The sequence below is a fragment of the Allorhodopirellula heiligendammensis genome (assembly GCF_007860105.1).
Classification (GTDB): domain Bacteria; phylum Planctomycetota; class Planctomycetia; order Pirellulales; family Pirellulaceae; genus Rhodopirellula; species Rhodopirellula heiligendammensis.
The window spans coordinates 1263312-1320982 of sequence record NZ_SJPU01000002.1 but is presented as its reverse complement, the minus strand read 5'-3'; the positions used below and the strand labels follow the sequence as shown (position 1 = coordinate 1320982).

The 57671-nt window shown below is 57.1% G+C and carries 38 protein-coding genes (1 of these 38 only partly in view); 20 read left to right on the top strand and 18 right to left on the bottom strand.

Translation table 11 applies throughout. The features are described from left to right. Window positions 1-126 precede the first annotated feature (126 nt). The gene (locus Poly21_RS15305) at window positions 127-600 is read left to right on the top strand and encodes a DUF4870 domain-containing protein (protein ID WP_146407817.1); all 474 of its coding nucleotides are present in this window, start codon (window positions 127-129) and stop codon (window positions 598-600) included. A gap of 42 nt (window positions 601-642) precedes the next feature. Here Poly21_RS15305 and Poly21_RS15300 read toward each other — a convergent pair whose 3' ends face one another. Continuing rightward, window positions 643-1701, bottom strand: coding sequence for a succinylglutamate desuccinylase/aspartoacylase family protein (locus Poly21_RS15300; RefSeq protein ID WP_146407816.1), 1059 nt, complete (start codon window positions 1699-1701; stop codon window positions 643-645). Between the two features lie 505 nt (window positions 1702-2206). Here Poly21_RS15300 and Poly21_RS15295 point away from each other — a divergent pair. Then, window positions 2207-5689 carry a type II secretion system protein GspD gene (locus tag Poly21_RS15295; protein ID WP_146407815.1) on the top strand — a complete coding sequence of 1161 codons (3483 nt, stop codon included), beginning with the start codon at window positions 2207-2209 and terminating at the stop codon, window positions 5687-5689. On the opposite strand, the gene Poly21_RS15290 is transcribed toward Poly21_RS15295, so the two are convergent. From Poly21_RS15290 to Poly21_RS15275, 4 genes are all read right to left on the bottom strand, one after another. Beyond that, window positions 5659-6882, bottom strand: coding sequence for a hypothetical protein (locus tag Poly21_RS15290; RefSeq protein ID WP_146407814.1), 1224 nt, complete (start codon window positions 6880-6882; stop codon window positions 5659-5661). The two genes, Poly21_RS15295 and Poly21_RS15290, sit on opposite strands and share 31 nt — an antisense overlap. A 69-nt stretch (window positions 6883-6951) precedes the next feature. Continuing rightward, window positions 6952-8019: an S-methyl-5-thioribose-1-phosphate isomerase gene (mtnA, locus tag Poly21_RS15285; protein WP_146407813.1), complete on the bottom strand. Its 1068-nt coding sequence runs from the start codon at window positions 8017-8019 to the stop codon at window positions 6952-6954. Next, window positions 8019-9569, bottom strand: a complete 1551-nt coding sequence (locus Poly21_RS15280; protein ID WP_146407812.1) for a Gfo/Idh/MocA family protein — start codon at window positions 9567-9569, stop codon at window positions 8019-8021. The genes mtnA and Poly21_RS15280 overlap by 1 nt, the downstream gene beginning before the upstream one ends. A gap of 427 nt (window positions 9570-9996) precedes the next feature. Further along, window positions 9997-12123 (bottom strand): sodium:solute symporter family protein, encoded by a 2127-nt coding sequence (locus tag Poly21_RS15275; RefSeq protein WP_146407811.1) that lies wholly within the window; start codon window positions 12121-12123, stop codon window positions 9997-9999. A 94-nt stretch (window positions 12124-12217) separates the two neighbouring features. Between Poly21_RS15275 and Poly21_RS15270 the strand changes: the two genes are divergently transcribed. Then, window positions 12218-12982 (top strand): glucosamine-6-phosphate deaminase, encoded by a 765-nt coding sequence (locus Poly21_RS15270; RefSeq protein ID WP_146407810.1) that lies wholly within the window; start codon window positions 12218-12220, stop codon window positions 12980-12982. Between the two features lie 11 nt (window positions 12983-12993). Beyond that, window positions 12994-13929, top strand: a complete 936-nt coding sequence (locus Poly21_RS15265; RefSeq protein WP_436967513.1) for an N-acetylglucosamine-6-phosphate deacetylase — start codon at window positions 12994-12996, stop codon at window positions 13927-13929. A gap of 221 nt (window positions 13930-14150) precedes the next feature. Here Poly21_RS15265 and Poly21_RS15260 read toward each other — a convergent pair whose 3' ends face one another. From Poly21_RS15260 to Poly21_RS15240, 5 genes are all read right to left on the bottom strand, one after another. Next, window positions 14151-14999, bottom strand: coding sequence for a sugar phosphate isomerase/epimerase family protein (locus tag Poly21_RS15260; RefSeq protein WP_146407809.1), 849 nt, complete (start codon window positions 14997-14999; stop codon window positions 14151-14153). 100 nt (window positions 15000-15099) lie between these two features. Then, the gene (locus tag Poly21_RS15255; RefSeq protein ID WP_146407808.1) at window positions 15100-16074 is read right to left on the bottom strand and encodes a M90 family metallopeptidase; all 975 of its coding nucleotides are present in this window, start codon (window positions 16072-16074) and stop codon (window positions 15100-15102) included. Between the two features lie 252 nt (window positions 16075-16326). Continuing rightward, window positions 16327-20499 carry a serine/threonine protein kinase gene (locus Poly21_RS15250; protein WP_146407807.1) on the bottom strand — a complete coding sequence of 1391 codons (4173 nt, stop codon included), beginning with the start codon at window positions 20497-20499 and terminating at the stop codon, window positions 16327-16329. A 73-nt stretch (window positions 20500-20572) separates the two neighbouring features. Continuing rightward, window positions 20573-21232 carry an RNA polymerase sigma factor gene (locus Poly21_RS15245; RefSeq protein ID WP_302119039.1) on the bottom strand — a complete coding sequence of 220 codons (660 nt, stop codon included), beginning with the start codon at window positions 21230-21232 and terminating at the stop codon, window positions 20573-20575. Window positions 21233-21331: 99 nt separating this feature from the next. After that, window positions 21332-22165, bottom strand: coding sequence for a biotin--[acetyl-CoA-carboxylase] ligase (locus Poly21_RS15240; protein WP_146407806.1), 834 nt, complete (start codon window positions 22163-22165; stop codon window positions 21332-21334). 377 nt (window positions 22166-22542) lie between these two features. Here Poly21_RS15240 and Poly21_RS15235 point away from each other — a divergent pair, with 377 nt between their 5' ends. Together Poly21_RS15235 and Poly21_RS15230 are read left to right on the top strand one after the other, a co-directional pair. Beyond that, on the top strand, window positions 22543-23787 hold the full coding sequence (locus Poly21_RS15235) for a c-type cytochrome (RefSeq protein WP_302119036.1): 1245 nt from the start codon (window positions 22543-22545) through the stop codon (window positions 23785-23787). Continuing rightward, window positions 23784-26222, top strand: coding sequence for a PVC-type heme-binding CxxCH protein (locus tag Poly21_RS15230; protein ID WP_146407804.1), 2439 nt, complete (start codon window positions 23784-23786; stop codon window positions 26220-26222). Before Poly21_RS15235 ends, Poly21_RS15230 begins: the two co-directional genes overlap by 4 nt. Before the next feature lie 154 nt (window positions 26223-26376). Here the strand turns inward: Poly21_RS15230 and Poly21_RS15225 are convergent, their stop codons facing one another. Beyond that, the gene (locus tag Poly21_RS15225; protein ID WP_146407803.1) at window positions 26377-27843 is read right to left on the bottom strand and encodes a DUF1501 domain-containing protein; all 1467 of its coding nucleotides are present in this window, start codon (window positions 27841-27843) and stop codon (window positions 26377-26379) included. Between the two features lie 18 nt (window positions 27844-27861). Continuing rightward, on the bottom strand, window positions 27862-30639 hold the full coding sequence (locus Poly21_RS15220) for a PSD1 and planctomycete cytochrome C domain-containing protein (RefSeq protein ID WP_146407802.1): 2778 nt from the start codon (window positions 30637-30639) through the stop codon (window positions 27862-27864). 445 nt (window positions 30640-31084) lie between these two features. On the opposite strand from Poly21_RS15220, the gene Poly21_RS15215 reads away from it, so the two are divergent. The 4 genes from Poly21_RS15215 to Poly21_RS15200 are packed head-to-tail and all read left to right on the top strand — an operon-like array spanning window position 31085 to window position 33760. Beyond that, entirely contained in the window at window positions 31085-31774 is a 690-nt protein-coding gene (locus Poly21_RS15215) for a response regulator (protein ID WP_302119034.1), read from the top strand. Next, on the top strand, window positions 31771-33048 hold the full coding sequence (locus tag Poly21_RS15210) for a HAMP domain-containing sensor histidine kinase (RefSeq protein ID WP_146407801.1): 1278 nt from the start codon (window positions 31771-31773) through the stop codon (window positions 33046-33048). The genes Poly21_RS15215 and Poly21_RS15210 overlap by 4 nt, the downstream gene beginning before the upstream one ends. Before the next feature lie 6 nt (window positions 33049-33054). Next, window positions 33055-33291 (top strand): hypothetical protein, encoded by a 237-nt coding sequence (locus Poly21_RS15205; RefSeq protein ID WP_146407800.1) that lies wholly within the window; start codon window positions 33055-33057, stop codon window positions 33289-33291. Between the two features lie 16 nt (window positions 33292-33307). After that, window positions 33308-33760, top strand: a complete 453-nt coding sequence (locus Poly21_RS15200) for a DUF1801 domain-containing protein (protein ID WP_146407799.1) — start codon at window positions 33308-33310, stop codon at window positions 33758-33760. Window positions 33761-33843: 83 nt separating this feature from the next. On the opposite strand, the gene Poly21_RS15195 is transcribed toward Poly21_RS15200, so the two are convergent. Further along, complete coding sequence (locus Poly21_RS15195; RefSeq protein ID WP_146407798.1) at window positions 33844-34494, bottom strand: peroxiredoxin-like family protein; 651 nt, start codon at window positions 34492-34494, stop codon at window positions 33844-33846. A 491-nt stretch (window positions 34495-34985) separates the two neighbouring features. Here Poly21_RS15195 and Poly21_RS15185 point away from each other — a divergent pair, with 491 nt between their 5' ends. From Poly21_RS15185 to Poly21_RS15175, 3 genes are all read left to right on the top strand, one after another. Next, entirely contained in the window at window positions 34986-35327 is a 342-nt protein-coding gene (locus tag Poly21_RS15185) for an ArsR/SmtB family transcription factor (protein WP_146407796.1), read from the top strand. A 106-nt stretch (window positions 35328-35433) separates the two neighbouring features. Then, window positions 35434-35979 carry a rhodanese-like domain-containing protein gene (locus tag Poly21_RS15180; protein ID WP_146407795.1) on the top strand — a complete coding sequence of 182 codons (546 nt, stop codon included), beginning with the start codon at window positions 35434-35436 and terminating at the stop codon, window positions 35977-35979. 93 nt (window positions 35980-36072) lie between these two features. Beyond that, window positions 36073-37725, top strand: a complete 1653-nt coding sequence (locus Poly21_RS15175; RefSeq protein WP_146407793.1) for an FAD-dependent oxidoreductase — start codon at window positions 36073-36075, stop codon at window positions 37723-37725. 173 nt (window positions 37726-37898) lie between these two features. On the opposite strand, the gene Poly21_RS15170 is transcribed toward Poly21_RS15175, so the two are convergent. The 5 genes from Poly21_RS15170 to pyrH form a co-directional block, all read right to left on the bottom strand. After that, window positions 37899-38939 (bottom strand): peptidase M42, encoded by a 1041-nt coding sequence (locus Poly21_RS15170; protein ID WP_146407792.1) that lies wholly within the window; start codon window positions 38937-38939, stop codon window positions 37899-37901. 127 nt (window positions 38940-39066) lie between these two features. Continuing rightward, window positions 39067-39690, bottom strand: a complete 624-nt coding sequence (locus Poly21_RS15165; protein ID WP_146407791.1) for a superoxide dismutase — start codon at window positions 39688-39690, stop codon at window positions 39067-39069. 408 nt (window positions 39691-40098) lie between these two features. Then, a complete protein-coding gene (locus Poly21_RS15160) occupies window positions 40099-41559 on the bottom strand; it encodes a hypothetical protein (protein ID WP_146407789.1) in 1461 nt (486 codons plus the stop codon). Between the two features lie 5 nt (window positions 41560-41564). Further along, window positions 41565-42125, bottom strand: coding sequence for a ribosome recycling factor (gene frr / locus Poly21_RS15155; protein ID WP_146407788.1), 561 nt, complete (start codon window positions 42123-42125; stop codon window positions 41565-41567). Window positions 42126-42158: 33 nt separating this feature from the next. Further along, window positions 42159-42911 (bottom strand): UMP kinase, encoded by a 753-nt coding sequence (gene pyrH, locus Poly21_RS15150; RefSeq protein WP_146407787.1) that lies wholly within the window; start codon window positions 42909-42911, stop codon window positions 42159-42161. A 318-nt stretch (window positions 42912-43229) separates the two neighbouring features. Between pyrH and Poly21_RS15145 the strand changes: the two genes are divergently transcribed. The 7 genes from Poly21_RS15145 to Poly21_RS15115 all read left to right on the top strand — a co-directional run. Continuing rightward, complete coding sequence (locus Poly21_RS15145) at window positions 43230-45782, top strand: polysaccharide biosynthesis tyrosine autokinase (RefSeq protein ID WP_146407786.1); 2553 nt, start codon at window positions 43230-43232, stop codon at window positions 45780-45782. A gap of 24 nt (window positions 45783-45806) precedes the next feature. Further along, window positions 45807-47606: an exosortase U gene (gene xrtU, locus Poly21_RS15140; protein WP_146407785.1), complete on the top strand. Its 1800-nt coding sequence runs from the start codon at window positions 45807-45809 to the stop codon at window positions 47604-47606. Then, a complete protein-coding gene (locus Poly21_RS15135; RefSeq protein WP_146407784.1) occupies window positions 47603-49216 on the top strand; it encodes a tetratricopeptide repeat protein in 1614 nt (537 codons plus the stop codon). The genes xrtU and Poly21_RS15135 overlap by 4 nt, the downstream gene beginning before the upstream one ends. 177 nt (window positions 49217-49393) lie before the next feature. Beyond that, window positions 49394-50287, top strand: a complete 894-nt coding sequence (locus Poly21_RS15130; RefSeq protein ID WP_146407783.1) for a DUF4132 domain-containing protein — start codon at window positions 49394-49396, stop codon at window positions 50285-50287. Then, complete coding sequence (locus Poly21_RS15125) at window positions 50284-55482, top strand: DNA-binding protein (protein WP_146407782.1); 5199 nt, start codon at window positions 50284-50286, stop codon at window positions 55480-55482. Before Poly21_RS15130 ends, Poly21_RS15125 begins: the two co-directional genes overlap by 4 nt. A 209-nt stretch (window positions 55483-55691) precedes the next feature. After that, window positions 55692-56870 carry an ATP-binding protein gene (locus tag Poly21_RS15120; protein ID WP_302119025.1) on the top strand — a complete coding sequence of 393 codons (1179 nt, stop codon included), beginning with the start codon at window positions 55692-55694 and terminating at the stop codon, window positions 56868-56870. A gap of 20 nt (window positions 56871-56890) precedes the next feature. Further along, window positions 56891-57671, top strand: partial view of a DUF5682 family protein gene (locus Poly21_RS15115; RefSeq protein WP_146408722.1) — the 5' portion only. It continues 2933 nt past the right edge of the window; the window shows 781 of its 3714 coding nt (coding positions 1-781); it begins with the start codon at window positions 56891-56893; its stop codon lies off the right edge, out of view.

Below are 57671 nucleotides of genomic sequence, written 5' to 3'. Positions count from 1 at the left end.
CGGGAGACGCGATACAGCGTCAATGGTGTTCTATTCTGGTGAGCGGCGATTCGCAAGAGAAGGGGCGCAGTCACAAAATGTGATACAATTTCGGAAAAGCGACCCTCGAGCCCATTGAAAGAAATCATGTCCGTTGCCGACGAGATCACAAGATTAAACCAACTTCGTGAGCAAGGTGCATTGACGGACGCGGAGTTTGAAGCCGCCAAGGCGAAAGCCCTTGCCGGCTCGCCCGAACCGGCGACACCAGGTCCGTTTGCGATGACGAGTGCGTCGGCCAACCAGATGGCGATGCTGTTGCACTTCTCTCAGTACCTCGGGTACATGATCCCACTGCTGGGCTTCGCCGCTCCAATTCTGTTCTGGCAACTCAAGAAAGATGAGATTCCAGAACTGGATGTACACGGGCGGATCGTGGCCAATTGGCTACTTTCGTCCATGATTTACTACTTAATCTCCGGCCTTCTGACCATCATTTTGATCGGTTTTATCGGACTCATCGTGCTCGCCGCGTTATCGCTGATCTATCCGATCGTGGGCGGGATCAAAGCGAATGATGGCGAGCCCTGGGACTACCCAGGAAGTATCCACTTTTTCTAGGGCTCGCGTTGCCACGCCCGCCTGAACAGACCGAGGCACCAGCTATCCCGGCGGTGTCACTTGGATATTGGTGGACAGGTGTTGCTGAGTGGTGCGTTGGATCTCGTCGGCTTGGGATTGACGACGTACCCGCCGGGCGGTCTTGGGGCTTGAGAGCCGACCAAGGTGGATCACCGGTTCGCCTGGCTGGACCGCGGGCAGTGTTGTCATGCCGATCACGATCCCGTCAAAAGGAGCGATCAAGCGGTTTTGATCTTCCTGCAGCAGACTACTGTTAGTCGCTAGGGGCTGGCCCGTCACCACCGTCGAACCTGGCGAGACGTGCATGTCCATGAATCCACCGCGTTCGGCGCGAACCCATTTGGTAGTCTTCAGCTTGACCTGATTGTCGGGCACTTCCGGTTCACCATCGAGCATATCGAGTTCTTTGAGGACATTGACGATGCCACGAGCCATGCATTCGAGCACCGACGGCTCCACCTTCCAGACCTCCCCACCTTCGACCACGATCGTCGGGCAGCCCGCCGCGGTGGCTTCACGTCGAAACGACCCCTTGGGGCCCCGATTATCGAGAATCACGCCCGCTCCGAAGGCGGTTGCCAATCGCAGGCACTGGGGGTTATCGAAGTCGGCGCGAGCGTTGGGGTAATTCGTGCGCCTCACGGCAGCAGTGTGCAGATCAATGCCATAATCGCAGCGGGACACCACGGCATCGAAAATCACCCTCGCCATGCGGGTCGCCATGCTGCCTGCGGCATGGCCGGGGAAGCATCGGTTCAGGTCACGGCGATCGGGCAGATACCGCGAGTGCCGCTCAAATCCGAGCACATTGAGCACTGGTATCATGATCACGTTGCCACGATCAGGCCCCCAATCAGGATCGCTGATGAGCGACCGGATCGCACCGGTACCATTGAGCTCGTCGCCATGCAGGGCCCCCGTAACCATCAGAGTTGGTCCCGGAGCGTCTCCTCGCAACACGCGAATCGGAATCGTGATGTTTCGCCCGCTGTAGCTCTCGGTGATCTCAAGTTCCGCGTTCAGATACGTGCCCGCCGCGACATCGCGGCCAAACCAAGATTGCGTCTTCCAGTCATTCATCAGGTATTATCAATTGCATCGATGTGCCACGGCGGCGGCCCAGAATTCTCGTGGGGACTCTATTCTACGCGAAATCGGCTGCTTGGTGAGCCGAGCGCCGAAAGGCACCGGGCGGCACCTCCAGCCCCCGCGCTGACGCGCCTCAGCTCAGCCGATCGCCCAGCCTGTTTGCAATAGGTTCGGCATGCTGTTTTTCGCACGCGACGCCCGCCGCTCACATCGATTGCCGATTCCATCGACCCGATGTCTGCCGCGGCGGACGGATTCAGCACAAAAAACGGCCAAAGCCGACTTGACGTCAGTCGCCGCGAAATCGTACAGCCAAGTCACTCGGAAGGTTTCCGTATCGACTCGAAAGGATTTTGAGGCGATTCGAGAGCTTTCCGAATTATGTCCATGCCTCACGCGAAGAAGGAGTGTCGCGTTGATCCGCTCACATCAGCCATCCAGGCAGAAGAGTTCCCCCCGTATCGCCGCCCCCCGAGTCTCACGCAGACTCGCTACGATGGCTCGATCGGTCCTCGACCCCTCCCTCGCGGATCGCCTCAGCGATGCCGGTGGAGATGCTGTGCATCGCATTGCCCCTCGGTCACGAAAAACCGTGGCACGGCGAGCACTGCTGCCCGGATGCCTGCTCGGATGCCTGCTATTGCATGGCACGCCCCTGAGCGCGCAATTCACCTTGCCGGACTCGGTGGCCCCGTCGGCAGCAAAATCTGCTGCTGACATCAGCTCGTATCTGCAAAAGATCGACGCGTCCCTGGCGGCCAAGGATTACACCGGTGCCGTGCAGGCTTACCGCGCAGCTCGTCAAGCCGCCCCGGACAACGCCGAACTGCGTCAGCGGTTTGACCGTCTAGTCGCACGCGGTATCGACGCGAAATTGCTGAACATCGCCCCGACTACCCAGACACCATCCTCCTTGCAGGGGATCGACGCGGACACCGCAGCACAGTCACTCAGTGCAGCAGCGGCTGACAATCCCGCCACGTGGTCACTCGAACGACGCCAACAGGAAACTCGCCGCTGGACCGCGATGGGCCGGACGGCGTTGGATCGAGGCGACATTCGCCAAGCCCACCAATATGCTTCTGCGGCTCAAAAACTCGGTGTCGCTCAGAGTGAATTCAAATCGGGTGACGCCCGCCCGTGGCAGTTGCTGCTCGATGTGCAGTCGGCCGCACGCCGCCAGGGCATCGACCTTACCCAGCTTCCACCGAGCACCGTCTCACCCGCAGGCGGTGTGATGCCCATTGGCCAAGCGGACCGGCAAGCACCTAGCTCGATGGTCGCTCAGGCCGGCGGTGCTTTTTCGCCCGATGGTTCTTCGAATGTGCAACAGGTACAAGCGATCGCGCCCGCAAACGGGAGCCCCTCCCAAGGTGAGACGCTGTACGCCGCTGGGATGCAATTGCTATCGACGGGAAAACAGAGCGAGGCCCGCGCCCAGTTTGTCAAAGCGTGGGAGTACGAGGCCGAGTTGCCGACTGAAATGCGGCGTGCCCTCCAAGATAAATTAACGCTACTCCAACCGTCTCGAATGCCCGCGACGGGTAAACCTGCCGAGCCGCTGACCCCGATCGAACAAGCGGATCTCGAAGCTGCTCAGCAGGTCAAACGGTTGTACCGTGAGGTCACCACTGAACTCGCCAAAGCAAACGAAAAACGAGAAACCGCACCGCTCGAAGCCATTGATGACCTCGAACGGCTCGCCCGCAAAGTCGATGGTGCCAACATTGACGAAGCATCCAAAGCCTCGCTCACCGCGATGGTGGGACGCGCCGTCAGCGAACAGAACTCTTACGTCGAAGCCAACCGTGCCAAGATCGACCTCGATCTTGCTAACGAGCGAATTCGTACCGAGATGGAAACCGAGGACATTCGCGAAGCGCGGGTTGACCAAGAGATCTCCCAGCTCGTCGATAGCTTCAACGATTTGATGGATCAAAAACGCTTTGAAGAAGCACTCGTGATCGCCAAACAGGTCGGTGAACTGAAACCTGACTCGACCATCGCAATGACCATGTTCCATAACAGCCGACAACAAGTTCGGTTGCAGATGAGCAACGACATTCGCGCTCAGAGCGAAGAGGGATTCAACAGCAACATGCTCGCCCTCGACGCAGCCATGATCGCGCCGGACCCCGATCGCCCGTTCTCATTCCAAGACCCGCAGGATTGGGCGGCACTGTCGCGTCGTCGCCTGGCGTCTCGTGATCAACAAACCCAACTGAGCCCACGCGAACAGGAAATCAAGCGAAAACTTGAGACCAGCGTGGAAATGAAGTATCGCAACAGTCCGCTCGGCGAAGTCCTCGACGAACTGTCCGCGGTCACGGGAGTGCCCATCGTGATCGATCAGCGTGCCCTCGCGGCCATTCGCATCACTCGCGATACACCAGTCTCCAAGTCGGTCAACAGCCGCCTGCCGCTCAAGAGCGCACTGAATATTCTGCTCGAAGATCTGGATTTGACGTACGTCCTCAAGAACGACGTCCTCAACGTCACCAGCCGCGAGGCACGACGGACGATGACGTACCCTCGTACCTATCGAGTCGCCGACTTGGTAACGCCGATTCCAAACTTTATCTCCGGATATGAGGATGGTTTGGCGGGAGCTCTGAAGTCTGCGTATCAAATGACACGGCCCACGACCGACGTTCAAGTCGTCCCGGTTTCGATGGCCAATCTCGGCGGTGGTCTGACCAATAGCACCAGTGGCGAACTCGGCACGAACATGCTCGGCCAGTACAGCCCCATGGGCGGCAACTCCGCATTCGCTGGCGGTCTCGGAGCCGCTGGTGCCATGCCGACGGGCCGTGGCGGTGGATCGATCGCAAACTTTGGTCAACTCATGAGCTTGATCCAAACAACCATCGAGCCTGACTCGTGGGAAGCCCTGGGTGGTGTTGGTACCATGGCTCCCTACCCACAAAACCTCTCGCTCGTCATTAGCACGACCAGCGACGTGCACGATCAAATCGTCGACTTGCTCGAATCGTTGCGTCGACTGCAAAACCTGCAGATCACGATCGAAGTCCGCTTCATCACTCTCTCGGACAACTTCTACGAGCAGATCGGGATCGACTTCGACGTACAGTTCGACGACAACGCCCAATCGATCCCAGCGGATGACTCCGGTCCCGCAGTGACGATCGGCCTGTCGGGTCCCAATGGTGTCCCAACGAATGACTTGGATATCACCCTCAACCAAGAAACCTTCGCTGGTTCGGTACCCCCGTTCAATGCCCCAAGTGCAGTGTCCTCGATCGGTTTCGCCATCCTCAGCGACATCGAAGCCTACTTCTTCTTGCAGGCCGCTCAGGGTGACAACCGCAGCAATATCATGCAGGCACCTAAGGTGACCCTGTTCGATGGACAGTTTGCCACGATCAACGATACCGTGTCGCGACCGTTCGTGACCAGTATCATCCCGGTCGTCGGTGACTTTGCCGTCGCCCAACAACCTGTCATCGTTGTTCTCGACGAAGGCACTCGGTTGAATGTCCAGGGCGTCGTCAGCGAAGACAAACGATTCGTCCGCCTCACACTGGTACCGACGTTCAGTCAAATCGGAGAAGTCAATACCTTCACCTATGAGGGAAGCCGAACTTCCAAATCGTCAAGCACCACCAACGTCGACACCAATGGTGACGGTGTGATTGATGCCGAAGACGAAGAGACCGAAGACACAGTGACTCAAGGTACAACCGTGCAACAACCAACCTTCGCCACCACGTCGGTCAGCACCACGGTCAGCGTGCCTGACGGCGGCACGATCCTACTCGGTGGGATCAAACGCCAAAGTGAAGGCCGGAACGAACAAGGCATCCCGTTCTTGAGCAAGATCCCGTACGTCAGCCGGCTATTCCGGAACACGGGTGTGGGTCGGTCCTCCTCGAGCTTGATGCTCATGGTCACGCCACGGATCATCATCCAGGAAGAAGAAGAAGTCGCTCAAACCGGCTTCTCTGCGGCTGGCAACTGATCGAGCCGGATGATTGACCAAGTCGCTTGATTGCATGAGCCGACTCGGCGGGCGGAGTTTTCATCAGGAACAAAGATGAGAACCTCGCCCATGCCGAGCCGGCTCAAATCAATATCGGTGTTGCTTCTCCACTCCCGTTCCTTCGTCCAATCATAGGTTGTTCCGGCGGACTGGAACCGAAACCGCTGATGGGTCGGTAGCTTCTGTCGCGTGACGCGGTCACCATACACCACCGGCTGCATCCCCATTCGCAACGCCGCGCGGCGTTCAATCGCGATGCCAAATGGCTCATAGTCCCAACGGTGCAGATGGCTGCGGTAGGTGCGTGCGGCCAGTAGCTCGGGCAGCTCTACGGCGGAAAAACATACCACCCCTGCCGCTTGGTCCGATGTGGTCGCCCCAGCGATCAACCGCTGACATCTGACGATCCGACATAGCGTGTCGATGGCATCACGGGCAGCAGCCGCGGGATCTGCTAACAACAGATCGTCGCGGTAACTCGCCCAACTTTGTCCCGGCCATGGTCCCGCTGCCGCCCGCGTGCAGTGTACGAGATAATTCGACCAGTCGATCGGAGGACAGCTGCTCCGTTGCAGTTCTCGCGAGCCGTGATCACCCCCGTCATCGGGTCCGGTGTGGTGATCGTGAGGCAGATACCGCCCCACCGCACCGGCATCGAGCAGCTGCCAGATGGCGTGCCGGTCCTTCTGCGGCCCGTCCTTCTGCAGCCCGTCACTGGTGGGACCTGCGATCGCCACGCGCACCATTCCCGATTGCAGTTTTGCTCGCTTCCGTAAAATCTTCGTGACCTTCCCGCCGCTGCGGACGTACGCTGCGTCAACACGATCAGCCATGGCGATCACGTCTCGATCCCCTTGGTCGCTCGCTGCAAGTCGGACCACAGGGACCTGAAACACCTCAGCGGCATGGGTCACCCACGGATCGATCGCGGTCCCATCTGCAATCAACAAGGTCGCCTCGTCACGGCGAGCCTGTTGCACCGAGACGGCAATCTGCTGCGACAAGCGTCGATGACGGCGGGGATCATGCCCCACGCGACTGCACACGATCGCCACGAGCGGTTGCGCAAGTGAGATCGCGGCCAGAAACGACTCACTCGCCGCGTCGAAATCGATCCCCATCACTTCGCAACGACGTCGCCTCGCGGCTTGGATCGGGTTACTAGCGCCCATGGTCAATATCGTTTTTCCGCGCTGGCGCGCCGAGCTAACCAATCCACAGTTGAACGAGTGCGAGAATAACTAACCGAAATGCTCTTGAATTCTAACCGCGTTTGGTTCTTCGATCACTCCTCGTTCCGTGATGATCGCAGAGACCAACTCAGCGGGTGTGACATCGAAAGCAGGATTTATCACGTTGGCTTCCCGCGGCACGGTCATAACGCCACTGGCCTGACCGCTGGCATAACGCACTTCGTCTTCGCCCCGCTGTTCAATGGGAATCAGGTCGCCGGAGGCGAGTTCGAGATCAAAGGTGTTCGTGGGGGCCACGACGTAGAACGGGATCGCGTGATATCGAGCGAGCACCGCTAAGGGGTAGGTCCCAATTTTGTTGGCAACATCACCGCAGGCGGCGATTCGATCAGCCCCTACGACCACGGCATCGATCATGCCACGTCGCATCAAGCCACCGGCCATCGAGTCGGTGCAGACCGTCACATTCACGCCCGCCTGAGATAGTTCCCAAGCCGTCAAACGCGCTCCTTGCAAGAGCGGCCGGGTCTCATCGGCATAGACAGCGAGCAAGTGACCCTGCTCATGCAAATAATAAATGGGCGCTAGGGCCGTGCCGTACGCCGACGTGGCCAGCGATCCGGCATTGCAATGTGTCAAAACGGTGCGGCATTCGCTGAACAGGGGAGCTCCGTGCCGCCCCATCTCGCGACACATCGCGCGATCCTCCTGATGGATCTGAATGGCCTCAGCGGCTAGCCGACTTGGCAGTTCAGCAATTGCCGCATCCTCTAACGAATCGACGACAGTCCGCATGCGGTCCAGTGCCCAGAACAAATTCACCGCCGTGGGGCGGCTCGTGGCCAGATAATCAATCGCACTGCGATAGGTTTCTCTCACCTCGTCGGGAGTGGCCGATGATTCAATCCGAGCTAACGTCACGCCGTAGGCCGCCGCGATGCCGATGGCGGGCGCCCCACGAACGACCAGTCGCACGATCGCATCGTGCAGCGCCGACAAATCGGTGCACACCAAGCGACTGACCTCGCCGGGCAAGCGAGTTTGGTCGAGCAGATCAACTGCAGCGGGTGCACCGGAATCGGCAGCGCGGTACCGGATCGTTTCAGCGTCCGGCATCAAACGTCGGCCGGTGAGGGGACCGTGAAGTCTTCTCGGTAATCGCGAGTCAACATCGCGTTGGCAGCATCATTATCAATGTACCGCTCGGTTTCTAAATCGAAGTTCAATACCGGGCCGAGTGAGAGTTTATCCACTTCAAGGTCGACGCCGTTGTCGCGAAGGTGCTGCAGCGTTCGCTCAAGTGTCGCAGCATCGTCATCGCGAGATTTGAATGCTTCCACAGCGGCAGCGAGTTCTGCCGGCGTCGATTTGTTGGAATCGCCCAAGTAATAGGAAACATTGGCATGGTGCGCCATCGCGGCCGACAGATGGCCAACGCGAGCGTCCGCAGTCAATGCCGAGGCATCCCGAGAGACAACCGCATCAATGAAGTTACTGACGTGGACATCAACCAAATCGCCGTCAGATCGTGAGTCATGCGTGAACTCACGAGTTTGGTTCATATTGCGATCATACACACGGCACAAGTCATAGCTCGTTTGGACGACATAACCGTCGCTGCCGTAGAACACCACGCCAATCTTATTGCCATTCTTGGACTGAAACAAAGCGTTGAGTTCTTCGTCAGCAGAATTGTCGACGCTCAGACCGCGAGTTTCAAAGACAATCGTCTTGTCGCCATAATCATAGATGGCAACCTGCGTGTTGGCTGTATCACCAGCGTCCACGTAGTCTGGGTTTTTGCGTTCGGCCTGATATCCCAAACGTCCACCGTAGCTGAGAATGGTATTGGGGTGGCGATCGAGCCCCATTCCCCAACGCGAGATATCGGTTTGGTGTGGACCTTGGTTGCCCGAGTCACCATTGCCGTAGAGTCGCTGCCAGTGCCAATCATAATGGAATTTGGGCCGCGTCACCTTAGGAGTTGTATACTCTGCCGGACCGCTCCACAAACTGTAATCAACGGTAGGCGGCACCGCATAATCACCCAATTCACCAATCGACTTGCGTCGTTTGTAGCACAGCCCCCGAGCGAGATTGACGTCACCGATTCCGCCGTCGGCCATGAACTTGACCGCATCGATGCAGGCCTTGCTACTGCGGCATTGGCTGCCGGTCTGAAACATCCGCTCGTACTTCTTGGCCGCGGCTACCAGTGCTCGGCCTTCGTCAATGTTGTGGCTAACGGGTTTCTCAATGTAGACGTCTTTGCCCGCCTGCATGGCCCACACTCCGATGATCGCATGCCAATGATTGGGCGTTGCTGCCGTGACGATCTGCACGTCGTCAGCATCAAGGACCTCACGCACGTCGGAGACTACGCGAGGCCGGACACCCTGAGTTTTTTCGACTTGGTCGGCGCGTTGTTCACCGACCTTCGAATCGACATCGACGAGCACCCGAATGATCGTGCGCGGATCGTGATGGAAACCACCCACATGCGCCATCCCGCGACTGTTGACCCCGCATACCGCGACGCCGAGTTGTTCGGCCTTGGTGTCAGCGGCAGCGGCACGGGAACTGGTGTGAACACCAGCGACCAACCCAGTAGCCACGCTGGCGGCAGCAGCAGAAACAGAAAATTCGCGTCGAGTCAGACGATTCATGATGTGGGAACTCCGGCAAAGCGGGGAAGAGGTAGGACAGGAGGTGGGAATGCAGACCACTGCATTATGCACACCGGAACTGCGTCTGCCAATGACGTAATCCGCCCGTAAGCAAATAAACCAAGTGGCGACATTCATCAAAACGTGCCCTCCACCTGCGTAGGCGTGCTCTCGGGAGGTTGACGTGATGGAACGTAGGATGAGACCATCGTCCCGTCCGGCCCCTTTCTTCTGCACGCACGGGACCTCTGCAAACACGGGACGATGGGACCATACAACGCTCCAGCAAAACGCTGTATGAAGACCGTTCACGGCGTGAGGCTGGAGCCTGCCAACGAGCTGATCGAGTAAAAACACTCAACCCTTCCATCAACGTTCCCCATCAAAATCTGTCCGTGTCCGCGCGCTCCTCGGCTACTCTGACAACTCAGGTTCCCCCGAGTCCCGCCAGCCAACTGAGCAGACCAATGATCACCGCACAGGCGGCGCAGGCGAGTGAAAACCCGATGACATCGCGGGCGGTTGGCCACGTGAATTCCCAGTCGCTCTCGGGGAAAATCTTGCGGGTTGTCGGCGGATTCTCGTACGCCTGTTCCAACCTCGCACCATCAGCGGCCGGGTCCGCCAGCACAGGGGTGTTCATCTTGGCAAAATACCGATCGAGCATCCGCTGTTCATCTTTTCGCGTTAACAGACTCAATCCCCCGAGCACCAAAAACGGCAACAGCACTCGGGCGGGTAGACGCAGCGTTTCGAGCGTCGCCGCAGACACGCCACTGAGATCGAAGCCGAGTCCCGAGTACAGGACAAAGTCGAGATTCAACGATCCACTGCCGGTTTGTGTACCCACTTGTCGCTGGACGCGTCGGTGAATTTCGCCGCGTGTGGATTCAGATACCGTTTCGAGCTGCACGTCTTCAACGGCAGTGAGCGGGCCATTCCAAAAAATCGGTGCGCCCCCTGACGTGGTGACGATCGTAATCATTTCGCCCACCTCAGCATTGGGTGGCGGTGGCCCGAGCGAGTCCGCCGCCGCTTGACTTTCCCGGACCGTCTGCCAAGCCTGATGCCGGGCAACGTCCGACTCTGTCGCTTCACGGCGGAGTGTCGTCGTGACGACTTGAGTGGTCGCCGCCAGTCCCGGGGACTCGTACAGCGACGGCACCAATCGTGGCAGGGCTTGCGGCAGGACAAAGAAGAACATGAGCGAGAACACGATTGTTCCCCAGGCGGCGATGCGATTGGAACGACGCCAATACATTCCGACCCAGAACGGTGCGGCAAACAAAATGGGCAATTCCATCGCCAACTTGAACTGCGTGAAGACATCGGAAATGAGTAGGGCCACTGCCGAGGCACCCACAATGATCAGCAGTCCTGTCAGGCGACCTACCAACACGTACTTCCGCTCATTTGCACTAGGATTGATGTACGGCGCGTAAAGATTTCGGACCACCAACCCCGACGTCACAATCATATAGGTGTCGGCGGAACTCATCATCGCGGCGAGCAAACATGCTAGCATCAGCCCCACCAAACCCATATTCAACGGGCCCAGAATCTCTCGCGCGGCAACACCCCAGACGCGGTCAGGATCGGCCGCAATCTCGGGGTTACCAGCCAACAACGCCAATGCGATCAATGCCGTCAACGCCCAACCGATCGTACACAGTCGTTTCAGAAAATTGCCGACCACCAATCCGATCCGAGCTTCGTCTTCGGTCTTCGCTGAACCACCGCCGGTGGCGATGAAGTGTGGCTGCACGACGATGCCGATCAAGGCGAGAATCGATAGCGAGATAATATAGTGAACCGGAAACTCGCCACTGCTCGGTCCTGCGAACAGCTGAAAATAATCGGCGGACACACGCTCGTGCATGATCCGAAAGCCATCCATCAAGCCCTCTTCGCCGTCGCCACCGTACTTCGCCGCAATCGCCCACAGACCATTGGGTATCAAAAGAATCGACAACAGAATGATAAACAGACCTTGAATCAAATCCGTCCAATACGCCGCCGTCAGACCTCCCAGAACACCGTACAGAATCACGATCACGGCGATCGCGGGAATCAATGTGTACTTCAGCTCGTAACCAAACAATCCAACGTCCACTCCGATCAGTGGCACCGCGAACTTGGCGATCGCTGATAGCATCGTGGATAGATAGAACATGTAGAACGCAATTGCGAAGAGCGTGTAGGCGGCCCCGAGTGCCTGCGACTGGTATCGTTCCACAAACCAATCCCCGAGCGTCAAATGACGCATTCGTCGGTACCAAACCGCTGTAATCCAGTACACAGGGGTCACGAACAACCACATCATGGCTGACCACACCCCGCTCAGCCCGCTGGTCCACGTCGTCCGTCCGACTGTGACCGGTTCGTGGGCTCCGGTCCCAGCTCCAAAAGCCGCGAACGTCTGCAGGAGTTTCCCGAATCCACGCCCACCCATGAAGTAGTCTTCCTGGTTATGGACGCGGCGCATCGCCCAGATCCCAATCGCGATCATGGTCGCAAAGTAAATCGCCAAAACGGCGTAGTCGATCAGCGTCATCTGTCATCCTTCACATGGACCGGTCGTTTTCGTGGCGGGAGTCGACTAGAACTGTAGCAAAACCAACCGCTGCTATGCGAAAGTGAGAATACGAATGCGAGTTAAAGTCTGTCCCAGTCCAACCGCCCTCGGCCAGCAAGCCGCCGACGAGGGGGCCGCTAAAATCCGAGAGGCGATCCAAGAGCATGGCAATGCCACCATTCTCGTCGCGACAGGTGCGTCCCAGTTCGAAACACTCGCCGCTTTGGTGCAGGCACCCGATCTGGATTGGTCACGCGTGACGGGTTTTCACCTCGATGAATACCTCGGGCTGCCCATCACACATCCCGCATCATTCCGCAGGTATCTGCAGGAGCGGTTCGTGGACCTCGTCCCCATCGGTGAATTTCACTATGTCAATGGCGAGCACGACGCAGCGGCCGAGTGCGAACGGCTCGGTGGTCTAATCTCGGACCGCCAGATCGACGTGGCGTTCATTGGCATCGGCGAAAACGCCCATCTCGCGTTCAACGACCCACCTGCGGATTTTGAAATCAAGCAGCCCTATTTGGTCGTCGATCTCGACGAAGCCTGCCGTCGACAACAACAGGGCGAAGGTTGGTTCAACGAATTGACCGACGTGCCGCGTCAAGCCATCAGCATGTCGGTATCTCAAATCATGAAATCGAAACACATCGTGTGCAGCGTGCCTGATGCTCGCAAAGCCATGGCTGTCCGTGAGACCGTGTCCGGCCCGATCACGCCCGCAATCCCGGCCTCGATCTTGCAATCACACCCTTCAGCAACGCTGTATCTCGACCCCCCCGCAGCAAGCTTGATCGACCCACGAGAGCTATCTGAATCCCAATTGGACTCATGATTGTGAATCGAATGGAATCAAGTGAGACTCCCGCCGCTGGCTACGTTGACTTGCAAGTCAATGGTTACGGCGGCGTTGACTTTAACGGCGATGATTTATCGGCCGAATCGTTACATCTCGCATGTGAACGGTTGGCTGCTGATGGGGTGGCACAAATCCTTGCCACCATCATCACTGCAGACGTCCACTCCATGTCGAGACGGCTCCAACGGATTGCCACGCTGAGAGGTCAAGACGAACTCGCCGCCAAGATCATCGCGGGCTTTCATATCGAAGGCCCCTTTATCAACGAGCAACCTGGGTACGTGGGGGCGCATCCCCGCGATGCCGTGCGGCCCGCCGAAACGACATCCATGCAGCGACTCTTGGACGCCGCCGAGGGACTCACGCGGATCGTCACCCTCGCACCAGAACGCGACCCAGGCTTTCATGTCACACGCATGCTCGCTGAGCAAAACATCTGTGTCTCGGGTGGTCATTGCGACCCTTCCCTGGATCAACTCGATGCCGCAATCGACGCTGGGCTGGCGATGTTCACTCACCTGGGGAACGGCTGCCCGCTGTCGATGCACCGCCACGACAACATCATCCAGCGCGTCCTAAGTCGTTCCAGCAAGCTTTGGATCGGCCTGATCGCCGACGGCGTGCATGTACCCTGGCCAGCCCTGGGCAATTACATTCGCAGCGCTGGCATCGAACGCTGCTTCATCGTGACCGACGCGATTAGCGCTGCGGGATTGGGTCCCGGCCGGTACCAACTTGGGCAGCGGGAAGTGGTCGTTGACCATGACGGTGCCACCTGGGCAGCGGACCGCTCACACCTGGTCGGGTCATCAGGAACGATGCCACAGGTAGCGGTCAATCTTCAACGCCATCTCGGCCTCCCCCACGACGCAGTGATGCGCCTGACAGCGGCAACCCCGCAACGAATCTTAGCTGCCTGTTGATGTACGAACCCGACATGCCAGCGAGGCAGTCCGGCTCGTCCCTCGCTGGTGCGACAGGTTAGTGTTCGTGCATGCGGGCAGCAAAGCCAATGAGCTCAACAGGCTGTTCGAGCTCGACTGTAAAGAAGATCCGACGCCACCCGCGCAGATGGCTTATCGGATCCAGGTGGCTTAAAACTGTTCCGCGAAGACGCAGAAAAAGTCAGCTCTGGGGAGACGCGTCAGCTTTTCCCCAAGTCAGCCTTCAGTCTCGTCAGCAGCTCAATTGCTGCCCCGATTTCAGCTTTCTGCCGAGCAGGGTCTTCGGGGATCTCACGTTCAATCGTTAATGGTCCTGTGTAACCAATCTCGGCGAGCGTTTTCAGATAGGTTTCCATCCCGACGTCGCCGTCGCCCAATGGCACCTCTTGCCCCCAGGTCACGCCCGGCTGATCGCTGGCCAAAGCGTCCTTGCAGTGGATACTTCGCACGTGAGGACCAAGTTGGCGAAGGGCTTCGATTGGATCGCCGGCTCCATACAGAATCATATTGGCGGGATCGAAGTTGATCTTCAAGTTCGCGCGATCGACGGCGTCGATGAACGCCAGCAATCCAGCGGCAGTTTCTTGGCCAGTCTCAAGGTGCAGAAATTGATCATTGTCGCGACAATGATCACAGAGCTGACGCGTGACATCGACGATACTGGCGTAATCGGGGTCGGACGCATCGTGAGGCACGAATCCCAAGTGCAACGCAACGCAATCGACTCCCAGCCATTTGGCAAAATCGCTGATCTCGAGCATCTCGGCGAGCCGCGCTGCACGGGTCGCCTCGGGGACCAGCCCTACGGTGCGGACGACGGTGGGGATGTCCGCGTAGCTCTCGCCATCAAAACCACCGAAGACGGCGGTACAGCGAATGCCCTGTTCACGAAGCTGCGCGGCGAACGTTTCTGCAGCCTGCTGCGTGCGATTTCCTGCGTGCGGTGCATGCAGTTGAATTGTCGGCACGCCCAATTCGCGGATCACCGGCCAGGCGACGCCCAGCCCGGCGTCGATCGATGCAAAAACTCCTAGTGGCCAATCAGACATTCAATAGATTCCTTGGTAGGAAGGTAATTTACGTAGCGAAACTCGCTACCAGTTTCGTGATTTATTTGCCGGTTGGGCGCTAGACCCAGTTATGGTTCAACTACTTACCCTTACAGCAATGCTTGAATTTTTTGCCGCTGCCACAGGGACAGCTTGCATTACGACCGACCCGGCCGGGACGACTGAAAACGTGACTGAGCACACGCTTGGGGTTCTGGTGATACATCTTTTGCATCATCTCGTATAACTTCGGATTCTTCTGCTCGAGCAGCTCGGGAGCTTCAAAGAAATACTCACTCAAAACCGCGAAGTACTCCGCTTCGTTAGTGAAGGCATAATCATCGATATATTCATTCGAGGTCACTTCGCGGTGAAGTTCTTTGCCGACCCAACGCACCCACGGTTGGAATGTTTCGGCATCGACCCCCAGCGGCACACCATCGACGTCACCGTCAGCTTTGTCAACCAAGTGAGCGAATTCATGAATCCCCACGTTATGTTTATCCGTGGTATTTGCGAACCCTTGAATCAGCGACGGCTTGGAAAGAATCATCACGCCGCTGAGGTGGTGCGTGCCGATCATGCCGAGTGTATGCGCATCCCCGCCACCATCACTCCGGTAGCCTTCATCGAATGAATTGGGGTAGATCAGTACCTCACCCAAGCCCGCATATTCAAAGTCGGAAAACCCTAAGATCGGGATCACGGCGCTGGCAGCGACCAACGCCCGGGTCGCTTCATCGACATCCGTGCGGATCCCGGTAATGGTGACTTCGTCGAGAAATACCTTCATCAAGTTACGAAATCGATCTTGCTGATCTGGTTGGAGTCCGCGGAAGTATTCAACCTGAGATTGCAGCGTGGCTTCCCAGACTTCGGGAAACGGTGTGGCCATTACCTGTAGCCGTCGAAGCGTCTTCCGCCGCAGTAGATAAAACGCGCCCGCGGCAACTGGAACTAGAATCAGCCCCCACAGTGAAAACCAACTCAGGATACAACCGGCGATCGCGATCAAGCCCGAAATCAGGCAGGCGGTTTTGCGATTGTGGGCGTTCGCGGTGGCGTCGACTAGCATGAATCATTCACAGGAGTAGCGGTCGCCAAAATCGTCGGCAATTGAAGGAGGTGGATTGTAAACGAAGCTGCCGGCCGCGGTCCATCGGCAGGCAGTGAACACGCCGCATCACCGAGGAAAGGGAACCCACAAAAAAACAAAACCGTTCCAAGACAATCCCATGGCATCCGACCGCTCCGCCCCACAATCTCGCGCAATGTACGTTACGCAAGCGGCGAATGCACACCTTCATCCCGCTATTGAACCGCTCTCCTACTGGCTGCTCCGCTGTTCGAGCCGCGTGATCGCAGACTGAAGCATCTCCAGTACCTGAGCTTTGAACGGCTCTTCGAGTCCGTTCTGCAGGGGTGCCGATTTCACGCCAGCTTGGATGCTCTCAATCCGCTCCTTGGCGCGGCCGGGTGGATCGGCATGCTCGGAATAGTACGACAAAGTGACGGGCCAGTACCTCGGGAATCCATCTGAAAACTCCAGCGCGGCTTTCGACGAAGTATCATCAGCTGCGATACCGTCTTCGGGGGCATCGATTCTGGGCAGTCGTCTTTCGATTATCTCAAGGGTTGCTTCGGGGGCGTGCTGGGCAATTGTTTCAAAGAGCTGCTCGCTTCCTTCAGAACGCCAATAGTAATGCGAGCTGTTGACGATCGCCGCCAAGACGCTCCAGTCCTCAGGCGGCAACTCATCGGCACTGGCCCACTGGACGGCGGCGGTCAACTGAGACTCCGAAACATAGGGAGGGGCTAACTGGGAATCCCGCGCAAGGCTTGAACTCCATGCCCGCCACCGGGAAAACTCCAATCGCACGTGATCGACCAAAACGGGGTCGTTGAGGAACGATCGCCCACTCGCCTGTCGAAATTCAAGCGCGGTATCGAGTGCGTGCATTGCTCTCTTTTGAGACGTCCAGTACTCATCTTGATGGGTATTTTTCTCACTGCGAAATTGACTTGCGGACTGAATCAGATGAGCGACTATGGAATCAACGAGTGCGCGGCGTTTCCTATCTCTCACAGATTCTGCGACCCACGATCGAGATTGATCGCGATAATCAGAATCTTCGGCGCTATCAACGATTCCGTTTATCGCGTTACCCAGTAGGCGTACCAACGCCGAACGGGTGGGACGATTGGCGTTTTCAAATGTCGCGTCGATCGCAGCGAATCCGGGGGAGGGCAAGAAATTGAGAAAACGTGACGTCAAATATGCCATGTAGACTTCGGAATCGTCCTGGCCCCCACTACTGCCGAACATCGTCCTCGGAATCCGTCCCACTTGCATCCCGCCCCATTGTTGAGATCGCTCGAGTATCGCGATCGCCGCGCGCATCCTCTGCCCCGGATCGGTCGATAGAATACTGAGCGCTTTCATCGCTTCGCCAACCTGCTCGACGTCTTGCTCCCGCGCGAGAACGGCAAGCCAATACCCAGTAGACTGGCCTTGGTAGGTCAAACTCGAATCGGCTGACGTGACGCCAGCATCGATTTTAGGTTCGGTGTTCTTGGTGGACTGCGTGGATGTCGCCTGCGTTGTCGATGTTGCTGCTGTATTCGCTGAGGAAGAATCGGCATCGGTTGCCTCAGCCATGCGTTCACGCAATTCAGTGGGCAACTCGCCATGCGCGTCAACGTAGCGGGCAGCGAGTGCTTCGATGGCTCGGTTCATCCCATGGTAAACCTCTGTTTCTGTAAAACTCTCGCCGCCAAACCCGCGATTGAACATCTGATGAATCGATTCAGCTGTCATTCGATCGCGAATGTGGATCAATCGACGCAGTGCCTGTTCGTTGGGGTTCACGTTTCGCCAGTAGAAAGGAATCGCCTTTTGCCAGAGGGTGATCTCAGGATGGGCAATTTCAAACGTCTTCGTTGATGAAACACCTGCAAAACCGCCGCCACCCATTCCTCCTTCACTGCGGTTGCTCATCGAAGGCTCAGATTCAGGCTCGGCGAATTGGTCGAGACGCTGTGTGATGCGGCGGAGCAAGACGTCGGATGCCCGCTCAGCGACAAGGTCAAATAGAACGGCGACCTCCTCGCTTGGCTGGTTCGGAACCATCAATAGCAGCTTGCCTATCACATCATCCCACGTGATGCCGTCGTGACCACTGCTAACCAATTCGATGCCGAGTTCGACAGTCTTTGAGTCGGCAATAGGCTCATCACTCTTCAATATCCGCACCACGAAGGGTTCCATCAGCGGATCACCGATAACCGGGCGATCCAGCAGGTCCTGAATACTCATGGCGGTGTAGTACGGCCAAATCAAATCCTGCGCCGTCGAATGCGCCTTCTCCACCACCCGTCGCTGGAGCTGTCGCAATAGCGAACGCTTTTCGGAACCTGACACGCCCCCATCTTGATTGAGCCATTCGCCAACCACACCCGTGTCTTGCCTTGGCGAATGGCTGGAGAGTGTACTGAAGTACTGCGTGTTTAGCAGGTAGGTGATTGCCAGCAGTGAACGCGGATTGCCCTCTTCGAGTTCGTGACCGGCTGCCAGCAACGCCATTTCGACCGCGTATCTAGGGAAGATCTTGAGCAGGTAGGTCGTATACACCACGGACGGGCCGTCGTTGGGATCAATCTGCTCGGGGCTGGTGAACCCGACTGAGGTAGTACCGCCCCAACGGCGTGCCAACGCCAGAGTGGCTTCGGCTGCAGCGAGTTGTTGCTCGGGAGATTCCGCCAAGGTCTGTACCGCCTGCATCGCGCGGCACACCATCGGTAGATCGCGCTCCAAGCGGATCGCATGCATCCAATAGGCCAGATCATGCCCTTGATACACCACCATGTGCTCGGGACCCGGTGCCGATGAGGCAGACTCCGCGTTGAGTGCCTTCGCCCTAATTTCAATTGTCGACTGAGTCCCGCGACCGATCGTGACGACCTCATCACTAAGCTTCAGCGCCTTCCCGCCGCCTTCGACCGCGACCCGATAGGAGCCTTTTTTGAGCACAGTCCGATGGTCGCCTCTCGAATCGATCTGCAATCGCTCGACGACCTGATCGTCCTGGCTGACGACTAGCGTCAAGTCATCGTTTTCGGAATGCACGACGAGGATGCCCCGATCGGTTTGTACTTTCAAGACGATTGCGGCGAGGATTGCAAAGGCGAACAGGCCACCGGCCATCCACCATCGGCGACGACGGCGTGGTGGCTGTCCGACTGCCGTGAGGCTTAGTGGATGGCCCGGCAGCCTCGATGATTCCTCCTCGGTGTTGCATGCTGCAGCACGAACGATTCGTTTCAATTGATGGCCGGTCGTGCTTGGCTCCAATCGCTCGGCAATCTCCGTCGCTGCGCTCGGACGCGACGCTGGATCGCGGGCCAGCATCGCAGCAACGAGATCGGTAACCTCCTCCGGGACGTCATTGCGGACCTTATCCAGACGGGGCGCGTCGGTTTGCGTGATCGCCAGTATCTGCTTGGTCAGTCCGCCCCGAGACTCAAATGGGGAGCGGCCGGCGATCAAACGAAAAAGCGTCGCGCCGAGCGAATAAACGTCCGCTCGGGCATCGACGCAGCGGCTATCGGCGAGCTGTTCGGGCGACATGAATGCGACCGTTCCCATCAAATGCCCGACCGTCGTTAAGCGATCGTCGATCCCAATAGGGTCGTCACCGGCGAGCACCAAGCCCAGATCGAGGACCTTCACGATACCCGACCGCGTCAACATCAAGTTGGAAGGTTTGATATCGCGATGGACCAACCCAGCGGCATGAATTTCAGATAAGCCCAAGGCTGCTTGCCGCACGATCTCACATGCATCGACGACCGGCAGTGGACCGAGTCGACGGGCCACGCAACCGACATCGAGCCCGTCGAGGTATTCCATCACGAGATAGTGCCAGCCGTCTTCGTGCCCCGCGTCAGTGGCGCTGACGATGTGCGCGTGCTGCAGAGCCGCAACGACGACCATTTCCCGCTCGAACCGATCCAACCAACCGGGTTGATCGACCCGCTCACGAGGCAGCAGCTTGATCGCGCAGCGGCGACGCAGTCGCTCGTGCTCACCTAGCAACACCTTGCTCATCCCACCACCGCCGAGCGGACGGAGAATCCGGTAGGGTCCGAGCGTTTGCCGCGGCTCAACCTCGCGGTGAAACGAATCCTCGATCGGCATTGCCATACCGCCAAACCGATCGCTGGAAGACAATAAAAGTGGCGACGGGGATGGTTCGAGCAAACGAGCCATTGCGGCTTGGCAAGCCGTTTCCTGTTGCAGCTCATCGGCAGCGGGTCCGTCCAGCGACGGTACCTCGTCAGCCTGAATCGATTCGGCGACCCGGCGGCATCGCTCGCAAAGCTCGAGATGAGCCAGCACAGAATCAAATCGCTCGGCGGGCCACTCGCCATTGATCACTCGGACTAAATCCGAGTGATCTAAACATTTCAATTCGGTCCCATTGGGCGTCATAGCAATCATCGTTCATTCCGGGTGGTGGGTGGGTAAGAAAAACAATCCCACCCAGTTCAACGCAGCCATTGGACAGGCTGGCTCAGCTCAACCCTTCGAGGTCGCGTCGGAGTCGATGAAGAACACGGGCACGGGCTTTGTACACCGCCCATCGCGACACGCCCGCCTCATCGGCGACCGTATCGGGTGAGCGACCGATGACGGCGGTTTCCCAAAACATCCACCATGTGCGTTCATCGAAACTGGGCCGCAAAAACTCGATCATTCGCCGCCGCACCCATGCGGAGTCCTCATCCGCGCCCGTCGGCGGAGATTTGCCAAGTGTCCCCTCTACGGTCTTCTCGCACATCGAATCGACTGCACTTGCAGGCAGCGGCAATTGAGCCATCGCGAGCTGAGCGGCCGTGCCGCCAGCGGCGAGATCACCCGCTTCGGCGCGAATCGAACGGCGGCGGGCCAAGTCGCGGATCTTGTTGCGGCAGATCGTCCACAACCATCCCCGGAAACTCGCCTCGGCCCGGTCGCGGTCAAACTTTCCGATCGTCCGTGAGACAGCGACGAACGTTTCTTGCATCACGTCAGCAGCGTCTGCGGATTGGCACCCCGACCGACGCGCCCAACCGTAAACGATCGGCCCGTACACCTGAGTCAGCAATCGCCAACCCGCGTCCTCACCCCCCTGGACGCGCTGGAGCAGTGAGGTGGAGGTGGACGGTTCATGGGTGTTGGAGTTTGACATCATCGGTAAGTATAGCCGAGTAACGCATGGCGAGAGTCACGGTGGACGAGACTACATGCCCCCTCGCTGAACGTGATCGATCGGCATGGAGAGACTCATTGCCTAGGATATCCGAACCCGGCTGACCTCCCCGCTGCGACACACTCGCATCCCCGCCTCAGTCCACACCTGCAGCTCTCCGCGATCATCAATGCCCTCACATCGCCCTTGGACGATGTGGCCGTCGATGGTGCAGCCAATCACTTCACCGGTTAAAACGCAGCGTTCGCGAAATGACTGCAGCAACTCCCCAGGATCGGATTCGCACATGACAGCGTTTCGCATCACGGCAGGTAGGAGTTCCTCGAGCACTTCCGTTCGCGTCACCCATTTGCCGCTGGCTTCACAAACCGAGGTCGCCTGCGCGCCGTCGAGTCGAGGGCTCGATCCAACGTTGAGACCAATTCCAATCACCGACATGGGTTGTGGATAGCCGTCCGCAGCAGATGGCAGATCGATCCGCTCGATCAGCGTGCCAGCGACCTTGGTGCCCCCCATCGCAACGTCGTTGGGCCATTTCAAACCGCATCGAACAGGGCCTGCAACGTGCTCGATCGCTTCAGCAACCGCGACGCCCACGGCAATCGACAAGAGCGGGTGGCAGTCAGCGAGCACGAGCGAAAACGCAAGTCCATCACCCTGTGCCTGCCAAGCACGCCCCCGCCGCCCACGACCAGCTGTTTGCGATTCCGCAATGACAAGCCGAGGAGTTTGGGAAAGCAGCGTAGCCGTCGCGTCCGAATCACCGCGCTGCTCACCGAGCCATTCCAAGGCCACCGAATTGGTCGACGGCATCGAGACCTGATAGTCTCGCGACGCAAGCACCCCGCACGCGATCATCGCGTCCGTTACGCGGCAAATCGATTCGTCGAGCTGAGAAGGCGTTTTAGATGTCATATCGATTCATAGCATAAACGCGGCGAAGGAGAACACGGGTAGGTCGCTGCTGAAACAGACCGCGACTTTCACTCAATCAATGAGTTCCGCTGGCAAACGGTAATCATGATACTTCCCATAGGGTTGCACGTAAGCCTGAGAGATTTCGATACCATGGTCCATCGCACCTGGGCGTGGATCCGAGCAGACTTGAAGTTCAATGCGTCGTCCCCAAGTGAATGATGACGCGAATTTTGGGAACTTATGATCCTCGATCCAAAACGAATCCACCACTCTCCTATTCGCCCATCCTGTGACGGCGATCGCGACCACCCATCGCAGGGAAATGAACTACGATGGATGACGAAAAGCATTCATCCAATTTACGGATTCAAGCAGTGTCATCCAACAAAAATCGCCGACAAATGTGCTGGCAGGCAATCTATCTGCTCATCATTTTTTCGGCCTCGGTTCGTTTCGCGGGCAATATCGTTGGCGGGACGGGTATTGAAGATCTGATTGACGAGTCCAAATCGCTGGTATTGCTCGTCGATACGATCAATTCGAGCAGCGATCCGGCTGTCCAGGCATCGTTGATGAGGGGCATGCTCAGCGGACTGGAAGGTCGACGAAACATCCCACCCCCTGCAGGCTGGCCCGACCTGAGTGAACGGCTCGCTGCGAGCGATGACAGAAGCGTTCGCGAGCTGTCCGTTCAGCTTTCACAGATCTTTGGCGATCAATCGGCAATGCAAAAGTCACTGGAGACATTGTCGGATCAATCTGCAGACGCCAGTGCCAGGCGGCACGCCCTCCGTTCGCTGTTGTCTCTACGCAGTCAGGACGCATCATCCTTGCTAGAGTCCCTCCTCGATGACCCGGATTTCCAAATCGAAGCGATTCGCGGTTACGCGGTGGTTGAAAATCCAACGGCCCCTTCGGTTTTGCTTGGTCGCTACCAGCAAATGGACTCCGATCAAAAAAGAGCCGTCATCGAAACGCTGGCGACACGGCAGCGCTATGCACAGGAGCTGTTGGCCGCGATTCAGACCGAAAAAGTCTCTCGCGATGATATTCCGGTTCATGTGGCCCGTGCTCTCAAAGACATCCTTGGTAGTCGCTTCACTGCAGTCTATGGGGAGGTGAAGTCGATCGGTGCTGATCGGGAAAAGCAAATCGCAAAGTACCGAGCCATGCTCACGCCATCAGCACTCGCCAAAGCTGATGCGTCCCGTGGTCGTGCCGTTTTCGAGAGGACGTGCGGTGCGTGCCATCTGCTCTATGGTGATGGTGGCGTGGTTGGCCCGGACTTGACCGGCTCCAATCGAGCCAACTTGGATTACATTTTGCTCAACAGCGTTGACCCGAGCTACGACGTGCCCGACGGATACAAAATGGTTACCGTGCTAACGATTGATGGGCGGCTGATCAACGGCGTCGTCGCCGGAGAAGACGACACCAAATTGGTTCTGAAAACAGCTCAGCAACCGAGGGTAGTTATCACAAAAGAAGACATCGAAGAACGTAAGCTTTCTGATAAGTCGATCATGCCGGACGGCCAATTAGATCAAATGAAATCGCAAGAGGTGATCGACTTGATCAAGTACCTGCAAACGTCTCAGCAAGTGGAGCTGGCAAAATGAGAACGCCCCCTCAATTTCGATCTCAGCAGGTGCCAGCCCACCGGACGCTGGCGAACCTCTTTCGCCGAAACATTTACTGGTTGATTGCCTCGATTCCCCCATTGCTATTGCTCGCTGAATCGTCCATCGCTCAGGACTCGAAAAACCAGCTTCGTCACGAGCAACATAAAACCAGTGATGCACCGTTTCTAGAGCCAGCCGCTGCTGTTGCCAAAATGGCGATACCGGACGGATTCGACGTCTCGATTTTCGCGTCGGAGCCCGACATCGCTGAACCGATTGCGTTCTGTTTTGATGATCGAGGTCGCATGTGGATCGCCGAAAATTTTAATTACCAAACTCGCAAGCAGCACACGGACGACCAAGTCACTCGAATTCAAATTCTCGAAGACACCAATGGCGACGGCGTTTTTGACAAAAAGAAGACGTTCACAGACAAGCTAACGTTTACATCGGGTTTGGCCTGCGGATTCGGTGGCGCGTTTGTGGGTTCGCCACCCAATTTGAGTTTTATTCCGGACGCCGATGGCGACGATGTCCCCGACGGGCCACCGGAAGTGTTGCTCGATGGCTGGGGGATCAACGATCGGCATGAAACACTCAACAGCTTTAACTGGGGACCGGATGGCTGGCTGTATGGTTGCCATGGTGTGTTCACGCAATCACGAGTCGGCAAGCCGGGTGACGATGACGATCAAAGACAATTTATCGACGGCGGTATCTGGCGGTATCACCCCACGCAGCGAACGTTTGAGATCTTTGCCCGCGGACTCTCGAACCCATGGGGATTTGATTTTGACGATCACGGCCAGGGTTTCGCGACGTGTTGTGTTATTCCGCATCTGTTCCACATCGTTCAGGGTGGCGTGTATCACAAGCAAAGCCGCCCCCACGTCAATCCTTATATCTATGATGACATCAAAACGATTCGCGATCATACGCATCTCTCCGCTCACGGCGGCGCACGCTTCTACCTCGCCGACACGTTTCCCGCTCCGTACAACGACAGAAGCCATTTGTTCATGTGCAATATTCATGAACACGCTGTGTTGACAGACTACATGGTCCCGGATGGCTCGAGCTTCATCGGCAAGCATGGTGATGACTTCATGCCGACCAACGACATGGCTTGGGTTGGCTTCAGTGTTGAAATTGGCCCGGAAGGCGGCGTCTACATTCTCGATTGGCACGATACCGACGTTTGTGGGAATGCTGTGAATTTCCCTAACAGCGGCCGCGTTTATCGCATCATGCCCCAGGGCGCCAAACCGATCGCGCCCCCGAACTTGCGCGAGATGTCCGATCTCGAGTTGGTCCAGCTTCAAATGCACGACAACGATTGGTACGTCCGGCAAGCCAGAACGCAGCTGCAATTTCGCGCCTCCGCTGGAACGCTCAATGCGACAGATGTTCATCGACAATTGTTGACGCTTCTGGATACTGCTAGCACGTCGCCGAAACGGTTACGCGCGATGTGGGCGTTGCACGTCACCGCCGGTTTGGAAAAGAATCAACTGGTCTCGTTGCTCGATCACGAAGATGAATACATCCGTGGCTGGGCGGTCCAGTTCCTCGCCGAAGAAAGCACGATTAATGCCTTTCAGCCCACAGGACCAGGGCTTTTAAACACTGCACTTTCACCGGCTGAACCTGCCGGTTTAACAGCTGACGTGCTGGAAAAATTCGCTGCGATGGCCAGCGACGATTCTTCGAAAATAGTGCGTTTGTATTTGGCGTCGGCGGTGGAGCGACTGCCGTTTTCAGATCGCTGGTCGATTCTCCAAAGGCTCATTTCACATCATGAAGACATCGACGATAGCAACCTGCCGAGGATGTACTGGTTCGGCTTGGAACCGATGGTTCCCAATCATCCAGAAAAAGCTTTGAGACTGGTCGTCAACGGGCAGATCCCCAAACTCCAGGAGTTTGTCGCTCGGCGAATGGTATCAGGCAGCGTGGAAGCAAATCTCAATCAATCGGTGCAGAAGAGCACGGGCCCGAGCCCCGAATGGCAATGGACAATTCAAAAGGTGGCTCCGGGCTTTCGCGTCGACAGCGTCGGTGAGGGCGGCTTGGTTTACCACGAAGTCTTTCGCAACAAGATTGCGGTACAGATGCATCCTCTTACTCGAGAAACTCCCAGTCGTCTTATTCGCCAGCTCGTGGTGCCAGCCCGTGGCAAAACAAAACTAAATCTTCGCGTCAGCCATCATCCTCATGGAGACTGGCAGCTGAACGTTCTGGCCAACGGTCAAACACTGACCAATCAAATCGTCAGCTCAAAAACCGTTGGCAACAGCGAGTGGTTGGACGTCTCGATCGACTTAACTGCTTTTGCGGGGACAGCGATCAAGCTCGTCGTTGAAAACACGGCCAACAACTGGATGAACGAGTGGGCTTATTGGAACCGGGTCGAAGTCGTCACCGAGGATTAGTACAGCGGATGGAAGCCAAGTTTTTAACGCAGATCCGAATCAGAGACTATTTTTATAGTTGCCGAATAACTTGCGCAGGAAATGCATCACGCAGTCTTCGCGGAGTGAAAGGCGACATCCTTCGCGGCAATCTCCGCATCTTTGTCAGAGCCCCTCATGCCAGAACCTCGTGGATCACGTCGCCTTCGACGTTGGTTAGCCTTCGTTGGACACCGTTGTGTTCGAAGGTCAGTCGCTCGTGATCGAGGCCGAGCAGGTGCAGAATGGTGGCGTTGAAGTCGTACAGCGGGCGGATGTCTTGGACGGCCTTCTGGCCAAGTTCATCGGTCATGCCGTGACTAACACCTGGCTTCACTCCCGCACCCGTCAACCAGCACGTAAAGCCATCGGGATTATGATCACGTCCCTTTGCGCCTTTTTGAAAAAACGGCATCCGGCCGAACTCAGTACACCACACGACCAACGTGTCTTCGAGCAAACCACGCGACTTCATGTCCTTGATCAGTGCGGCGGTAGGCTGATCCAAAATAGCCGCGTGTTTGTCGTATTGTTCTTTCAGTTTGCTATGCCCGTCCCAGTTCAATTCCCCTCCGCTGGCGTAGGCACCATTAAAAACTTGCACGAAGCGAACGCCGCGCTCGATCATCCGCCGGGCGAGGATACAGTTACGTGCATAGGCGGCTCGGGTTGGATTCGATTCATCATCGGCACCGTAACTGCGAAGCACATGTGCCGGCTCGGTACTCAAGTCGCTGATCTCGGGAACACTGAGCTGCATTCGAGCGGCAAGTTCGTAGCTGGCAATCCGCGCAGCCAGTTTTCCGTTACCGGGATTTTGGCTCTGGTGACGATCGTTCATTCGTTGCAATAGCGAGCGGGTGGCATGGTCGGCGTCCGCACTGACGCCAGGAGCAGCGAGATGTCGAATCGGATTCTTCGAGCTCAACGGGGTGCCTTGGAAAGCGGCGGGCAGAAAACCGGGCCCCCAATTATTGGATCCATTCTGCGGTACACCGCGAGGATCGGGGATCGCTACGTATGCTGGCAGATTCGCGTTCTCACTGCCCAACGCGTAAGTCGCCCAGGATCCGAGACTGGGAAAACCGTCTAGAATATTGCCGGTCGAGAGAAAATTCTCAGCCGGTCCGTGCGTATTACTCTTGCTGGTCAAGGAGTGAATGAACGCGATGTCGTCGGTCAGTTCAGCCAAATGTGGAATCATGTCGCTGACCCATTTGCCAGTCTGTCCACGTTGGCGAAACGCGTACTGGGGGCGAGCAAGATCGCCCGCTGGCCCCTGGAACGTCACCGCTGGGCCACCGCGGAGGGGCTTGCCATCCTGTTTGATCAGTTCAGGCTTGTAGTCCCACGTCTCGAGCTGGCTGACGGCACCGGCACAGAAAATCACCAGCACATTCTTGGCTCTTGCGCGATAGTGCGGCTCGCGAGCGATAAAGGGGCGCGCCGGGTCGATCGTTGGCGACGAGGCCTGGGCTGTCCTCTGGCCGAGCAAATCGAGCAGCGCGATCGACCCCAGTGCCGAGGCGGTGCTGCTTAGAAGCCCACGCCGATTCAGCGGCGTGAATTCAGAACCTGAGAGGGTTGGGTCGTGAGTACTCATCAGCGAAGTATTTTCGATTTAGGGCAAGAACAAAAATTCGTTGCTGTTGAACAGAGCTCGGCAAAGTGATTGCAATCCGTGGTCTCGCACGACGGGCATCGCATCGGAAATCTCCTCTGCGGTCGCCGCTCGATTCAACGCAATCTGGTACGCCGAGCGAATCTGAGCGTCGAGACCGTCCGAGTTCAATTCAGTTTTCACTCGCGTTGCAAACGCTGCGGACTGCTCAAGAGTAAAACGACTGTTGAACAGGTTCAGTGCTTGGATCGGCGTGGTCGATTCAATTCGCCGCGCGGTACTCTGTCCACCATCGGGGCAATCAAACGCCCCAAACACCGCATCCCGCTCACGACGGACTTTGTGAGCGTAAATCATCCGTCTCAATCCGTCGCCGCTAAACGATTCGACAGGCGTGAACCCCGATAAACCGCCTCGTTGATTGAACAGATTGAATCCGCGTCCGCCCATCTTGAAATTCAATCGTCCGCTGGCCAGTAACATCGCGTCACGAATCGTCTCGGCATCCAAGCGGCGCGTCGGAAAACGCCAAAGCAAACGCCCGTCAGCATCGGTAGCGAAGGCGTCTTGGTCGAACTGACTCGATTGCCGATACGTGGCCGACAGCACAATCATCCTATGCATGTGCTTGACTGACCACCCTGAATCCATGAACTGCTGTGCCATCCAATCAAGCAATTCCGGGTGAGTAGGTTTCGTTCCCATGCGACCAAAGTCGCTAGCGGTTTCGACGATCCCCATCCCGAAATGACCTTGCCAAATTCGGTTCACCATCACGCGCGCCGTCAACGGGTTTTCCGGATCGGTAATCCAATCCGCGAGTACCTTTCGTCGCTGCTGTTCGGGCGCGTCCGCCGCTAGTGAAATCGAACTAAACGAGGTGAGCACGGCGGGCGGGACCAATTCCGCGGGCTGCTCGGGATCACCACGGAGAAGGAGATGAATCTCGTCGGGTGTGCGGAATTTTCCCGCAAACCCAAGAGGGATCTCCGTCAGTCGCGTAATTTGCTCTTCCACCTGTTTCCGGCGGCCCTGCAGCTCCGTCGCTCGCAGGGCATCATCCGCGGCGAGGTCGTCGATCGAAAATTCCGCCGAGGCTTTCGCGTCACCGGATTCCAACGCGGCTCGGTCGGACGAATCGGCCACTTGCGTCCATTGAACGCTCGAGGCAGGCACCTTGGGATCGGCGACTTCAATTGTGTACTCGATCGCCAGACGGTCAGAGTACTTGCCTTCACGATCACGGCCCCACACCACTCGCTCGATTTCAGCAACTGCAGGGAATTCAACCTCAACCCAGCCTTGGCCAGCTTGGTTGGACATCCAACTTCGTGAGTTCCCATACTGTCCGTCGTGGAGAAATCGCAATTCGTGGCGATTTGCTTCGGTTCTATCACCCGACGACGTGACGAGCGCACCACTGCTGGCGAGCGCGACGTTCCTCCCATCGGTGTCAAAAATTTCCAATTCGTCGAGACATGGCTCGAGCTTGTTGGTCGCATTGATCGTGAATCGCACACGGTCGGTGCGGACGGGTGAAAAACGGTCAGTATTGAGGCGAGCATTGATCGCAGGACGCGTGATGTTGGAACCTGCAAGCGGCGTGAATCGGGCAAGCTGGCTGTGGAGGTCGGTCAATTCCAATTTCAGCTTCGCTACCTCGCGACGACGCGACTTGGCGTCGGTAGGGTCGAGTTCTCGATCGGCGTACTCCACTCCAGACACAAACGCCTGCATCGCGTAGTAATCACGTTGCGAGATGGGATCAAATTTATGATCGTGGCAGCGTGCGCACTCGACGCTCAAACCAAGAAACGTTTGACTGATGTTGACGACAATCTCGTCAATCGAATCCTGTCGAGCCAGTCGCTTCGAAGGCTCGTCTTTGCCAATCTGCCCCGGCAAGAGCACCGACGCTGTGATCAGAAATCCGGTCGCCGCATTCTGACCTACCGCGTCACCGACAATCTGCTCGCGAATAAAGCGATCGTAAGGCGTGTCGTGGTTGAAAGCATCAATGACATAATCGCGATATACCCATGCATGAGGGCGTTCTGTATTGACTTCGAATCCGTGAGTGTCAGCGTATCGCACGACGTCCAACCAATGCTGCGCCCAGCGTTCCCCATAACGAGGTGATTGCAACAATCGGTCCACGGCGGCTTCGTAGGCGGCGTCATCGTTTTCAACGGCTAGCAAGAAAGACTTCACTTCAGCGGGCGTCGGCGGCAACCCGGTCAAGTCGATCGTCACGCGTCGCAGCCAAACCCGGGGATCGGCAGGTGGTGCGGCACGTAGCCCTTTCTCTTCCAAGCGGCCGAGCACAAAACGATCCAGATCACTACGTGGCCATGCGGTGTCGTTCACGGCCGGTGCGACTGCATCAGCGAGGGGCTTGAACGACCAGTGATCAAGCCGGTCTTCGAGCTCGAAGAGATCAACGCCATCAGGCCAAACGGCGTTCTGTTCAACCCATCGGGTCAACGTTGCGATCTCTGCAGGGGAGAGCGAATCGCCATCGGGCGGCATCCGCGAATCTTCGTCATCGCTCGTGACAAGCTCGATCAGCGGGCTCTCATCGACGTTGCCCGGCACCACAATCGCTCCATAGCCATCGCCACCTTGGAACGCTTCGGATTTGATATCCAACCGCAGACCGCTCTTTTGCTTCGCCTCACCATGGCAAGCGTAGCAATGCTTTTCAAAAATGGGCCGCACGTCGCGGACGAAATCGACCTGGTCGGATGCTGCTTGACTTTGCAGAATACCTATCAACACGAAAGAGGTAAGAGTTCCTGTTATGAAATTGGTCAGCAGCATTTGCGCGCGACACAGAACGTATCGTTATGGAGGCGGGGTTTTGTCAGGGGGGCTTTCCATCGTACCCTAAAAACCCACGCCATGTTCACAATGCTCGCCACCACCGATGCCAGGTATCAGATGTCCGATAGGGTAAGCGGAGTCCAAGTAGAAAATCCTCACCGCACTCTAGGCTCGAGGGTTCCTACGTGACTTGCTTCTCCGTCTACGAGGAACCGATTTTCGGTTGCTAGTCTGCCGCTCCAGAAGCTGCTCTTTTGATTTATTGCAGCCGGGACATCGTCTTGATCGTGTATCAGCCTGTACCAATCCAATCGGTTTCGATCGGGTTTGAATGCTGTCCTCAAAGCAAAGTCGCTAGAATATAGGGGATCCATTCATCGATCTCGTGCCGGAAGAAATTTTGAAAACCCACATCCTTCTCGTCGAAGATGATCAGCCACTCGCGGAAATGGTACGAGAGTTTTTGGTGGAGCAGGGCTTTGATGTGACGATCGAATCCGATGGGGTCCGCGCAATTGACCGTATTGCGCGTCGAGCCTACGACGCTGTCGTTCTGGACATTGGACTGCCGGGAACCGATGGATTCAATGTGTGCCGATCCGTACGGCCAAAGTACTCAGGTCCGATCATTGTGCTGACGGCACGCGGAGAAGAAATCGACGAAGTGATCGCATTGGAGGTGGGCGCTGACGATTTCATGGCGAAACCCGTTCGTCCGCGTGCGCTGTTGGCGCGGTTGAAAGTTCATCTACGCCGTGGCGACTTGGCACCGCCCGCTAGCATGACCGCAGTCATCGTTGGCGATGTGCGGATCGAAGCATCCAGTCGCACGGTATCCGTCGCTGGCGAGCGTGTCGATCTCACGACCGCAGAGTTCGAACTGCTCCTATACCTTGCCCAGCGTGCTGGATCGGTGGTCCAACGCAAAGATATCTATATCGATCTGTTGCAACTCCCCTACGATGGCCTGGACCGTTCGATCGATCTGCGTGTCTCACGGTTGAGGCGGAAACTCAACGATGATCCCAACCAACCCACACGTATCAAATCGATTCGTGGAGTAGGCTACCTGATGGCGAAGACAGCATGACGCGATTGTTCCTGCGATTCTATCTTGGTGTCATTCTCATTCTGTTCGTCGCCTGGTGCATTCAAGCGTATGTTTTTCGAGCGACGACGGAATCCGACAATATTAAAGTGATTGAAGTCGCACTGGGTGGCGGAACGTTATCTGCCCGTGATGACCTACTGCGCGGAGGTCGCGAAAATTTTGATCGGACGCTGCGGGACATTCAAACTCGGTTTGCGTACCCCGTCAACATTGTTGAGCGATCTGCCCGGCCAATGTCGCCTCGGATGAAAGCCCGCATTGACGCCGGAGAATCGGTGCTGCACCGCAGCAGTATGATTGCCGCGATCACGGGAACGAATTTGTTGGTCGAACTGGGGCCGCTGCCGCAGTTCGCTGGCCCCTCTCGCAATGATGTCCTGTTAGGTTTAGGTAGCGTCTTGCTGCTCGCCGCCGGAGCGATCGCGTTCCTACTCAGACCGATTGCACGACAACTGCGGAACGTCGAGAGCGCGGCGTTGGCGATTGCCGGAGGTGACTTGTCCGCGCGCATCTCGCAAGGCAAACGAAGACGCGAGCTGCCCATTGTCGGTGCGTTCAATACGATGGCCGATCGTGTCGAATCGCTGCTCCGCTCGCAGAAGGAATTATTGCAAGCGGTCTCACATGAACTTCGCACGCCCTTGGCGAGAATCAAATTTGCGACAGAACTGGTCCGTTCGGCTGATGATGATCTGAAACGAGAACAGCGGATTGACTCCATTGACGACGCCACGGACAAATTGGATGTGTTGGTAGGCGAACTGCTGGACTACACGCGATACGATGCACAGACAGAGAATAGTCGACGCGAGATCGTCGCACTCGAAGACGTCATTGGTGAAGCGATTGAACTTCACTCGCCGCTGCACCCGCATATTCAATTTCGCGCCATCAACTGCTCCGGTTCACTCCAAACCTATGCATATCGAGCGGGACTGTTGCGAGCTGTTGGCAACTTAGTTAGCAATGCGGGCAAGTACGCGGCTTCGCAAGTCCAAGTGAGCACCAGCCAGGATGAGCAGCAGTGGTGTATTCACGTCGAAGATGACGGCGACGGGATCTCGGAGGCCGACCGCGAAGCTGTCTTTGAACCGTTCAAGCGGCTCGCCGCAGGTTCGCAACCAGGTACGGGCCTGGGACTCGCACTGGTCCGCCGTATATCCCAACGGCTCGGTGGTGATGTCGGTGTCGCCGACAGCTCTCTCGGAGGAGCCCGATTCACCCTCACCATTCCCCAAGCAACCCCACGCTGAAAACTCATGCCCCAGTGCTACGACCGCCGCTACTTCGCGTTCTTCGGCTTTTGGTTCTTCTGCGTGTTCTTGTTTTTCCTTGGAATGGATGGGTATCAGCGATACGCAGTCCTGGCAACGCCAGCCGTGTTTGCGACACTCGTTCTGCTCATCTTCATTCCCCGCGACGTCGAGAAGGTGCCCGAGGCCTACCGCCTTGCATCACGCCGTGACATTTTCAAAGCGTTGTTGGGCAGAATCTAAAAACGAAATTGATCCTATGAAAAGCGACGCCCACACCGTTGACGACTATCTGAGCGAGCTCGATCCGGAGCGGAAACGCATCCTGATAGCCGTGCGTCAATTCATCCTAAACAATTTACAACCGGGCTTTGCGGAGGGGATGCAATACGGCATGATCGGCTATTACGTTCCGCATAGTCGGTATCCAGCCGGATACCACTGCAAACCGTCCGAGCCGCTCCCATTCCTGTCACTGGCATCGCAAAAAAACTATTGCTCCTTGTATGCCATGTCGCTCTACAGTGACGCTGATCAATTGAAGGCCTTTCAAGAACGCTGGAAGCAATCCGGTAAGAAGCTCAACATGGGGAAATCATGCATTCGGTTCAAGCAGACCGACGATCTCGCACTCGACCTGATCGCCGAGCATCTTCGCGCGATCAGCGTCGAAGACTGGATCGCGACATACGAGCGTCTTGCCAAAAGGTGATTCCAGATCCCGCCGATCCGTTACTCCATTGCCAAGCTGAAAACAGGTGAATCCAGCGGACGGTAGTCGGGGCAGTGGGGTCATCACTCTAGTCCGCGAAGCGCTGCGATGACATCGTCAGGTTCAGCGCGATGGCGGTAATCAACGTTGACGTATCGCCATCTCACCACGCCATCGCGCGAAACGACGAATGTCGCGGGGATCGGCAGCACGTTGCCACTGCCATCATTAATCTTCGTCAGTTCGAGGCCACGGTCGTTTTGCATGTGATCGAGAATCAACTCGGGGACTTCCCAAGCGACACCATACTGCGAGGAAACCTGCGCACTTTGGTCCGACAGCACGGTAAATTGGAGCTCCGCCTTTTCGATCAACGACAGCGATCCATCGGGAAACTCCGGACTCACCGCAATCAGCTGGCCTCCAAACTCCGCAATCTCGGCCAAACGATCCTGCATCGCACGAAGTTGCAAATTGCAATAAGGACACCAACTGCCACGATAGAACATGATCACCACTGGTCCGTCAGCGAGTAAATCCGACAACTCGATCAGTTCACCATTGGCATTGGGCAGAACAAAGCTCGGAGCGGGCTGGCCAACCGCAATCGCATCATTGCCTTCTCCAAAATCGCGAGCCCTGTTCAAAAGGGACTCAATTTGGTCCGCAAACTCAGGATTCGCTTGCTGTAGCTTGGCGAACTGCGTCGTGGTTTGATCACGTAAAGTTGTCATTGAATACCTCGAGTGTTGACGCTGGCACGCGCCAATGGCCTGCTGAGTGAATTGCTTTCGCTATCCGAATGTACAAATGCCCCCCTGAACCGCCAGTGAGGGATGAGCTGGACCGCATCGCTGGCGCATCGCGTCTGTAAATCAACAGGAAGATAGCCCGACGGCGGCTTGGAATGGGTAGTGGACCAGTCGGTCACTCCTGCCGGCAGAACATGGCGTGATCGGTGATACAGACGTTGCAATGAAATCCGTTGTCATCCGCCGCAAAATCGACTCGATACTTCCGGCGACTCCCGCGTCGTAGACGAATACGGGAGAACGCATCGGATGATTGATTCCATTCGATCCTCTGGTCACCTTTCCCTCTTCGATCCCCTACAGCACAGCAGAAAAAGCTCTCAGGGGTGCATGAACGCGCGGACTGCTGAAAAACCAGTTGACACCTCGCGACATTACGATACATTTAAGTCATCACCCACCGGAGACTCACCATGGCACCGAAGAAAGCGGACACGAAACCGACCAAGCCGGCGGGGAGTGTTGAAGAATTTGCCGAGGCGGCAGAGTGTTTGAAGGCGCTGGCACACCCCGTTCGCCTCCGGATCGTCCAGTTGCTGCTGCACGGCCGATATACCGTCGGTGAGCTGGCCGCTGATTGTGGGATCCCCGACAACGTGGGATCAGAGCATTTGCGGTTACTTCAGCGATGTGGTTTTTTAGTGAGCGATCGCGAAGGTCGGCGGGTGTACTACAGCGTGGCAGAGCCTCACTTGGAACAACTGATGGCCTGCATCGAAGGACGATTCCTGTCAGCCAAGGCTAAGCTCGAATAGCGATGGGCAGAGATAACGAACAGTTTCTATTTCAAAAACAAATCGTCACCTTGCGATATATCGTCAACACGATTTGTTATTAACGCACTACTGTGGAGTTTTGGAGATGCAATCGATTGACGTCAAGCGGCTAGCCGACCGGGCTGCCGACCGAGAGGTAGAGCTGATCGATGTGCGGACGCCGGTGGAGTACCGTCAAGTGCACGCCGCATACGCACGCAACCTTCCCCTGGATTCGCTCGACCCACAAGCTGTTGCCACCAGCCGACAGCGAAATTCGGATGAACCGCTTTACGTGATCTGCCAAGGCGGGAATCGTTCGAGCAAGGCGGTACAAAAACTCATCGAGGCGGGTGTTGAGCACGTCGTCAACGTCGACGGGGGCACCTCGGCATGGGTTGACGCGGGGCTACCGGTGGTCCGCGGTAAGCAAGCGATCTCGCTGGAACGCCAAGTCCGAATCGCCGCGGGCTCGCTCGTTTTACTCGGCGCGATACTCAGTTTCTTCGTGCACCCCTACTTCATAGGACTGTCGGCATTCGTGGGTGCAGGATTGATGTTCGCAGGCATCACCGATACCTGTGGCATGGGCATGATGCTGGCGAAGATGCCCTGGAACCGCTGCGGAGATAGCGGTTCCTGTTCGGTTTGATGATGGGCGGGGATCACTTTGCCAAATCAATGGCAAAGTGAATTAGACAACGATGTTAGCAATAACGAAACAGCGGAACGGGAGTGATTGACTATGAAGATTGTGATCATTGGGGGAGTTGCTGGCGGGGCGTCGGCGGCGGCACGAGCTCGGCGGTTGAGCGAAGAGGCTGAAATCATTGTCCTGGAACGCGGGCCTCATCCCTCCTTTGCCAACTGCGGGCTGCCCTACTACGTGGGTGGCGAAATCGCATCTCGCGATAAACTGCTCGTCGCGCCCGTCGCGATGCTGCGGCAGCGACATCGGCTGGACGTCCGCGTCCGTAGCGAAGTCACGCAGATTGATCGCGACAACCAGACCGTGTCGGTTCACGATCTTGATTCAGGCAAGACCTATATCGAATCGTACGACAAGCTCATCATTGCGACGGGTGCCTCGCCATTTCGGCCACCGATCCCTGGCATCGAATCATCCCGGATCATGGAACTGCGTGATTTAGGGGATGCCGATCGCATGCATGAAGCCGCAACGGCGAGAGCCAAACAGGCGGTCATCGTGGGGGCGGGATTCATCGGTATCGAAGTTGCTGAGAACCTCGTTCGCCGAGGCATGCATGTCACCATCGTCGAATTGGCCGATCAGATCCTGCCACCCTGGGATCGCGAAATGGCGATGCCGATCGAAGCGCACCTCCGAAAACACGGCGTCGACATCCGCCTGAATGAATCTGTCCAAGCGTTCGAGGAAACCGAACATGGACTGACGGTGCAACTGCAGTCGGGGGAAACACTATCCGCAGACTTCGCGGTAGTGAGCATCGGCGTGCGGCCTGAGAGCCAACTGGCAGCTGACGCTGGGATCAAGTGTGGGGAACGCGGTGGGATCCGGACGAACGCGCAGATGCAGACCAATGATCCCAATGTCTATGCGGTGGGTGACGTCTGCCAAGTGAGCTGTTTTGTTTCGAAGGCGACGGTTCAAATTCCGCTCGCGGGCCCCGCCAATCGTCAGGGCCGCATTGCTGCGGATCATATTTTTGGACGAATGTCAGCGTACCGTGGAACGCAAAGCAGCGCCGTGGTGGGGGCATTTGAGATGACCGCAGCGATGACCGGCCTCAGCGAGAAGCTCTTAAACCGTGCCGCATTGAACTATGAGAAAGTCTACATTCACCCCTCGGACCACGCGGGCTACTATCCCGGCGCAACGCAGATGACATTGAAGCTGCTCTTCGATCCACAGGACGGTGCCATCTTGGGCGCCCAGTGCGTTGGCACCAACGGAGTTGACAAGCGGATCGATGTGCTCGCGATCGCAATTCAAGCGGGCATGACAGTTTATGACTTGGAAGAAGTCGAACTCTGCTACGCGCCGCAATATGGCCATGCCAAAGATCCCATCAACATGGCTGGCTTCGTCGCCTCAGGCGTACTCCGCGGTGATCAACCGATCGTTCATCTCGACACCCTGCATCCGTCAACCAGGGATGAGCCCTTCCTGCTCGACGTTCGCACGGAACAAGAATTCGCCGCCGGCCACATCCCTGGCGCAACTAACATCCCGTTGGAAACGTTGCGTGAACGCACCGGTGAACTTCCTGTCGACAAAAAAATTGTCGCGTATTGCCAGGTTGGCCAGCGCGGATACATGGCAACGCGAATCCTGATCCAGCGCGGATACGAGGCCGCTAATCTGAGCGGTGGTTATCGGCTCTGGTCCAATAGCATGATTGACCGTGCTGACTGAAGTCCCCGCAAACCGATCAGAACGGACGCAGCGAGGGTGCTGAGCAATTGAGATGGGAGGGCGCATCCCGAACGGGAGGGCGTTCCCCGAACGGGAGGGCGTTCCCCGAACGGGAGGGCGATTCCCGAATGGGAGGGCGTTCCCCGAATGGGAGCGTGCGCCACGAAGTATCGCTATGCGGTTTTCGGCTTGCTCAACGAGCTGAGCAAACCGATCATGGCATGCACGCTGGACAGCTTCCCTGTCTCCAGCTGGGTGTGATAGGACGAGGTGGGAAGCTGCAGCGTGGTTCCCCCAATCTCGCCCGCAGAAGCTTGGATCAGTCGCCCCAATTCGGTGCGACCGAGCGACATCGGTTTCTCGCGAGTGCGATTGAGTTGCTCGATGTAGACGTCCTTATAGCGGTAGGTCACGCCGAGTTGCTCACACTTTTGCTGCAGCTCGTCAGTCAGTTTGGCATCGAACTCCCCATTGGAATCACGATGCCGCAGGACGACATCTTGCGCATCCAAATCATCAAGGGTCGGAAAGGGGCTGGTATCGAGCACGATTAACCGATCGGTTTTCACGTTGTGACGCTGAAACCATTCCGCTGCAAATCGCCAGCTTCGGCCGGCTTCCTCGCCAGCGGTGAACAACGCGGTTCCTTGAAAGCCAAGCCGGATCAACTCGATCATTATCGCCACCGAGACGACGTTGTCGAGCTGCGCCGAGATATAGCCGTCGGCCTCCTTCAACCGGTCTAGAAACGCCACCGGCGTGCCGGGCTGGAGAAAGTCCAAGCCATCAAGTTCGAAAATTAGATTCTTGCGACGGGGGCAAATATATGATTGGATAATCTTGCCCTGGCCGAGGTACGAACCCGCGTAAGGTGTGTGTGCTTGGACACGCTGCCCATGAAAACGTCCCGCGATCGTTTCCATGAACTGCTCGGAGATCGAATCACCGTTCAGTTCACCGCGATTTCCAGCAATGAACGCGGCATACTGAAACTCGTTGGGGCCCGTGCACATCAGACCGTGGCGATCGACATGTGCCGACAGGTACATGCTCTCGGGCTCGCTGCCCTGGGCGACGAGCAGCCCGTGATAGCGCGTCACCCGAACTGGAAACTCTTCGAGTTCCCGGCGCAGTACGCGAAAGAAAGCGTCCTCCATGCCAACGACGGAGGGTTCGCGAACCAGCGCCCGCAGCAAATGCAAGAAGTCTGTCATGATGGGGCTGGTTCAAGAAGTGCCTCGAGACGATTGTCCCGAGCGTGCAAACCGGTCTCAGAGGAGAGAAAGCAATCTCGGAAGGGACGACCGTCCCTTCCGACGAAACAGCAATCGCTCCGCAACTCTACTTAGCGGCGGCAAAACGCGCGGCTACCGCGTCCCAGTCGACGACATCGAAGAAGGCGGTGATGTAATCGGGGCGGCGATTTTGGTAATGCAGGTAGTAGGCATGCTCCCAGACATCCAATCCCAGGATGGGAGTGCCTGCGATCCCGGCAACCGCTTCACCCATCAGTGGGTTGTCTTGGTTGGCGGTGCTACCGACCTTCAGTTTACCATCGGCAACGTACAGCCACGCCCAACCGCTGCCAAACTGAGTCGCTCCAGCATTCGCAAACTGCTCTTTGAACTGGTCAAAGGATCCGCAAGCGGCATCGATGGCGGCAGCGAGTTCGCCCGTGGGACTGCCGCCCTTGCCGGGACCCATCACGGTCCAGAACAGCGAGTGATTAGCATGTCCGCCACCGTTGTTACGAACAGCGCCGCGTTTATCGGCAGGAACTGCCGACAGGTCCGAGATCACGTCTTCAATCGGTTTCGAAGCCAGATCGGTGCCCTCCAGGGCAGCGTTGACCTTGGTAATGTAGGCGTTGTGATGCTTGGTATGGTGAATTTCCATGGTCCGAGCGTCAATGCTGGGCTCGAGTGCGTCGTAGGCGTAAGGTAATTCAGGAAGGGCGTAAGCCATGATGTTTCCGGTTGATGGAGGAAGAATCGGGACAGGTCCATAGCGAAGGAGTTGCGAGCAATCCGCGTACCCAGTCGCGACAGCATTTCGCCGCCTCGCGAAAGCGAAAGAATAAAACGCGCCGAATCCAGGGAAGCTACCCTCGCCAGACGGTGAAATCCGTGTGCTGGCGAACGCAGCGAAGCGGTTGATTCATTCGCTGTCGCCCAGTCGATTCAAAAATCGATCCGGTGGCGAATCTCATGCATGTCTCTGTAACGTCCGTCCACCATAGCAGGTCACTCGGGGAGCGCGTATCGGTGGCGTTGTCGACTCGGCCGCCCAGCGATGGGCGGAGCGATGGACTAAGCCTACGGGCGGACGTGGAAGCCCCTTTTCGAACTCCGCTCGCCCCGCCAGAGCGGCGATTTACTTGGACTGGCGATCTCGCTCGCGCTGTCGCTCTTGGTCGATGTTGTTGACCTTCGCGTCCGCGTTGACACTCTGGCCAATCGCATGAGCGAGTCGGCCAAGCATGGCAAAGTAAATAAATTCAGCTGCGACACCCACAAAAATACCGATCACGGCCGCCAGGGGCGCCGGAAACAGGCTCGCGAATGCGAAGATCAGAAATGTGAAGAAAAACACAACTCCCGACGAGAAGTAAAACCCACCCCAAGCTTCCTCGCATCGCGTGACGCTGCGGCCCACGTCCGGCGAGAATGGCATGAAGACGGTCTGCATATCGAGCATCGAAAGCAGCACGAATGGGAAGATCAAAAACGTGGAAATCATCGCCATGCACACGGTCGTCAGGGAGGGGCCAAACGTCATGTAGCCGATGAAAAATCCAGGCCCATAGGCCAGACCCGCCGCAGCGAAACAGAACACCGTCGGCGCCAGCCATTCCATCGGCTCAAGCGTAATCGGCCAGTCATCAACGGATTCTTCCTCATTGGCGATCGATTGCATGATCGTGAATCCACACGCGAGCACGATCGCCCCAAAGAACGCGCCAGCGGCGTACAGACCGACCACGAGCATGTCGGAGTCGATGCTCAGCACAAAGAACGCCACCACCGACGCGATGGCAGAGAGAATCAACCAGTGCGCGACGACGCCAATCTGTGTAAAGATGCCGAACACCGCGCGCGCCCAATCACGGATCCGAGGGACATCGAGATCTGGCTTCGGTTCCGCTTTCTCCGTTTTGGACGCAGCTTCCAGGTACTCGTTGGCGGATTTCCGAAAAGGATCTGCTGGCCGATCAGCGGCATCTTTCAGCGGCGTGAACTGAAATGCAGGGGCCTCGGTCATATCGATTTGAACTTTTCGCGCCACCCGCGGTGGCTTCGGCACTCGCACCATGGTGAAACAGTCACGGCAGCGGATTTGTTTACCGGCCTGTTTTGCTGTGACGTCGTTTTGAGTACCGCAGGTGGGGCAGCGGACTCGATATTCGGTTTGGTACTCGATCTTCTGCCCGTCGGAATTCGTTCCCGCCGGCCGCTCGTCAAACGTGCTCCCCAGATCGTCCTCTTTCTCAGTCGGCAGACGGTCTTCGTCCCAGGTATCCGCCGCGGCGGGAAAGTCCGCCAGCGGGTCCGGGTCGTCCGGTTGACTAACCTCGCCGGGAACCCCGGCGAAGTTTGGCGTTACCGGGGGCACAGGTGGCAAATCGCCCAGGTTCAGCCAATCGTCGTCGTCATCATCCAAATTCGACGAGGTGGATGCTCCCAGCGCCCCTGCAGACGTCCCGCTGGGAGCATCGCCCACCCCAGGCACGATGAAGGACTGTCCGCAATAGGGACAATCAATGCGATTACCCCCAGCAGCTTTGCGAACATCGACAGCAGTTTGACACTGCGGGCACTGCACCGTTTGGGGCACGTTGGCTATGCCTCCAGCACTTCTGTTTCGCGTGCTTTTGCGGAATCATTGACTGTCGTCTCGTACTTCTTTGTTAACTCTTGGACCTGTTCCTTGCAGCGGTCGCGATCGTCCTCGGTCATTTCGTTGTCTTTCTCGGCGAGATCGGCAGCCTTGTTTGCGTCACGCCGGATGTTGCGAATCGAAATTTTGGCTTCCTCACCGAGTTCCTTGATACGGGCCACCATTTTCTTGCGAACTTCGGTCGACAGCGGTGGGACGTTGAGCCGGATCACGCGGCCATCATTTTGGGGGTTCAATCCCAGATCGCCTGCTACCAGGGCCTTCTCGATCTCCTTGATGGTGGTGGCGTCGTAGGGCCGGATCAAGATCTGCTGCGGCTCGGGGGTGCCAATCGACGCGAGTTGCTTCAGCGGCGTGAACGAGCCGTAGACTTCGACTTTGATCGATTCCACTAAACCGGGGTTGGCTCGGCCGGTACGGACGCCTGCCAAGTTGTTCGAAAGCACAGAGACGGCTTTTTCCATCCGCTCTTCGGTGTCCATCATTATTTCATCGCTGGTCATATCAATCGTCTCCTGCAGAGGTGGAATTCAAGGCTATTGAGTTTGCGAATCACTGGGTTGGCCAATCCAGGTGCCCACGGTTTCGCCGCGAACGGCACGCACGATGTTACCTTCGCGTTTGAAATTAAACACTAAAATCGGTTTTCGATGTTCGTTGCACAGAGCGATGGCCGTGGCATCCATGACCCGTAGTTTCTTAGTGAGCACGTCTTGGTAGCTGAGTTGATCGTAGAGTACGGCATGGGGGTTGATTTCAGGGTCGTCGCTGTAGACCCCGTCCACGCGCGTCGCCTTCAAGATGACGTCGGCATCGAGTTCCAGGGCGCGCTGCGCAGCGGCGGTATCGGTGGTCACGAAGGGGCATCCGATGCCACCCGACAGAATCACCACGCGACCCTTTTCGAGATGACGAATCGCCCGCCGGCGGATGAATTTTTCAGCGACCTTGTCTACCGGTAAGGCGCTCATCACACGGGTCGGCAGCCCAATGGCTTCGAGCGCATCTTGCAATGCCAACGAGTTGATCACCGTGGCCAGCATCCCCATGTAGTGCGCGGTGGCCTCGCCAACGGTCGCGTTGGCACCGGAGAACTGCGCCCCGCGGAGGATGTTTCCCCCGCCGTTGACAACCGCGATCTGGCAGCCGGATGCGTGGGCCAGTTTGATCTGGCCGGAGATCGTGGCCATCTCGGTGCCGCTGATCCCACGTTTTCCAGATTCAGCCAAACTCTCGCCACTGAGTTTCAAAATCACGCGGCGATATCTTAGGTCAGCGGGTTCAGACACGTTTTGAGTTCGTTCAAAGAAAAGGTGGAACAGTAATTTGTTCCCACAATAACGCTTGGGAGGCGCATTTAGAACATGGGGCAGCTCCTGGGAAGCAGAACACTAAGGCAGGCTCGCCGCAGACGCCGACGACATACTTAGCGGTCGGTTTGGGTGGTTTATATGGGCGACAGCAGCCGATTGAGTGTAATGCTGGAGCTTTTTCTCGCCCGAACGCATTTTAATTCCTACACTTAGGTACATGGAATGGAATCCGATCTGTTTTCCCAATCAGATTTCGCCCATTTCCCCAGAGACTTCCAATAACTGTCACGACCCATGCAAGTCATCCCAGAACCGGAATCAGATCGCTCGACTGCGGTCGGGTCTTATCCCACTCATGCGCCTGCCTGGGAGGGGGGTAAGCATGAAACAACCGACATGTTGGCGGCGGTGTGGCGATATCGCTGGGCGGTGCTGATCCCCGCAGTGCTGGGCTTGGTGGGCGGGCTACTGATGTACCTGAAGACCCCGGAAACGTTTCAGTCGTCGACCCGACTGATGTTTGAGGCCAATCGCCCGGCGGTGATCAACACCATGACCGGCGATATTGTGGGCGGGGTGCCCTCGGTGGAGATCCTGCGATCTCAACTGTTCAGCGACACGGTGATGGAGAATGCGTTTAGAAACCCGAGTTTCGAGATCTTCCGCGACCGATTTCAAAATCGCTCCGGGAGCTTTGCCGGGATGTCAGCGAGCGCATTGAAATTCCATACCGATCTGCAAGACGCACGGTCAGCATCCTCGCTCGTGGCCACGTTGAGTTTCGAAGGTACGGACCCCGATTTGTGTGAAGCGGCCGTGAAGTCGTTCAGCAGCTCTCTGCAGAAAATGTTCGCCGAGAAGCATAAAACTTCACGTAGCGAATTGATGCGACTGATCACCGTGGCGACCGATCAACTGCAGCCTAAGATGGCGAAGCTTGAGCAACAGTATCGCGACTTTCGCACCCAGGCACCGTTGGTTTGGAACGAACAGGGCGTCGCGGTGAATCCACACCGCGAGCGACAGCTCTACCTCACCGGTCGCCGCAGCGAACTGTTTGAGGAATTGCGGCAAAGGTCGGTCGAGTTGACCGCCATTGAAACAATCTCCAAAGAAGCCAAAGACCCGCTGGTGCGTCTGTCGATCATTGGCCAATTGGTAGGCCGAACGTTTGCGATCCCCCAAGCGACGCACTTCAACCAGGACATGCGTGAAAGCGATACGGAGTTGAAACAGCTGGAATTAGATCAAAAGCTCGTGCCGTTGATGATCGAGCGAAACAAGTACGCGGCCGAATTTGGCGAACAGCATCCGACCGTCAAAGCCCTCGATACCGAGCTGACGATGATGAAGAGCGAATTGACTCGGCTCGTCACCGAACAGACCCAGCGGATCATCCAGTTGATGGACGAGAACCGCGTTGAGGGCATCGACCCGGGCGTGCGAGCCCAGGAATCCGTGGATGTCATCTTGATTGCTGCCAAGGCGGAAGTCGATCTGTTGAAGGAACAGATTGCCGAGATCGACGCCCAGGTCACCACCGAGAAAAGTGAAGCGATCAAACTTGCAAAATACGAACAGGAGAACATGGCCCTGCTACGTGAGATCGAGCGAAATCGCGAGCTGAGCAATCAACTCGAGGAACAGATGGCGCGGATCGAATTGACGGAAGAAGAGGGGGGGCTGCGTGTGTCCGAACTGCGGGCACCCAGCGGTGCCTACCGAATCGGGCCGAACATGGCAAAGATGCTCAGCGTTGGGGCGCTTCTGGGTGTCGCAGTCGGAATGGGCTTAGCATTGCTGCTGGAAAAGAACGCGAACACGTTCCGCGACCCCGATGAAGTGATCGCAGCGGTAGGCGCCCCCGTCTTAACGCACGTCCCATTCTTCAAGGGTAAAGTCCGCAAGGGCAAGCCCGACAACCCCAATCCGTTCGAAGAACTCGACCCGCATTTAGCAGTAGTCCACACGCCATCGTCGGTGCCTGCCGAAGCGATTCGCTCCTGTCGAACCTCTATTTTCTTCGAACTCGCGGGAGTTCCGACGGGTAAAATCCTGCAGGTTTCGAGCCCCTTGCCGGGCGACGGCAAGTCGACAATTTCGGGAAATTTGGCGTGTAGCATTGCCCAGAGCGGCAAACGCACGCTGCTGATCGACTGTGACCTTCGCCGCCCCCAAATCACCGATAACTTTGGCAGCGCCGAGAAACAGGGACTGACCGATGTTCTCAACGGCACCTGTGATCATGTCGATGCGATCCACGATACGCCACTGGCAACGTTAAAGCTGATGCCCTCAGGCCCCATTCCTGCGAACCCAGCCGAGGCACTCTCACTGCCGGAAATGAGCGAACTACTGGACTTGCTCCGCTACGAGTTCGATTACATCGTCTTGGACACGCCGCCTCTGCTCGTCGTAACAGACCCCAGTATCTTGGCAAGTATGGTCGACGGCGTCGTGCTCGCATTGAAGATTCGTCGCAAAAGCAAGCCAAACGTCAAAGAGGCTGCTAACATCTTGCGAAACGTGGGCGCAAGCATCATTGGCGTTGTGATCAATAACTCCGACGAGTCGAGTGCGAGTGACGGATACAAAGGGTACGGTTATTACCGCTACACGCGGCACACGAATCGATACTATCGTAAGACCGCGGACAATGGCGCACGCGGAGGGACACTGCGGACACCTGTCATGGTCTCCGGGCGGGGCAGCATCGAGCAATCCGCCAACGTCGCCAAAGCTCCTGTCGCCGAAGCCCCCCTCGCCGAAGCCCCCGTCGCGAACCTGGCCTCTCCTTCAATCAACGGTCACGGGCCCTACGAGACGAACAATGGCTCGCACAACTAACAGCGGATTGATCAGGAATTAACAATGAGTTTGGACGAAGCACAAGTTGACAGGACTGTTGTTGCTGCCCAACGGGTAAAGCCCCAACTAACCGCTACGGCTGATTCGATTTCCGTCGCAAGATCTGTGTGGACGTGGTTCTGGGTGGGGTTGCTGGTGGCATGCCTACCCATGCTGGCTATCTACTTTACGCGGATGTGGCGACTGGAGCAGTACCAGTACTTTCCGTTTGCGATTGGGATTGTCGCGTGGCTGGTATGGACCCGTAGCGACCGCCGATTCTATCCACCCGCGAACCTGATCAGCCTAGCTGCACTGGCTCTCGGAGGAATTGCCTTCGCCGGCGGCTTGGTGCTGCGTTCGCCCTGGTTCACCGCGATCGCCTTCTTCTTCTTTGCCAGCGGTTGCCTGGCGAGCATGCGTAGTCGCAGTGGTAGCTCACTGCTGACGCTGGCCCTCCCCTTGGTGCTGCTCGTTCGCATGCCGTTGGGCTACGACCAACTCCTCGTCATTGAATTGCAGCGAATCACGACGGTACTATCAAGCCTGCTGCTCGATGTTGTCGGGGTACCCCATGCGGTCGATCACAACGTTATCCAACTTCCCGGCCGTGAACTGTTCGTCGCTGAAGCATGCAGCGGGATCCAGTCTGTCTTCACGCTCGCGTTCCTCAGTACTCTACTAATCGCGATCTACCATCGGCGGCTCTGGCTGGCCCCATTTTATTTAGCCATCGCGTTGATCTTGGCGGTTGCTGGCAATGTGCTGCGGGTGACCATGGTCGCGATCGCCGATAGTTGGTGGGGTGTGGATTGGGCTACGGGCTGGCCACACGATCTGTTGGGGTACACCACACTCGGGCTGTCCTCCCTATTTCTGGTATCATTCGATCAATGGATCGTGTCGTTTCTGCATCCGACGAGTCAATCGTCTGGTGCCTCCGATCACAATCCTGTCATTCAGTTTTGGAACTGGATTGTCGATGATGGCTCGACCGAGGACATGGTCGAGCGGTATTACAAGTCGGGGACTGCCGCAACCGTGGTGGCTGAACCGGCATACCGAATCAAGCTGCGTAGCTGGATGAATCGCCTGCAGGTCAAGCCCGCCTTGATCGCCACGGTTTGCTTGTCGGTTATCTTGTTGGGCGTCACCACCACCCGAGCACTTTCAGTCGCGCCAATTGCAGTTGACGGCGGCTCGGGCATGTTTGTCGAAGGCTTGATCTTTGATCCTTCCGATGGACTCTTTCAAGGCGTGTCCGATGACTTTGAGTTAGTCGATCGGCAGACATCACGCGACAATGAAAATCCAATTCTTGGTTGGAATTCCGATACATGGCGTTATGGCCGCCCCCGTGAATCCGTTGTTGGTCAATTCACCATCAGTCAAACGTACTCGCGTTTTCATGAGCTATGCATCTGCTATCAAGGGCTGGACTGGTCTCTGTTGGATCGCTATCGCCGCGATATTACTCCCCAGACGGAAGCCTTTGTGCAGGTGGAGGAAGAGCCTGTGGGAGCTCCCGTCGCCTACGCCCTCTTTACTAATTCGGACGGCGCACATGGTTACCTGTGGTACGCCTCGGTTTCCGAGACGGGCAAGATGATGCAGCCACCGGAGCGTCCGGGACGTTTGGGGTCTCGATTAGCTGATTCCTTGGACGGAGATGACAGCGAGTCCAATGAGCCCATCATGATGTTGCAATTGTGGGTGACCGCCGCGGATCAACTCGATGCTTCTACGACAGCCCGAATCACCCGTGACTTTGCGTCGATTCGGCAAACGGTCGCGGACCAAATTACGAAGGGGGCAACCAAATGATCCAATATCTTAATCCGCTGCAATGGATGAAGTGGTGGGGCCAGTTTCTCTTCGAATGGTGCGTTTCCATCCCATGGCGGCAGGTATCTGCTGGCCTACCGGCAATGTTCCTGGTAGGAGTACTCGCTGTGCTTGGATATCTGGCCTATAGCGATGGTGGGTCGTGGCGACGAAATTTGGTCAAGCAACAGCAGCAAGAGGCATTTCAAAAAGAAGATTTCGCTACCGCCGCACTCTTGTCGCATCGGCAGATCAACGCAGGCAACGATACCAGTGATAATCTTTATCGATTGGCGATCGCTCAGTACCAACTCGATAAAAAAGACGAGGCCATTGCCGTGATGCGGCAACTGGTGGCGCGGCGCCGAGACGACCAGGCCGCTCTGTGGTTGGCCAAGGAACTGTACTCAGGAAAATCTTGGGCTGATCTCAGCGTCCCCGAGCGTACTGACTTCGGTAGTCTGCTGACACTGCTCTCCAGCGAGCGTCCCGATGATATGGTCGTGAAGCTAGCGTACATGGATTACTTAACCGCTAGCGGGAGATACGCCGAGGCGATCCCCTTGTTACAGCGTTTAGCAACGATCCGCCCCATGTACGGCTGGCAGGCGGCGATCTTGGCTCGACAAATTGGCGATACCGATCTCGCCACACGCCTGGCATCGACCACCTTAGAAACCATGCAGAAATTACACAGTGAAGAGCCCGCCAATCCTGCTCTCGCGATTGCCGTCGTGCGAAATCAAATTTTCTTAAATCGTCACGCCGAGGCCGTTCAGGTCCTGGCCGATTCGATTGCGAGAATGAAAACCGCCGAAGAACAACAAGCCCTGCGTCAAGCAATGGGTGACACGATCGCCGCTTGGGTGTCGGAGATTAAATCGCAACCCAACACCACCGCTGCTGAACGACTGCGAGTTCTTAAGCTGCTGCAAGTGGCCCTGCAATATGCACCGAACAATCCCCAGGTGTTGACCCTGGTTGCCGATCAGGTGCTGGCAACTCTTAACAGTTCGGACGCCGACGTCGTCGAAGTTCGCAATGCTCTGGTGCAAGGCACTTCGCCTGGTATCGCGCACTTCATTCGTGGTACCACAGCGATGATGAATGATGATGTCGAATCTGCTCAACGGCATTTGAAACTTGCGGCAGAGCACTTACCCAACAGCAGTGCGATCCTCAATAATTTGGCCGTGGCACTCGCTCAGCAGGGCGAGGAACATCTTGAAGAAGCCCTGAAGCTCAGCTCGCAAGCGATCAAGTCGGTTGATCAACCAAGTCCGTATTTCTACGAGACCCGTGGCCAGATCCTGTTTAAGATGAAGCGGTATCTCGATGCGATCCCCGATCTTGAACGCGCTCTGGCAGTCGACGCACTTGCAGCGAATGCCCATCTAGCGCTCGCCGAATGCTACGAAAATCTCGGAGAGCCTGATCTGGCCGCCGACCATCAATCAGCCGCTGATCGACTCAAGGCTGCGACGCCACAGACGCCAGAGGAGTCGAAGCCAGCACCAGCGTTAGCCCCCGAATCGGACCCAGAGCAAGCGGAGGCTCCCGAAGACCAGCAGACGGCGACTCCGCAAGAAGCCTCTGAAACTTCCCCGTGAGGGCGGTAGAGCAACTGCTTTCAATGCATCGCTGAGACGCGCAGACATTCATGTTTGCCGTCTCGGCTTCTTCGCGGGTGGTTTCTCTGCACACCAACCACATAGGGTGGCACCAATCTGTCAGAATGGGGTGATCGGTTTGGGAACTTACTCGGTCATCGATGGGAGTGCAGATTCATGGTGGAGCAGTCGGAAGTTGCGTGGTTGCCTGGAGAACGCGACTATCAGATCGGGTTGCGAGACGGCAAACTGGTTTGTCGCAACCCCAAGGGCAAGACGCTCGCATCAGTTCCGAAATGGCTGAAAGAGTCCGAGGCTGCAGAGTCACTGCGGGCGTTGGCGGAATGGCTCGACGATCATCGCAGCGAATGCCTGCACCAAGTCGAACGTTGGATGCTGCGATCATTGTCAATCCCACGCGAGGTACTGCAGGAGATCTGGCCGGACTCCGATTGGCAGGCCAGTCTGAAAAACCTCGTCGTCGCTCCCGTTGATGCTCGGGGGAAGGCGGATTTCGAGCAGACCGGACTCTTACGCGACGTCGATGCCAAACGCGGTTGCGGCGTGATCGATTTAGACGGGGAAACCCAGTGGCTTAAGTCACCGGCCCTGATGGTGCCCCATCCCATCTTGATCGCGGATCTTGCCGAACTACGTGAACTCGCCAGTGATCTGGCCATTTCGCAAACGATCGACCAACTCTATCGACCGGTCAATCGAGCAACCGCCGAGCAGCGAGATCTGAAATCGATCAATGACTACTCCGACGGTATGTTCGAGCAGCTCAACTTTGCCTTAGCGCTCTGTCGCCGCCTGGGCTATCCCGTTCGCGGGGGCTACGCCACGTGCCGAATCTGGGAGAGCGACACGATGACCGAAGCTCGGTATTACGTGGGTGACGAGTATCCCGAGTCGGAAACCTATACTGGCCAATTGGTGTTCGTCGACGCGAGTGAGCGAGCGGTAAAAATTGGCGATCTCGGCGCGGTGACCTTCAGTGAGGGAGTCCGCATGGCGGAGGCTATTTTTGCGAAACGAAAGGTCGAAGAATCGGCGGAGGAAAACACATGAGCAGCGTGAAATCGAAGCCAACAAAGGCGCCCCAATCCAAACAGAAACCCACACCTCAAAAGAAAACTGCTCAGCAAATTCGCTGGGATGCTCAACTGGCGGCAGGAGGGATGGTTGCCCCGACAGCTAAAGTTGATGAAAGTGCGACCGAGAAAGTCGTTGCGCGACGTTACACCGGGACGGCTCTGGGTGATCGTGTCGTCGTGCGACTGAGCGCCGACCGCTTGGGCCCGGCGGAAGATTTGGCTATGGAGTTTTTGGGCTTACAGCCTGACGGCGAGAGCAAGCCGATAGCCCGGCAAAGCCGCCAAGCACTGGGATTTGCGAGCTGGGCATTGATCAACCATCCAGAGAATGCCAAGGACGCACTTGCGCTCGTCAAACGCATCAAAGCGGCCGGGCGCAAAGCCAAGTCGAAACCAGGTCACGCGATGGACGCGTTTGTCGAAATGGCGGCTGAGCTGAACCGATCGGTTCGACATTTCCTGCCGCCGTTTTGGGAAGAGGTTGCGAGGATCTACAAGGATCTGGGCAACACGACCTATGCGGGACGGGCGATCGGCAAAGCTCTCGAAGCGGAGCGGGTGCACTCGCTCGATGTCGACCCCCATCGACGCCGTGACGCTGTGCTCGAGTTCACACTCAGCGGCTGCTTATCGGGCAAGGCCTTGACGGAGTACACGCGAGATCTCGCAAACCAATTCGAGCCGGCCGAGGCATTCGAGACACTATCGGATCTGACGGTGCGTCGAACCCTGGGTGGGATGCCACCGATGGCGACGGCTGCCACGGATCTTTCCAAATTTGCAAAATCTGCGGGCAAAGATGCCGACGCGGAGATAGATGCATTCTTACTTGCAGTGATTTCATCACCGGCGATGGCGCGAGCATCCATGCAGTTTTGGAAATCTGTGAAGAAGAACGTCGCCAGGCTTGTTGCTTACGACGACGCATTTGGCATGTGGCTGCTCGCCCACACCGACCCACAGTCGTCCTACCGTTGTGATAGCCCCGTGTGGGCGTGGTTGGATTTGCTGGACCAGTGGAACGTGCTGCCGCTACTGGCCAAACCGGCGTCCGAGTTACCCGCAGAGGTTGAAATTCCTGGTGGCCGCGCCGGCTGGATCGGGCGACTGGCATCGGTGGAATCATCGCCCAATCCCCGTGTTTTTGATTTGATTGCCCAGACGGCAGATGTGATTCGCGCCGCGGACGTGCCGATTTCACTCACGCGTCGAGGCTACTACGGCGGCGTTCTCGACGTGGATGTCATCGAGCTGATACTGGAATTGGGGTTGCCCATCGCCTTCACAGCGGATCATCGAGGATTGGACTTTGACGGTTGGTTACGCGCCGACGTCGATCACGACCGCCGCAATTCGCAGCTCCGCCATCTGATTGCCGATGAGCGATTCGGCCCCAAGGTGTATTCGCAGTTGGAAGCGTTGGTCACCTTTACCGGCCGCACTCCCGATCGGCATTCGTACGGGCGGACCGTGGCAGCTCAGCGCAGCTTTGAAGAGGCGGCGGCAGGTCACGATGCGGTCGGCGAGTTGTGGTGGCGGTTTCTCGATGACCACGTCAAACGTCTCGAGACAGGTGGTCTGCGTGACGTCGAAGAGAGCCTCAACGTACTGGCGAAGTGCGCGGGACGAACGACTGGGGAACAGTTTCCGGAATTGGGGAGCAGGTTGTCTAACGTCGATCTCGTCGCGGCGCTTCATCGCACCCTGGCCGCAGGCGTTCTCGATGAATACGGCTGGCCAGCCCTCGATGAATTTGGTGATGAGCAGAAACTGCCGAAGATCTCCGAATATCGATCCAAGGCGGTCGCCAGCTTCCCATACCTTACGATGCTGCTGAACAATAAGGTGGAGTCCTTCGGTCCCGACGGCCACCATACACTTGGCGAGTTCACGTTGGGTAAAAACCAGCGTCTTGAGAAGATGGTGCGCGTGGGCGATGACGCTGTCCTCGGACTGCTCGATACCAGTTCCGGTTACGAGTACAAAATCGCGTGGTTGAGTGAAGGTGGCAGAAGCAAACCGACCAGCCAGTATTTCTACGGTCTGAACGTCGACGCGTTGATACCGTACGACGGCGGCGTGTTTTACGGCACCCGCGTGTTGCATGCCGGAGACGATTTGCTACCGAATTCGCGACACTGGTTTTCAGATGGTGAACGATTCTGGAATCAGCAGGATCAGTACCGAGCTTGGAACGAGTTCGATGACGATGAAGAGGAGACTGCCGCGGATGCCGCCAAGCGTCTCGGCCTGCAGGAGATCGATCCGCTTACCGGAAACGTAATCCGAGAGAGTGTGCCGCCGTGGTTCGAAGAACACCTGCCCGCTGGCGGTAGGATTAGCTGGTCGACGTCCCACCTCATGCCAGCCCCCCATGCCGTGAAATCATCACCGCTCGGTGTTGCCAACGGAATGCTCGGTTTGCGCATTGTCCGACGGCGCGACCATCAGTACGAAAGTCTTAGCATTGATGGGCGCAGCGCCGTGCTCGCTCCCGGGCCCTCCGCAACCGACGAGATGCATTTTGCAGCGGCGATTATCGATAAACCTGCGAGTGACTCCCACTGGGTCATTTCCAATAGCGACGAACTCATCGATCTCGATACGGGCATAAGGATCGGATCACTTACGGGCAATCTGACTCGTTATCGTGAAGGCCAACCGATCGCCCTGCCGCCGCTGTTCCTGCACTTCTTTCAAGTGCGATGCGCGACGAGCTCGAAAAAGTTACGCCAGATTACAGTGGCGCAAAGTAAGAAGCTGTTTGCTGCTGGTGGCATCGAGCACGAAGCACTTAAAACCAAAGAGGATCCAGCGCATCCCGACGCCAACCGCACCGCCACCGGCGCGGCAGTGAGCAAATTACTGCCGAAAGCACCGCCACGATTGGTGACCGGCGTGGCCCGCATCGCCCGTGCGGCCGCCGTCGAACAGATTTCACTCAACAAATTGACTCGGCAAGTGTTGGGCGAGCCCATCGACGGGACACCCACAACCGAAGCCAATGTGAAGAGCTCCAATCTTCAGGCATCGAGTGAAGCGATTCGCAATGGCTTGGCGGAGCTCTACATTCCGTTTGCGCAAGGCATGGTACCGCAGCCCTACCGGGGCTATTACCACGATGCGATGGATCCGGCACAGCTGACAACAGCGGTTGAATTTTTTCGCGGGGGCCCCGTGGAACGTTTGCCCAAAGGTGGCAGCTGGTATTTCGGAATGCTCGACGATGCAGCGGCAGTGGCATGGAAACTTTTTTGGCAGCATGGCCACACTGGAGCCGACGATGGGGTCCCCGTCCCGCAGCGACTGACCGGTGATTGGATCGAGGCGCTTCGGTTTGTTGCCGATTGCGGCATCCTCGATTTACCTGGCGAGTTTGTCGTGCATGTCGCCGATTCCCCTGAGGAGGCAACTTACAAAAAGCTCGTCAAGGCTGGGAAAGCACCTAGCGATGATCGCGCGATTGCAATTGTTGAAGGCAAGACACGGCATATCGCCTATAAAGTGGGCAACTACCTCACTGAGAAAGTCGTGGCCCTCTCCTATGCTGAAAAAGGCAGCCCCAAACCCCCTAAGGGATTCGCGATCGAACACACGTTGCCGCTGCGTAAGCTGTGGAAGGGCAACGCTCTACATCACTTTCTCACGGCAGTCGCTGAAGTCCAATCACTGCCCCTAGTCCCACTCGAAAAGCTTGAGTCCGCCGCCGAACAATTGGGGGTATCTCCGATTCAAGTGGCGCTCGGTTGGATGGGAAATTTCCGCACGCAGCTGTACGGTCAAGAGAAACTCACCAAGGAATTGCGAGCACACTACGGATGGAAGGTTAATGAGATCAAGACGGCGGTGACAGCCGCCGAGGCCGATCCAGTTTCACTATCGGTTTTAGCCTCCGGTTGCCGTCGCAATAGCGCAGGTGCTCTGGGCAAGAGTGTCGACATCACCTTCCGGTTCATGGTCGACGCTTGGAAACAAACTCGCCAAGCGACGGTTCATCTGCATGCCGATTTAATTGGCCAGATGCAGTCGCTACGGACAGGCTATCAGCCACTGGACACTAAATTACTAAGCGAACTGCTGGCTGATCCAGGCTCGTCACCGGTATTGCTGCCCCGCCAGCTGCATTTCGGGTATGAAACCAAACACCGCCAAAAAATGCTCAGCGGGACGCTTACCCCACCCATGCCTTTCAGTATCAATGCGGTATTACCGAGCCTGCCTGACGCGATTGCCTTTCTGAACTACCGCTTGCCGCATGGCGATGAAGCACGTAGGAAACTGCCCGGTTTGATCGATGCGGTACGCGCGTACTTCGAGCATCCGCACGTAGTTTTGCCGATGGGATGCAGTCGGACCGAGTCATACCGGGCCGACCAAACCACAGACGTCGAAGGCACCGTCGGTAATTTTTCAACGCGGATTGCGAAGTGCGAACAGACCGAAGATGGCTACTATCGTTTCGACAGCGGATTGGTGGTGGGCGCGGTCATGCCACCCGCTGCCGACTTGTGGTTCCGCCCAGCCAAGTTACTCACCGAGAAAGACTCAGCCGACTTGCATGCCGCCGCAGCGTTGACGTTTGACTGGGAGACAGACGGCACCGAACATCTGCAATTCGCAGATTGTGTTCGCGCCATGCGTCGCGACGAAATGAGTGGAATTCGCGATAACAATGACGATGGTGCCCGCGAACTGTCGATTGCTGACGGTGCTTGGGAACAGGATCCGCGAATTTCAGCGACTGACACGGTGTCACAAGTGATGCAGCAGCTCAAGATCAGCGAAGACGCTGCCACGATGTATCTGCAGTTGCTCGCACTGCACGATTGCACCTACGCGAACATTAAGTTGTGGAACGCCTGGACAACGACACGCTTGAAGGCGGTGGCCCAGGAATTAGTCGATGGAGAATACGTTGTTACTGCCAAACGCAGCCGCGCCGGACGAGACGTTTTCTTGCCCGGTGGCTGGGAGCCGCTCAAACTCCCAAACCTACCTATTGAAACCTGGAAACTTGTCATGTTCGGCTATCAAAACACGGATCGCCTTCGTGGCGGGTATGCAAGCTTGATCGTCTGTCCGCGCTGTGTTGGCGATCAATTTCGCTTGGCGTGGCAGCGCATTGTCGATGGTGATTCACCCAAATATGAAGAGACGATGTCATCGTAACACCGTCACTCCGAGACGCTGAGTTGATGGCCGCGGTGATAGATCCTATCGCAGATCTGTCGCGTGAAGGGAACGTTTAACAAGATTCAACCCCGACGCGGGTTCGCCACCTATCTCGATCGTATGGATGGGCCGCGACTCGTATTTTTGCTTAAGAAATCCGAGTCTCGAAGAGACCCGGCTACTCATCTCGATCGGCGCTCAATTTCGTGGCTAAGAAAAAAACACAGCCCAAGACCTCGGCAACCCGCCCCATGTCGCGCGTGCAGCTACCACCAGCGGAGGTTCGCTACGCCGACGAACTGGCTGCGCTCGCCGCATCGGACTCAGCGTCTCGACCCGAAGGCTGGAATCTGTCGCCCCAGGCCGTGGTGGACTTCATCTGCGGTAGCGATGGAGTCAAAGTTGGCAGCAGCAAAACGAACGCGCGAGAGATTAGCGAAAAGTTCGTCGGTCCGCGTGATATCGTCCAACGCTGCGTTGTGACGCTAGCCGGTGAACGTGGCTTGATGCTGGTAGGTGAACCGGGCACGGCCAAGTCCATGCTTGGTGAGTTGTTGGCCGTTGCCATTAGCGGGACGGGGTCGCTCGCGGTGCAGGGAACGGCAGGCACGACAGAAGACCAGATTCGCTATGGTTGGAACTACGCCATGCTGCTCGATCGAGGGCCGGTTCGGGAGGCTCTCGTTCCCTCCCCCGTCATGACGGCCATGCGAGACGGCAAGGTCATACGCTTTGAAGAGATCACACGTTGTTTGCCCGAAGTTCAGGACGCATTGATTTCGATCCTCAGTGAACGTCGATTGATGATTCCGGAAATGGATCAAGCCGGCGACGAACAAGCCAATAGTATCTTCGCGGCTCCTGGATTCGCGCTCATCGCGACCGCAAACCTGCGCGACCGCGGTGTCTCAGAGATGTCGGCGGCACTGAAACGTCGGTTCAACTTTGAGACCATTGCGCCGATTGCCGACGAGGTCCGCGAGCGAGAACTGGTATCGATCCGCGCCGCGGCGCTCCTTGCCGAGACCGGCTCGCTGGTGGCTGTCGATCGTTCACTGGTGGAGATTCTAGTAACCGTGTTTCGCGATTTACGAAGTGGACGCAGTGATGAGGGGTGGCAGGTCACACGCCCGAGCACCGTGATGAGCACCGCCGAAGCGGTCGCCGTTGCAACAGCCATCACCCGTGAAAGCGTGTTTTTCCCCAGTGGCTTTGATCCAATTTCGCGGATGCCAGGACACTTGCTCGGTGTCGTGATGAAGGATGAAGCCAAGGATCGCGAGCGACTGCTAGCCTACTGGGATGGTCCCGTGCGGCGGCGGGCAGAGGACGGATCGCCGCTCTGGAAGAGACTCGTTGATCTTCGTAGAGTTTTGGAGGAGTGATGGAGTCCTTGGATCCATCGATGCTTGCCTTGACGCAGTCTCGCGCTCCACTCTTGATCGGGGTGCGGCATCATTCCGCGGCACTTTCTCGAGCCGTACCCGAGATGCTCGACGCGTTCGCCCCGCAGTGCCTACTCGTCGAGTTGCCCTCCGACCTCGCGGACTGGATCGAGCACCTCGCCGATCCTCAAACGATGGCACCGGTTGCCATTTCTGCCGTGCACGACCAACACGGACTGTTCTTTTATCCCATGGCAGACTTTTCACCGGAGTGGGTTGCGATCCGCTGGGCGCGACAACGGGGCATCCCCGTCGTGCCTTGCGATTTGTCTGTGGCAGCGAAGACTCCTCTTTCGAACTTGGAGTCGAGTGAATCCGATGCGCAGTGGGAACAAGCCCCAACGACGTTGCTCGATCGCCTCTTGCACCGTACAGGAGAGAGCGACACAGGGGGATTGTGGCAGCGGTTGGTAGAATCACCAGGATTTGAAGCGGAGCCCGACGCGATCCGTGCTGCCGCGTTGGTGTTCGGATATGCGGTCCGTCACAGCACGCCGGATATATCATCTCGTGATCTGGTTCGGGAGGCAGCGATGCGGGAAGCGATCCGGATGGCACCTAAGCATAGCGCCGCCGTGATCGGATCATTCCATGCCGCCGCCTTGCTTCCCGAGGTTGTCCGATCGCAAGAGCAACACGATGCCGCCATCCTGGCCGCCGCGATCGCCGAGTCGTCCGACGGAGTCGGCGTGTCGCTCGTTCCCTATTCCTTTGAGCAACTCGACGAACGTAGCGGTTACC

Excerpts from the sequence above, each read along its gene's own strand:
- Poly21_RS15305 (WP_146407817.1), top strand. The coding sequence starts at position 127 with ATGTCCGTTGCCGACGAGATCACAAGATTAAACCAACTTCGTGAGCAA.
- Poly21_RS15300 (WP_146407816.1), bottom strand. The coding sequence starts at position 1,701 with ATGAATGACTGGAAGACGCAATCTTGGTTTGGCCGCGATGTCGCGGCG.
- Poly21_RS15295 (WP_146407815.1), top strand. The coding sequence starts at position 2,207 with ATGGCTCGATCGGTCCTCGACCCCTCCCTCGCGGATCGCCTCAGCGAT.
- Poly21_RS15290 (WP_146407814.1), bottom strand. The coding sequence starts at position 6,882 with ATGGGCGCTAGTAACCCGATCCAAGCCGCGAGGCGACGTCGTTGCGAA.
- mtnA (WP_146407813.1), bottom strand. The coding sequence starts at position 8,019 with ATGCCGGACGCTGAAACGATCCGGTACCGCGCTGCCGATTCCGGTGCA.
- Poly21_RS15280 (WP_146407812.1), bottom strand. The coding sequence starts at position 9,569 with ATGAATCGTCTGACTCGACGCGAATTTTCTGTTTCTGCTGCTGCCGCC.
- Poly21_RS15275 (WP_146407811.1), bottom strand. The coding sequence starts at position 12,123 with ATGACGCTGATCGACTACGCCGTTTTGGCGATTTACTTTGCGACCATG.
- Poly21_RS15270 (WP_146407810.1), top strand. The coding sequence starts at position 12,218 with ATGCGAGTTAAAGTCTGTCCCAGTCCAACCGCCCTCGGCCAGCAAGCC.
- Poly21_RS15265 (WP_436967513.1), top strand. The coding sequence starts at position 12,994 with ATGGAATCAAGTGAGACTCCCGCCGCTGGCTACGTTGACTTGCAAGTC.
- Poly21_RS15260 (WP_146407809.1), bottom strand. The coding sequence starts at position 14,999 with ATGTCTGATTGGCCACTAGGAGTTTTTGCATCGATCGACGCCGGGCTG.
- Poly21_RS15255 (WP_146407808.1), bottom strand. The coding sequence starts at position 16,074 with ATGCTAGTCGACGCCACCGCGAACGCCCACAATCGCAAAACCGCCTGC.
- Poly21_RS15250 (WP_146407807.1), bottom strand. The coding sequence starts at position 20,499 with ATGATTGCTATGACGCCCAATGGGACCGAATTGAAATGTTTAGATCAC.
- Poly21_RS15245 (WP_302119039.1), bottom strand. The coding sequence starts at position 21,232 with ATGATGTCAAACTCCAACACCCATGAACCGTCCACCTCCACCTCACTG.
- Poly21_RS15240 (WP_146407806.1), bottom strand. The coding sequence starts at position 22,165 with ATGACATCTAAAACGCCTTCTCAGCTCGACGAATCGATTTGCCGCGTA.
- Poly21_RS15230 (WP_146407804.1), top strand. The coding sequence starts at position 23,784 with ATGAGAACGCCCCCTCAATTTCGATCTCAGCAGGTGCCAGCCCACCGG.
- Poly21_RS15225 (WP_146407803.1), bottom strand. The coding sequence starts at position 27,843 with ATGAGTACTCACGACCCAACCCTCTCAGGTTCTGAATTCACGCCGCTG.
- Poly21_RS15210 (WP_146407801.1), top strand. The coding sequence starts at position 31,771 with ATGACGCGATTGTTCCTGCGATTCTATCTTGGTGTCATTCTCATTCTG.
- Poly21_RS15205 (WP_146407800.1), top strand. The coding sequence starts at position 33,055 with ATGCCCCAGTGCTACGACCGCCGCTACTTCGCGTTCTTCGGCTTTTGG.
- Poly21_RS15200 (WP_146407799.1), top strand. The coding sequence starts at position 33,308 with ATGAAAAGCGACGCCCACACCGTTGACGACTATCTGAGCGAGCTCGAT.
- Poly21_RS15195 (WP_146407798.1), bottom strand. The coding sequence starts at position 34,494 with ATGACAACTTTACGTGATCAAACCACGACGCAGTTCGCCAAGCTACAG.
- Poly21_RS15185 (WP_146407796.1), top strand. The coding sequence starts at position 34,986 with ATGGCACCGAAGAAAGCGGACACGAAACCGACCAAGCCGGCGGGGAGT.
- Poly21_RS15180 (WP_146407795.1), top strand. The coding sequence starts at position 35,434 with ATGCAATCGATTGACGTCAAGCGGCTAGCCGACCGGGCTGCCGACCGA.
- Poly21_RS15175 (WP_146407793.1), top strand. The coding sequence starts at position 36,073 with ATGAAGATTGTGATCATTGGGGGAGTTGCTGGCGGGGCGTCGGCGGCG.
- Poly21_RS15170 (WP_146407792.1), bottom strand. The coding sequence starts at position 38,939 with ATGACAGACTTCTTGCATTTGCTGCGGGCGCTGGTTCGCGAACCCTCC.
- Poly21_RS15165 (WP_146407791.1), bottom strand. The coding sequence starts at position 39,690 with ATGGCTTACGCCCTTCCTGAATTACCTTACGCCTACGACGCACTCGAG.
- frr (WP_146407788.1), bottom strand. The coding sequence starts at position 42,125 with ATGACCAGCGATGAAATAATGATGGACACCGAAGAGCGGATGGAAAAA.
- Poly21_RS15145 (WP_146407786.1), top strand. The coding sequence starts at position 43,230 with ATGCAAGTCATCCCAGAACCGGAATCAGATCGCTCGACTGCGGTCGGG.
- xrtU (WP_146407785.1), top strand. The coding sequence starts at position 45,807 with ATGAGTTTGGACGAAGCACAAGTTGACAGGACTGTTGTTGCTGCCCAA.
- Poly21_RS15135 (WP_146407784.1), top strand. The coding sequence starts at position 47,603 with ATGATCCAATATCTTAATCCGCTGCAATGGATGAAGTGGTGGGGCCAG.
- Poly21_RS15130 (WP_146407783.1), top strand. The coding sequence starts at position 49,394 with ATGGTGGAGCAGTCGGAAGTTGCGTGGTTGCCTGGAGAACGCGACTAT.
- Poly21_RS15125 (WP_146407782.1), top strand. The coding sequence starts at position 50,284 with ATGAGCAGCGTGAAATCGAAGCCAACAAAGGCGCCCCAATCCAAACAG.